Here is a 57,671-nt window from a genome sequence, read left to right as displayed (position 1 = left end):
GGAGGGCAGCACCTGCTGTTTGCCGTCAGGCGACACGTCGTACACCTTCCCGAACAGCACGGCGTCGCCCCGTTCCGCGCCGACGTCGACCCGCACGGTCGGGGAACCGGTGACGCGCAGGGACGTGTCCAGCGGCGCCGAGTCGAAGCGGGCGTACTGGCCGGGGAAGTCGATCGAGAGGCCGACGCCGAGGGACGACAGCCGGCTGAGTCCGCCGCCGATGCCGGGGACGGCCGAGATGGCGGGCGGGTTGGCCCCGGCGGGGTTGTGGAAGGTCTGCGCCCGGCGCCCGAGGTCGATCGTCTCCTCTCCGCTGCTCAGTCCGGGGTACGTGGCGCTGCTCGCCCCGCGTGTGAGGGCGGCCCCGTCGGTGGAGTCGATGCCTCCGGTCCGGGTGACGCGGAAGGCGGGCCCGGTGTCGGCGCCCCGGTCGCCTTTCAGGTACCGGTCGAACCATCCGCCGATGCGTTGCCGCACGCGGTCGGTCTCCAGGTCGCCGCCGTCGTGTCCGCCGGCGATCCAGTCGACGGCGACGGGCGCGCCGTTGCCGCTGATCGCCTTGGCCATGGCGTCGGCCTGACCGAGCGGGAAGAGGGAGTCGGACTGCCCCTGCACGATGAGCGCGGGCACCTTGATCCGGTCGGCGACGGCGCTCGGCGAGCGCTCGGTCAGCAGCGCACGCGCGGCGGCGTCCGGCTTCCCGCTGACGGCGACCCGTTCGTACATCCGGCAGAGCTGCTTCTCGAACTTCTGGCAGCCGCCGCCGGTGTTGATGAAGATGCCGGCCCAGAGCTTCTTGAAGACCCCGTCGGGGAAGAGGGCGTCGGCCAGGTTCCAGTAGGTGATCTGGGGGGCGATGGCGTCGACGCGCTCGTCGTACCCTGCGGCGAGGAGCGAGACGGCTCCGCCGTAGGAGGCTCCGGTGACCCCGACCCGGGGGTCGCCGTCGGCGTCGAGTTCCACCTCGGGCCGGTCCGCCAGCCAGTCGATCAGCCGGGAGACGTCCTTGACCTCGCGGTCGGGGGCGTTGAGCGAGATCTCCCCGCCCGACTTCCCGAATCCGCGGGCGGACCAGGTCAGCACGGCGTACCCGGCACCGGCCAACTGCTCGGCCTGGGCCCGCACATCGTTCTTGCTGCCGCCGAAGCCGTGTCCGATCAGGACGGCTGGCCGGCGCTTTGTGCCTCCGGTGGTGAAGTACGAGGTGTCGAGGGACACCCCGTCCACCCGCATCGTCCGGTCCTGGCGGTGCACGGCGGGCCCGCCGCCGTCGGCTGCGGCGGTCCAGGTGCCCGCACCGGCCAGCACGACGAGCGCGGCGAGGCCCGCGGCCCACCGTCCGCGTCCACGGGTCAGCAGGCGCCGCCACCGGGACGTACGCGTGAGAGGGGTCTCCATGGTTCCGACCCTAAGCGGACCTTCGCCGTGCGTGGGCAGCCGTCAGGCGGAACTCTCCGGCCTCCTTGCGGCGTACGGGACGCCCCCGCCGTACTCCGTACGCGGTATGCCGCGCGGTCCGGGCGGGCGGAAGGTGACGGGATCCCGCGCGCGAGAGGGGCCGTGGCGGGAGGGGGCAATGGGTGGGCTCGGCCGGACGGCCGGGCCCACCGGATGCCGGTCGGCTCACATGGTGTTGACGATGAGGCCGATGTGGGTGAAGTAGTTGAGCCCGCCGAAGAACAGGAACGCCAGTCCGGCCAGTCCCCAGACGACGCCGATCACCGGGGCCATCCAGCTCGTCGGCCGGCGCAGCACGAACGGGAAGAGGAGCGCGCCGATGCCCACCAGGACGTACAGCCCGGACATGAAGCTCGCCTCCAGCATCGGCCATTGCGCGAACTCCCCGGAGATGGGTTCCTCGGGCGGGGCGGCGAAGAGGGTGTACTTCCAGCCTGCGGCGGCGATTCCGAAGCACGCGAGCCCGAGGCCGAACACGAAGACGGAGATGGGCATGGCGACGCGGGCCGAACGGGCGATGCGGTCGGCGCTGTTGAGTTCGGCGCCGCGTCTCCAGAGGTAGAAGCACGCGGCGAAGAGGAAGACGCCGAAGGCGAGTGCCGGTTCGCCGAAGATGATGTTGTCGAACGGGAAGCCCTGCCCGGCGAGCGGCCAGGTCAGGGTCATGTGGAGGCCGGTGGTGACCAGGGTGAAGCCGAGGGCCCCGAACGCCAGCACCCAGCCCTCGGGGGTGATGGTGCGTCCGGGCGTGAGGAGCTGGCGCCCCAGCGCCACCACGAGCAGCAGCCCCGCGCCTGCGGCCACCGACATGATCGTGTTGTACGTCGGCATCCTGGCCCAGTCGATCTTCAGGCCGGATGCCGCCAGGGGGATGACATGCTGGATCATTCCCGGAGCGTATCGCCCGATATGCGCCTTATGGAGCATTCGCTCACTCGCCCGAGTCGCGGGGCCGGGCGCTTCCCTCCGCCGGTCCGGTCAACGGCTCCGTGCCGTCCGCCCGCTCACTCGCTTCCCGGCTGCACCCGCGACCACGACGCGGCGCTCTCCAGCGGGTAGGGCGACTCCCGCGGCAGGAGTTCCGCCGCGTCATCGAGCCGTCCGGCCGACACCTGGGTGTGGATCTGCCGGGCGAGCGGAGTGACGTCGCGGATCGACACCGTCCACTCGTCCGCGTACCGTCGCGCCGCCTCGCCGGAGAGGCCCAGTTGGAGCGAGCGGTACGGGAGCCGTTCCAGACGGAGATCGCGTTCGGGATCCCACTGGACGCGGGACGGGCTCCGGCGCAGGTTGCGCCGCCAGGTGGTGCGGTCGGGGTGAACTCCCCTGACGTAGCAGGAGGGTTCGGAGTGGGACAGGGCCCAGTCGAAGCCCTCACGGGTGATCTCGACGGCCAGGACGGTCTCCTGGCCCTCCTTCGTGGCCCAGCCGCAGCGGTACATCATCCACAGGAAGCTCGGCTTGATCCATGTCATGCGATCGCGCTTCCAGGCGCCCGGGAAGCGCCCGTCACGTGCGGCGGGAAGGCCGAGGGACGGGGCGTACGCCTGGTAGACGGTGACGGTGGTGTCCGTGTACTGGGCGCGGATCTCGTGCTGCGGGCTGGTCGGGACGGTCATGGCCTCATCACATCACCCACCGACCGGGCACAGCGAGCGAGTTACGGGCACGCGTACGGGCGACGGGTGGATCGTGTTCCAGGGCCTGGCGGTGGCGGCCATGGGGCGCTCCCGTACGTGGGCCTGCGGCGGATGCGGGAACGGCCGGGCTGCCGGATACGGCTGCCGCACGTGCCGACGGCCCGCACGGACACGGTGTCCGTACGGGCCGTCGGCGCCGAGGAGCAGCAGAACCGGTGGCGGTCAGTGGTTGCGCGGGAAGCCCAGGTCCACGCCGGCCGGGGCGTCGGACGGGTCCGGCCAGCGGGTGGTGACGACCTTGCCGCGGGTGTAGAAGTGCACGCCGTCGTTGCCGTAGATGTGGTGGTCGCCGAAGAGGGAGTCCTTCCAGCCGCCGAAGGAGTGGTAGCCGACGGGCACCGGGATCGGGACGTTGACGCCGACCATGCCGGCCTCGATCTCCAGCTGGAAGCGGCGGGCGGCGCCGCCGTCGCGGGTGAAGATCGCGGTGCCGTTGCCGAACGGCGACGCGTTCATGAGGGCGACGCCCTCCTCGTACGTCTCGGTGCGCAGGACACACAGGACGGGGCCGAAGATCTCGTCCTTGTACGCGTCCGAGTCGGTGGAGACGTTGTCGAGGAGGGAGAGGCCGATCCAGTGGCCGTCCTCGAAGCCTTCGACGGTGTAGCCGGTGCCGTCGAGTACGACGTCGGCGCCCTGGGCCGCCGCGCCGGTGACGTAGGAGGCGACCTTGTCGCGGTGGGCGGCGGTGATCAGCGGGCCCATCTCGGACGCCGGGTCGTTGCCGGGGCCGATCGTGATCTTCTCGGCGCGCTCCTTGATCTTGGCGACGAGTTCGTCGGCGATGGAGCCGACCGCGACGACGGCGGAGATCGCCATGCAGCGCTCACCGGCGGAACCGTACGCGGCGGAGACGGCGGCGTCGGCCGCGGCGTCGAGGTCCGCGTCCGGCAGCACCAGCATGTGGTTCTTCGCACCGCCGAGCGCCTGGACACGCTTGCCGTTGGCGGAGGCGGTGGTGTGGATGTAGCGGGCGATCGGGGTGGAGCCCACGAAGGAGACCGCCGCCACGTCGGGGTGGCTCAGCAGTCCGTCGACGGCGACCTTGTCGCCGTGCAGGACGTTCAGCACACCGTCCGGCAGGCCGGCCTCCGCGGCCAGCTCGGCCAGCAGGTTGGCGGCCGACGGGTCCTTCTCACTGGGCTTGAGCACGAAAGTGTTTCCGCAGGCGATGGCGAGCGGGAACATCCACATCGGCACCATGGCCGGGAAGTTGAACGGGGTGATGCCGGCGACGACACCGAGCGACTGGCGGATCGCGGCGACATCGACCCGGCTGGAGACCTGGGTGGACAGCTCGCCCTTGAGCTGGGTCGTGATGCCGCAGGCCAGCTCGACGATCTCCAGACCGCGGGCGACCTCGCCCAGCGCGTCCGAGTGCACCTTGCCGTGCTCCGCGGTGATCAGCGCGGCGATGTCCTCGCGGTGGGCGTCGAGCAGCGCGCGGTAGCGGAAGAGGATCGCCGTACGGGTGGCCAGCGAAGACGTGCCCCAGGTGGCGTAGGCGTCCTTCGCCGCGGCGACCGCGGCGTCGACCTCCTCCGGGGAGGCGAGCGCGACCTGGGTGGTGACGGCGCCGGTCGCCGGGTCGGTGACCGGCCCGTAGTTGCCCGACGCACCCTCGACGGTCTTGCCACCGATCCAGTGGTTGACGGTCTTCATGTCCGAACTCCTTCACAGGTGGTGGCGTCGGTCGGCGACGTGGCGGTCATACTCCTGCCGGGCTTTCACAGCCGACGGCCGGGTGGCCGTTTCGGCTACGGGAACATCCCACCACGCCTGCGCCGGAGGGGGGCCCGACACTGTGTCTGCCGTTTCGGTCTCGACGTAGACACAAGTGGGGCGGTCCGCGGCGCGCGCCTCGGCCAGGGCTTCGCGCAGGTCATGCACCGTCCTGGCGCGCAGCACCCGCATGCCCAGCGAACCCGCGTTGGCCGCGAGGTCGACGGGGAGCGGAGGGCCGGTGAAGGTGCCGTCCGCGGCGCGGTGGCGGTAGGCCGTGCCGAAGCGCTCACCGCCGACCGTCTCGGAGAGGCCGCCGATGGACGCGTAGCCGTGGTTCTGGAGGACGACCAGCTTCACGGGGAGTTCCTGCTGCACCGCGGTGACGATCTCGGTCGGGTTCATCAGATAGGTGCCGTCGCCGACGAGGGCCCAGACGGGGCGGTCGGGGGCGGCCAGCTGGACTCCGATCGCGGCGGGGATCTCGTAGCCCATGCAGGAGTAGCCGTATTCGACGTGGTACTGGTGCGGGGAGCGGGTCCGCCAGAGTTTGTGCAGGTCGCCGGGGAGCGAGCCGGCCGCGTTGATCAGGATGTCGTCCTCGGTGACGAGGGCGTCGAGGAGGCCGACGACCTGGGCCTGGGTGGGGCGGGCGTGCGGGTCGTCGGCGGCGAACGCGGCGGTGACGCGTCGCTCCCATTCCTCCTTGGCCTCGGTGTACTCGGTCTCGTAGGACGGGTCGACACGGTGGTTGCGGAGAGCGGGCTCGGCGGCGAGCGCTTCGAGGGCGGTGCGGGCGTCGGCGACGAGCGGGAGCGCGCCGAGCTTGTGGGCGTCGAAGCCGGTGATGTTGATGTTGAGGAAGCGGACCGCCGGGTTCGAAAAGAGGGTGGCGGAGGCGGTGGTGAAGTCGGAGTAGCGGGTGCCGATGCCGATCACCAGGTCCGCGGTGCGGGCCAGTTCGTCGGCGGTCGCGGTGCCGGTGTGGCCGATGCCGCCGACGTCGGCGGGGTGATCGTGGCGCAGGGAACCCTTGCCGGCCTGGGTGGAGGCGACGGGGATGCGGGTGGCGGCGGCGAACGCGGCGAGCGTTTCCTCCGCCGCGCTGTGGTGGACACCGCCGCCCGCGACGATCACCGGCCGGCGTGCGGTGCGCAGGGCCCGCACCGCCCGGCCGAGCTCGTGCGGATCGGGGGCGGGCCTGCGTACGTACCAGACGCGCTCGGCGAAGAACTCCTCCGGCCAGTCGTGCGCCTGGGCCTGCACGTCCTGCGGCAGCGCGAGCGTGACCGCGCCGGTCTCCGCCGGGTCGGTCAGGGTCCGCATGGCCTGGAGCGCGGCCGGGACCAGGGCCTCCGGGCGGGTGATCCGGTCGAAGTAGCGGGAGACGGGGCGCAGGCAGTCGTTGACCGAGAGGTCGCCCGCCGAGGGGACTTCGAGCTGCTGGAGCACGGGGTCGGCGGGCCGCGTCGCGAACGTGTCCCCGGGCAGGAGGAGGACGGGGAGGTGGTTGATGGTGGCGAGGGCGGCACCGGTCACGAGGTTGGTGGCGCCGGGTCCGATGGAGGTGGTGACGGCGTGTGCGGACAGCCGGCCGGACTGGCGGGCGTAGCCGACGGCGGCGTGCACCATGGCCTGCTCGTTGCGGCCCTGGAGATAGGGCATCGCCCGGCCCGACTCGACGAGCGCCTGACCGATTCCGGCGACGTTGCCGTGGCCGAAGATGCCCCAGGTGGCGCCGATCAGGCGCTGTCGGCGGCCGTCGCGCTCGGTGTACTGGCGGGACAGGAAGGCCACCAGGGCCTGGGCGGTGGTGAGCCGGCGGGTGGCTGGTGCGCTCACGAGGTGGCCTCCGGTCCGTAGAGCGGGAGTCGGGGATCGACGGGCTGCGACGGCCAGGTCTCGCGGATCCAGCCGTGGTCGGGGTGGTCGCTGATCAGCCACTCGCGCTTCTCCCCCGGGCCCGCCATCACGTTGAGGTAGTAGAGGGTGCGGCCGGGGGCGGCGATGGACGGGCCGTGCCAGCCGTCGGGGATCAGGACCGCGTCACCGCTGCGGACCTCGGCGAGGACGTCCGTACCGCCGTCCCTCGACGGTGACACCCGGTGGTAGCCCAGGCCGTCGTGCTCCACCTCGAAGTAGTAGATCTCCTCCAGCACGGATTCGGTGCCGGGCCGGTGCTCGTCGTGTTTGTGCGGTGGGTAGGACGACCAGTTGCCGCCCGGGGTCAGGACCTCGACGGCGATCAGCCGGTCGCACTCGAACGTGTCGGCGGCGGCGAAGTTGTTGACCTGGCGGGAGCAGTTGCCGCTACCGCGCAGCTCGACGGGAACCTCCGGCGCGGGGCCGTAACGAGCGGGGAGTCGTCGCTCGCACTTCGCTCCTGCCAGGGCGAAGCGGCCCCCTGCGCCGGAGGCGATCTGTGCATGGGCGTCACGCGGCACGTACGCGAAGTCGGATACCCCGCTGAACACGTTTCCCCGGCCCAGCAGTTCAAAGATCTCACCTGAGGTGTGCACCGTACAGCCACCGGTCAACGGCAGGACGATCCACTCACTCTCCCCGGTGACAAGTGTGTGAACTCCGCCCGGCGGCAGGGTGAGTACACGCAGACTCGACCGATCCCAGCCGGCGCGCCGCGGGTCGATGTCGAGGGCGTAGGGGCCGCGCGCCCCGCTCCCGGCGGCGACGTGGAACCGCGGTTCGCCGCTGATGCCTCGCGCTCCGTCGTGCGTCGTCACACCCGTCCCCTCCCTGTCGCCTGCTCGCCGCCCTTTCCTCTCGGTTCCAGCAGCGATACGGCCGTGTCGACGGCCGCGGCCACCTGCCCGTCGGCCGGGTAGAGCAGCGACCGTCCCACCACCAGGCCCTGGACGGTCGGCAGTCGCAGCGCCGTGCGCCACTTCTCGAACGCGCCGTCCAGGTCGTCACCCACCTCGCCGCCCAGCAGCACGGAAGGCAGCGTCGACGCCTCCATCACCCGGGCCATGTCGTCGGGGTTCTCGGTGACGGGCACCTTGAGCCAGGTGTACGCCGATGTCCCGGCCAGCCCCGAGGCGATGGCGATCGAGGTGGTGACCGCCTCGGCGCCGAGATCGTTGCGGACGTGGCCGTCCCTGCGGCGGCAGAGGAACGGTTCGACGAAGACCGGCAGCCGGTGGGCGGCCATGGCGTCGATGGCACGGGCGGTGGCGTGCATGGTGTCCAGCGAGCCGGGGTCGTCGTAGTCGATACGGAGCAGCAGCTTGCCGGCGTCGAAGCGGAGCCGGGCGAGATCCTCGGGACGGTGGCCGGTGAAGCGGTCGTCGAGTTCGAAGGCGGCGCCCGCGAGCCCGCCCCGGTTCATCGAGCCGACGACGACCTTGTCCTCCAGCGCACCGAGGAGCAGCAGGTCGTCGAGGATGTCGGCGGTGGCGAGGACGCCGTCGACGCCGGGGCGGGAGAGGGCGAGGCAGAGCCGTTCCAGGAGCTCGAACCGGTTGGCCATGGCCAGTTCGCGGTCGCCGACGGCGAGCGAGCCGCGTGCCGGATGGTCCGCCGCGATGATCATCAGACGTCCGTCGCTGCCGACCAAGGGGCGCCTGCGGCGTCGCGCGGCTGCTTCCGCGACGGCCTCGGGGTGGCGCATGCGCAGACGGACGAGTTCGGAGACCGAGGAGGCCATGGGCGTCACGGGTGTCATCGGCGTCATGGGCGTCATGGGGTGGCTCCGGTGGGGCGTGAGATGACGGCGCCTTCGGTCAGGGCGGCCTCGACTTCGTACGGGAACGGCATGGCGGACGAGCAGGCGAGCCGGGAGGCGACGATGGCACCGGCGGCGTTGGCGTACCGCACGGTGCGTTCGGTCCCCCACCCCGCGAGCAGTCCGTGGCAGAGCGCCCCGCCGAAGGCGTCACCGGCACCGAGGCCGTTGAGGACGTCGACGGGCAGCGGCGGCACGTCGGCCACCGAGCCGTCGCGGTGGACGGCGAGTACGCCCTCGGGGCCCTGTTTGACGACGGCGAGTTCGACGCCGGCGGCGATCAGGGCGCGGGCAGCCGCGTACGGTTCGCGCTCGCCGGTCGCGATCTCGCACTCGTCGAGGTTGCCGACGGCGACGGTGGCGAGGGCGAGGGCCTCGCGGTACCGGGCGGTGGGGCCGGACTCGGCGCGGGGGACCTCTTCTGCGGGGTTCCGGACCGCGGGGTTCCGGTCCGTGAAGTGCGGGTGCGCGGCGTCCTGGTCCGCGGGGGCACCGTTCGCAGGGTCACCGTTCACGGGGTCACCGTTCACGGGGTCACCGTTCACGGGGTCACCGTTCACGGGGTCACCGCTCGCGCAGTCCCAGAACATCGGGCGCCAGTCGAGGTCGAAGACGGTGATGCCGGAACGGTCGCGGGCGCGCAGCGCGGCGAGGGTCGATGTGCGGCTCGGTTCGGCGCACAGCCCGGTGCCGGTCATCCAGAAGACCCGGGCGGACCGCACCGCGTCGAGGTCCAGCTCCGACTCGTGGATCTCCAGGTCGGGGGCCTTGGGCTGCCGGTAGAAGTAGAGCGGGAAGTCGTCCGGCGGGAAGACCTCGCAGAAGGTGACCGGCGTCGGATACGCGTCGACCGGCGTCACCCACCGGTCGTCCACCCCGAACTCCCTCAGCTGGTGGTGGAGATACTCCCCGAAGGCGTCGCGGCCGGTGCGGGTCACCACCGCGGTCCGCCGGCCGAGCCGGGCCGCGGCGACGGCGACATTGGTGGGTGAGCCGCCGAGGAACTTCCCGAACCTGTCGACCCGGGCCAGCGGCACACCGGTCTCCAGCGGGTAGAGATCCACGCCGATCCGGCCCATGGTGATCACGTCGTACAGCTCAGGCATGTGCATCCCTTCGACCGGCGACCGGGGCGACTGCTCCCAGGTCTAGCCCTCCCCGGAAACCCTGTCAATGGTTTGTCCGGACATACGGACGAATGATTGACACCCGTCCCAGGGGCCGGGAGCCTGGGCGGTATGACCTCCTCCGCACTGACTCCGGCCCGTATCCGCATCGGTTCGGCACCCGACTCATGGGGTGTCTGGTTTCCCGACGACCCGCGTCAAGTGCCCTGGCAGCGCTTCCTCGACGAGGTCTCCGACGCGGGCTACGAGTGGATCGAGCTCGGCCCGTACGGCTACCTTCCGACCGACCCGGTCCGCCTGGCAGAGGAGACCCGCAGCCGCGGGCTCACGGTCTCGGCCGGCACCGTTTTCACCGGATTGCACCACGGACCGGACGTCTGGGACCGGACCTGGGCGCATGTCGCCGAGATCGCGGCACTCACCCGGGCGATGGGCGCCGGGCATCTCGTGGTCATCCCGTCGTTCTGGCGCGACGACAGGACGGGCGAACTCCTGGAGGAGCGCACCCTCACAGCCCAGCAGTGGCGTTTCCTGACCACACAGACGGAGCGGCTGGGCCGCGAAGTGCGGGACCGCTTCGGCTTGCGCATCGTCGTGCATCCGCACGCCGACACCCATATCGACAGCGAGGAGAACGTCAGCCGTTTCCTCGATGCCACCGATCCCGACCTGGTCTCGCTCTGCCTCGACACCGGCCACTACGCCTACTGCGGCGGCGACAGCGTCGAACTGATCGAGACCTACGGCGAACGGATCGGCTATCTGCACCTCAAGCAGGTCGATCCTCGGATCCTGGCCGAAGTCGTGGCCGCCGAGGTGCCGTTCGGGCCCGCCGTGGCTCGTGGGGTGATGTGCGAACCGCCGGGCGGGGTGCCCGCGCTGGAGCCCGTTCTCGCCGCCGCCCGCAAGCTGGACATCGATCTCTTCGCCATCGTCGAGCAGGACATGTATCCGTGCCCGCCGGACAAGCCCCTCCCCATCGCGCGCCGCACCCGGGACTTCCTCCGCTCCTGCGGGAGCCCGCGCCGGACTCCCTGACACGCCGAACGACAGCTGAAAGTGACGTAGTGGCGGTGCGCGGTGTTGTCCTCGGTGAGAGGCCGGTGCGCGGCCCCGGTCGCACACCGGCACCGCGCACCCGGTCACCACACGCACTACCCCTGCACCACCACTGCACCAGGAGCAACTCACCATGATCCGGAAGATGCTGTCGTTCCGTAGGAGGGCCGGGGCCCCGGTCCTGGCCGCCGCCGCACTGACCGCCGTGGCGCTGGCCACCGCCCTCGCCACCGCCCCGGGCGCCTCGGCCGACACCCCCAACCCGCCGCCGCCCGGCTCCGGCGCGGTCTGTGTCTACTACGACGGCAACGAACTGACCGCGTACGGCGAGCGCGGCGACCGGGTCTCCCAGGTGCAGTGCATGCTGGCCAACCGCCACTATCTGCCGTGGTCCGCGGTCGATGGAACATTCGGACCTCAGACCCTCCTCGCCGTACAGCGATTCCAGGCGGACCACCCGCCACTCGTGCCGGACGGGCTGGTCACCCCGGTCACCTGGTCGGCGCTCTGGCACGCGGGCCCGACGCGCACGACCCCTCTCCCTTATCCGCCGGCGTAACTCCGCACGCCGGACACCTCTCCCCACAGTCCGCCGGGGCTCACGCACCTCCACTGGACGCATGCGCGCCTTCTGTCACAGAGATCACTCTCTCGTCACACATGTCTCCATTACGTGGTTCTTCCGTAACAGGCGCGCGACAGCCCCTCCCCGGGGCTCGGTCCGTCTCGTTGCACGGCAAAAAGGCTGAGTGATCGTCAGCGTCCGTTCCGCAGCTCCCCCGACGGCTCTGCCGGCTGCCGCTGCGGTGCAGAGAGGTGTCACTTATGACGGACAGAGGACTCTGGTCCTACAAGGAGATCGCCGCGCACATCCGGGTGCAGCCGGACACCGTCCGGTCCTACCGCAAACACGGTCTCCTTCCCTCACCCGACCATGTGGAGAGCGGCAAGCCCTATTGGTACGCGGACACGATCCGCACCTGGGTCGCCTCCAGACCCGGCAACCGAGGACGTAGGGACTGACGTCCTCGGCCCTGCACGGCGAGACACCGTCGATCCCGTACGACGAAACAGTTTCGGTCCTGTACGGCGAGACACCTTCGGCCCCGTACGGCGAACGGCACCCGCCCTTTCGCCGTGCGGGGCTTCATTCCTTCGTCGGGGTGTGTGCCCGGGACCTCGACGGCTCGATGATCGTCACCCCTGCCCCGGGCGCCGTACCCATCGCGGCGAGCGCGGCCGGGGCCGCGTCCAGGCCGATGGTGGAGGTCACGAGCAGGTCGGGGCGCAGGGTGCCGGCGAAGACCATGTCCATCATCGGCGGGTACGCGTGCGCGGCCATGCCGTGGCTGCCGAGGATCTCCAACTCCTGGCCGATCACCCGAGCCATGGGAACGACGGGGTCGCCGGCGGCCGTGGGCAGCAGCCCAACCTGTACATGACGGCCCTGTCGGCGCAGGCTCCGTACGGAGGCGGCGCAGGTGACCGGGGAGCCCAGCGCGTCGAGCGACAGATGGGCTCCGCCGCCCGTCAGGTCGCGTACCGCCGCGTCCGCCCCGTCCGGGTGCGTGGACGCGTCCACGACCTCCGCCGCGCCGAACGCCCGCGCCAGTGCGAGAGCTTCCGCCGAGACGTCGACCGCGACGACCCTGGCCCCGCAGGCCACCGCGATCATGACGGCCGACAGTCCGACTCCTCCGCAGCCGTGCACCGCGACCCACTCTCCCGCCGCCACCCGGCCCTGAGCCACGACTGCCCGGAACGCCGTGGCGAACCTGCATCCCAGTCCGGCAGCCGTGGCGGAGGACAGCCCCTCGGGCACGGAGACCAGATTGACGTCGGCCTCCTCCAGCGCCACGTACTCGGCGAACGAACCCCAGTGGGTGAAGCCGGGCTGGGTCTGCCGCTCGCAGACCTGCTGGGCCCCGGCGGCACAAGCGGGGCAGCGACCGCACGCGCAGACGAAGGGCACGGTGACCCGGTCTCCCGGGTGCCAGTTGACGACTTCGCGTCCCACCGTCTCGACCACTCCGGCGAGCTCATGCCCGGGCACATGGGGCAGGGCGATGTCGGGGTCGTGCCCCATCCAGCCGTGCCAGTCGCTGCGGCACAATCCGGTGGCCTCGACACGAACCACGACGCCCCGGCCGGAGGGGCTCGGGTCGGGCACCTCCCGCACCCGGGCGTCCTGCCCGAACTCCTCGAACACCACTGCTCGCATCGGCCCAGCCCTTCGTTCGGCCCCGTTGTCCCGCCGGCGCCGCGGTGCGCTCCCGCGTGTCGTCCGGTGGCCGAATCTACGCTCCGCTCGTGATCCTTTCCCGCTCCGGGGCCTCCCTCGGCGTCTCGTCGGCCGGTGCCGGCGCGGACTCCCCCTCACTCAGGCCGAACCTTCGGTGAAAGGCCCGGAGCGGGGCCGGCGCCCACCAGGTGACCCTGCCCATCAGCTTCATCACCGAAGGCACCAGCAGGCTGCGCACCACCATGGCGTCCATCAGGACGGCCAGGGCTATGCCGAGGCCCAGCATCTTGGTGTTCGCCACCCGTGACGTGCCGATGGCGACCATCACCACCGCCAGGATCACGGCTGCCGCGGTGATCAGCCCGCCGGTGTGCCGCAACCCGAAGGACACCGACCTCTCGTGGTCCCCGGTGCGGTCGTATTCCTCCTTGATCCGGGAGAGCAGGAAGACCCCGTAGTCCATGGAGAGTCCGAAGGCCACGCAGAACATCAGCACCGGCAGCGTCGTCTCTATGTCCCCCGTGCTGGTGAAGGAGAGCAGTCCGGACAGATGCCCGTCCTGGAAGATCCAGACGACCGCTCCGAACATGGCCGTGAGGCTCAGCGCGTTGAGCACGATCGCCTGGAGAGGGATGAGCACGCTTCCGGTGAGCAGGAAGACCAGGAGCAGTGTCACCACGACGATGATGCCCACCGCCCAGGGCAGCCGGTCCGCGATGGCGTGCTTGGAGTCGACCAGGACCGCTGCCGTACCCGTCACCGAGGTGTCGAAGGGGGCGGGCTCGGCCCGGAGGTGCCGGACCAGCCGCTGGGTCTCCTCGCCCACGGGCTCGCCGCCGGGCTGCACGCTGTAGTAGGCGAACCGGCCCGCCGTAACCGGCCCGTCGACCCGCTGCACACCGGGAAGGGCGGCTATCCGGCTGCGGTATTCGGCGTACTGGGCCGGCGTCGCCGCGCCCTCCGCGAGGACGTCGAGACCACCGCCCGGACTGCCGGGGAAGCCGTCCCGGATGTGCTGCTGGACGATGTGCGACTCGGCGGTCGCGGGCAGCTGGCGGTCGTCCGCCGTACCGAACTTCACCCCGAGGAACGGGAGTCCGAGCAGAACGAGGCCCACAGAGGTGGCGGCAGCGAAGACCGGTGCCCGCCGCATCACGAGGGCCGCGAACCGGCCCCACCCGCTGCCGGACTCGGCGAGGGCGGATGCGGGAGTGGAGGAGGGGGCAGCATCGGATGCGGGAGCGGATACAGAGGTGGGTGCAGAGGCGGGGGCGGGGGCTCGGAGCTCTGTGCGCCTGCCCGGACCACCGCGGTCGGATCCGCCCGGGTGCTCACCCGAGCGCCGACGCGCGCGCCCGCCCCCGCGTCGCAACAGCCGGCGCAGATCCAGGGAGTCGACCCGCGGTCCGAGCAGCATCAGCGCGGCCGGCAGCAGGATGAGTGCCGCGGCGGCCGCCAGCAGGACCACGGCAATGCCCGCGTAGGCGAAGGAACGCAGGAAGTACTGGGGGAAGACCAGCATTGCGGCAAGCGAAACCGCGACTGTGAGCGCGGAGAACAACACCGTGCGGCCGGCGGTGCGCAGCGTCACCCCCACGGCCGCGCGGGTGGCCGCCCCGGCTGCGAGCTCTTCTCTGAACCGACGCACGATGAACAACGCGTAATCGATGGCGAGTCCGAGGCCGAGAGCCGTGGTGAGATTCTGGGCGAAGACCGAGACGTCGGTGAATTCGGTGATGCCCCGCAGCACCGCGTTGGTCCCCAGGATCGCGACGATGCCCACGCCGAGCGGCAGCAGAGCGGCGACGGCGCTGCCGAAGACCATGACCAGCAGCACGAGTGTCACCGGCAGGGCGATCAGCTCGGCCCGCAGCAGGTCCTCCTGGATGATCGTCTGCATCTCGTGCCGTACGGCGACCGGGCCGCCGACCGAGACCTCCACCGGTCCGTGCACTCCCCGGTATGCGGGGGCTATCCGGTCCAGGACCTCACCCATCACCTTCTCGTCGCCCTCGATCCGGGCGGCGATCAACGCTTCCCGCCCGTCCTCGGCGCGCAGTGCGGGTGTCTTGCTCTGCCAGTACGAGCCGACGCCCGTGATGCCCTTCTCGCCGGCGAGCCGTTCAGTCAGCCGGGCCGCCGCTGCGGCCACCGCGGGATCGTCGACCGACGCGCCACCGCTGTCCACGAGGAGCAGCAGATTCGGCTGGGACGCGGGGAACTCCCGCTCCAGCGCCTTGGTCGCATAGGTCGATTCGGCGTCCGGAGCCTCCCAGCCTCCGCTGCCCATCCGGTCGGCCACTCCGCTGCCCGCGAACACGGCGAGCACCGTGATCACCAGGGCCGCGAACAGCGCGAGCCGCGGTCGCGCGGTGACGAAGCGGGTCCAGCCCCCCAGATGCTGCGGACCGTTGACTTCAGGCATGACTCGGTGTCCCCTTCCCCCCGGATCCGGCGGCGCGAGGCGGCCACAGAGGGCAGCACAGGGCAGCATGGATCAGTCGTTGCCGATTAGAGTGATAAACACGAGCCATCGCTCGCATTTCCCCAAGAATGCGAGCGCCCACTCGCGTTTGTCAACCGCACCACGAGAGCTGGGGATTGACCGTGCCGGAGGGCAGAGCACAAGACACCGGGGGCGACGCCAGAAGTACGGGCGCCAGAAGTACGGGACAGGACACCACCGACACAGGCCGCACCACGGGAACCACCAGCACGGGCAGCACCATGGACGTCACGGGCAGCACATCCTCCGGAACGTCCGCCGGCACCGCCCGCCCCCGCCGCCGCCAGGCCCGTGGCGAAGCCCGTATCGCGCAGCTGCTCAGAGCGGCGGCCAGTGTCTTCTGCACCGCGGGCTACACCGCGGCGAGCACGAATGCCATCGCCCGTGAGGCCGGCGTCTCACCGGGCACGCTCTACCAGTTCTTCCCCAACAAGGAAGCCATCGCCGTGGAGCTGGGCGATCAGCTCCTCCACCGCTGGCGGGAGACGTACGGCGCCGCCTTCCTCCCCGATCACCTGACGCTCCCGCTGGACCGGATGCTCGACGCTGTCCTCGACCCACTGATCGACTTCAACTGCGAAAATCCGGCGTTCACCGTCCTGATGCACGGCTCCGAGATTCCCGGAATGATCACCCAGGGGCACGAGGCGCTGCACACGACCATGCTCGACCGCGTCGAGACGACCCTCGGCAGCTATCTGCCGGACACCCCGCCCGCCCAGATCGCCCGCATCGCCAACATGATCTTCACGATCTTCAAGGGCGGACTCACCCTGATCATGGCCCACGAGGGCGACGAACGGGAGGCGTACGCCAGGGAGCTGAAGACCGCACTGCACCGCTACCTGGAGCCGCTGGTCTGCGATGCCGAGCTTCCCGCTCCCCCGCATGCACGATGACGCCACAGCCCATGGGGCCGGAACGCATGAATCCCACTCCGGCCCCGGCGTGCGCCGGAGGCATTCCCCCGCATGCGCGCCGCGCCGTCACGCATGCGATTCATACCCCCTAGGGGTATAGTCTGAAAAGTGTCGGGGCACATCGGGCCGTCCGGGGTTTCCGGCACCACATCCTCGTGCTCGTCGAAAAGGAGAACACCATGACCGCCGAGACCCAGCTCCCCCAGGCCACCGGTTCCTGCTGCTCACCCAGCGGCTCCTGCCACGACGGCGCGGACTCCGCCACCCCGGCGGGCGCGGTGACCACCGTCTACCAGGTGTCCGGCATGACGTGCGGGCACTGCGAAGGTGCCGTCTCCGAGGAGATCTCCGGCATCGACGGCGTCACCTCGGTGAAGGCCGTCGCCTCCACCGGGCAGGTGACCGTCGTCTCGCGGGCCCCGCTGACCGACGACGCCGTGCGCGCCGCGGTCGACGAGGCCGGCTACGAACTCGTCGGCCGCGCCTGAGCAGCTTCGGGGCACACCCGACAGGGCGAATACGCCCCCACGCACCGGATGCACCGGATGCAGCAGATATGCCGGAATCACCCCCTTTGCCGCCAGGCCGGACCGACCAGCAGATACTGGTGGGGTACGGCCCGGTCGGCGTTCAGGAGTTCGGACATGCACAGCGCAACAGAGGCTGCGGCCCCGGCCGCGGAGGGTTCGCGGGCCGAACTCGTGATCGGCGGGATGACCTGCGCCTCCTGCGCGGCCCGCGTCGAGAAGAAGCTCAACCGGATGGACGGTGTCGAGGCCACCGTCAACTACGCCACCGAGAAGGCCCGCGTCGTCTTCGGTCCGGGAACCGAGCTCGCGGATCTGATCGCCACGGTCGAGAAGACCGGCTACACCGCACAGCCGGTACGCCGCCCCGAACCGGCAACTCCCGCCCCGGCACCGGACGCCGCACGCGCCACGCCTCCAGGCGCCCCCACCGGCGCCCCCGGAAGTGACGCCCCGCACAGCCCGCGCGTCCGCGGCGGGCAAGCCGCCGGGATCCGGACCGGCAGCGAAGCCGGCACAGAGGCCCGCACAGAGACCCAAACCGAGGCCCACGCCCGCACAGAGACCCAAGCCGAGGCCCACGCCCGCGCAGAGGCCCAAGCCGAGGCCGACGCCCACGCAGAGGCCCACGCCCGCGCAGAGGCCGACGCCCACGCAGAGGCCCAAGCCAAGGTCGGCGAGACCGATGGCTCCGGTGTGCGGAAGGCCGGCGACGCCCTTGCCTCCCTGCGTCAGCGCCTCATCGTCTCGGTCGTCCTCGCCGCCCCCGTCGTCGTGCTCGCGATGGTGCCCGCTTTCCAGTTCGACAACTGGCAGTGGCTCTCCCTCACGCTCGCCGCCCCTGTCGTCGTCTGGGGCGGGCTGCCGTTCCACCGCGCCACCTGGACCAACCTCCGGCACGGCGCGGCCACCATGGACACCCTGGTCTCGATCGGCACCCTCGCCGCCTTCGGCTGGTCCTTGTGGGCGCTGTTCTTCGGCGACGCGGGCATGACCGGCATGCGGCACGGCTTCGACTTCACCGTCTCGCGCGACGGAGCCTCCTCGACCATCTACCTGGAGGTCGCCTCCGGCGTCATCGCCTTCATCCTGCTGGGCCGCTACCTGGAGGCGAAGTCCAAGCGGAAGGCCGGTTCCGCCCTGCGCGCGCTGATGCACCTGGGTGCGAAGGACGTCTCCGTCCTCCGAGGTGGCACCGAGGTACGCCTTCCCGTGGACCGGCTCCTCGTCGGCGACCGCTTCGTCGTGCGGCCCGGCGAGAAGATCGCCACGGACGGCACCGTCGTCGAGGGCGCGTCGGCCGTGGACGCCTCCATGCTCACCGGGGAATCCGTTCCGGTCGACGTGGGTGTCGGTGACTCCGTCGCCGGGGCCACGCTCAACGCGGGCGGACGGCTCGTCGTCGAAGCCACCCGGGTCGGCGCCGACACCCAGCTGGCCCGGATGGCGAAGCTCGTCGAGGACGCGCAGAACGGCAAGGCCGCGGCGCAGCGTCTCGCAGACCGGATCTCCGCCGTGTTCGTGCCCGTGGTGCTGGTGCTCGCGCTGGGCACCCTGGTCGTGTGGCTGCTCGTCACGGGGGACGTGACCGCCGCGTTCACCGCCGCGGTCGCCGTACTGATCATCGCCTGCCCCTGCGCCCTGGGCCTGGCCACCCCCACCGCCCTCATGGTCGGCACGGGGCGCGGCGCCCAGCTCGGCATCCTGATCAAGGGCCCGGAGGTCCTGGAGACCACCCGGCGCGTCGACACCGTCGTCCTCGACAAGACCGGCACGGTCACCACCGGCCGGATGACCCTCCAGGACGTACACACGGCGGACGGCACCGACGGCACCCTTCTCCTGCGACTGGCCGGCGCCCTGGAGCAGGCCTCCGGACACCCCGTCGCCCGCGCCGTCGCCGCCGGAGCTGCCGAACGCACCGGCAGCCCGCTCCCCGTCCCCGAGAACTTCACCGACCTCGCGGGCCTCGGCGTGCGCGGCACGGTCGACGGGCACCAGGTCCTGGTCGGCCGCCCGCGTCTGCTCACCGAAGCGGGCATCGACATCCCCACCCCCCTGTCCGGCGCCATGTCCGACGCTGCGGCCCGAGGCCGTACCGCGATCGCGGTCGCCTGGGACGGACAGGCGCGCGGCTTCCTCACCGTTGCCGACGCGGTCAAGGAGTCGAGCGCGGCAGCCGTCGCCGAGCTGCGCCGGCTCGGTCTCCGTCCCGTTCTGCTGACGGGTGACAACCGCGCCGTGGCGGACGCCGTGGCCCACGCCGTCGGGATCGACGAGGTCCACGCCGAGGTCCTGCCGGAGGAGAAAGTCCACGTCATCGAGCGGTTGAGGGCCCAGGGGCGTTCCGTCGCCATGGTCGGCGACGGGGTCAACGACGCCGCCGCCCTCGCCACCGCCGATCTCGGCCTGGCCATGGGCACGGGCACGGACGCCGCGATCGAGGCGAGCGATCTGACCCTGGTTCGTGGAGATCTCAAGGTGGCGGCCGACGCGATCCGGCTCTCCCGGCGCACCCTGGCCACCATCAGGGGCAATCTCCTCTGGGCATTCGGTTATAACGTTGCGGCTCTACCCCTTGCGGCATTTGGCCTGCTCAACCCTATGATTGCGGGAGCGGCGATGGCGTTCTCATCAGTCTTCGTCGTAACGAACAGCCTGCGGTTGCGCGCCTTCACGTAACATCCACAAAGAGATTTAGATCACACCTTTTTCAGGGTAACCATTCGGTGGGTTCGCGAGTCTTAAAGTGCGATGCCAAGGATGTCTTGGGGGACGTCCATCGAAGCGTCTTGGGGGATGCTTCGGGCAAGCGTTGGCCGGGGCACGTGCACCGGGGAGCTTTGAGCGGCCCTCCCGTCCGTGCGTACCCCGGCAGACCGCACAGGAAGTACAAGTGAAAAGCGCAGCTCGCAGTAGGTGAGGAGCGCCCAGGAGCTTCGGCTCCCGTAGACGCCCGGCCGGATCCCGTGGGGGGAATCCGCTCCGGGATATGGGAAGCGCCTCGCTGTCGGCCCGTGGGGGGATCGATGGCGGGGCGCTTCTCGCTGTCGACCCGCCCGCCCAGGCCGCTCCGGCAGCCCGCCCCGCCCGCTCCGGCAGCCCGCCCCAGCCGCTCCGACGGCCTGCCCCTGCCCGCCCCAGCGGCCCGACCACGCGCGGCCCGCGCCGGACACGCAAATCGCCCCGGACACCGCGCTCTGTGCGAAAGCGCGGTACTCGGGGCGAAGACGACCGGCCTCAGCGGCCGGGGTGGCGCAGGGGCCGTACGGGGCTCAGCGGCCCTCGACCGGGACGAAGTCGCGCAGGACCTCGCCGGTGTAGATCTGGCGCGGGCGACCGATGCGGGAACCCGGCTCCTTGATCATCTCGTGCCACTGGGCGATCCAGCCGGGGAGCCGGCCGAGCGCGAAGAGCACGGTGAACATCTCGGTCGGGAAGCCCATGGCCCGGTAGATCAGGCCCGTGTAGAAGTCCACGTTGGGGTAGAGATTGCGCGAGACGAAGTACTCGTCGGAGAGCGCGTGCTCCTCCAGCTTCAGCGCGATGTCGAGCAGCTCGTCGGACTTGCCGAGCGCGGACAGCACGTCGTGTGCCGCGGCCTTGATGATCTTGGCGCGCGGGTCGAAGGACTTGTAGACGCGGTGGCCGAAGCCCATCAGCCGGACGCCGTCCTCCTTGTTCTTCACCTTGCGGATGAAGGAGTCGACATCGCCGCCGTTGGCCTGGATACCTTCGAGCATCTCCAGCACCGACTGGTTGGCGCCACCGTGCAGGGGGCCCCACAGCGCCGAGATACCGGCGGAGATCGAGGCGAACATGTTCGCCTGCGAGGAGCCGACCAGACGCACGGTGGAGGTCGAACAGTTCTGCTCGTGGTCCGCGTGCAGGATGAGCAGCTTGTCGAGCGCCGAGACGACGACCGGGTCCAGCTCGTACTCCTGGGCGGGGACCGAGAAGGTCATGCGCAGGAAGTTCTCGACGTACCCGAGGTCGTTGCGCGGGTAGACGAACGGGTGGCCGATCGACTTCTTGTACGCGTACGCGGCGATCGTCGGCAGCTTGGCCAGCAGCCGGATCGTCGAGAGGTGGCGCTGCTCCTCGTCGAACGGGTTGTGGCTGTCCTGGTAGAACGTGGACAGCGCGCTGACGACCGAGGACAGCATGGCCATCGGGTGGGCGTCGCGCGGGAAGCCGTCGAAGAACCGCTTGACGTCTTCGTGCAGCAGCGTGTGCTGGGTGATCTCGTTCTTGAAGGTCGACAGCTCGTCGACCTTGGGAAGATCGCCATTGATGAGCGTGTACGCGACCTCAAGGAACGTCGAGCGCTCGGCGAGCTGCTCGATGGGGAAACCGCGGTAGCGCAGAATGCCCTGCTCGCCGTCGAGGTAGGTGATGGCGGATTTATAGGCTGCGGTGTTGCCGTAGCCGCTGTCCAGCGTCACCAGACCGGTATGGGCCCGGAGCTTCCCGATGTCGAAGCCCTTGTCGCCGACGGTGCTGTCGATCACCGGGTAGGTGTACTCGCCGTCGCCGTACCGCAGTACTACAGAGTTGTCGCTCACGTCATCCCTCACCGACGTAGTGCCTCTTCTTCGAGGTTCCCTGACTGTCTCCACCCTCCCCCATTTGGCTCAGGAGAGTGCACTCGGGGTCGTCCATTGGACCTACTCGCGGCACTCAGTGCCGCGAGCCTACTCATCCTGCCCCGTCGACTCCGGTTCCGGAAGGCCTGCGTGATGTTTCCCACCGATTTGATCGATCATTTTTCCGCGGATCCTCCTTCCGAGCCGCCCGAGAGCCGGTAATCCAGCGCCGTACAGCGTCTGCCTGCGGAAACCGTGCGGACCGCCTGACCGATCGCCTGCCGCGAGCCGACCAGCACGACGAGCTTCTTGGCCCTGGTCACAGCGGTGTACAGCAGGTTCCGCTGGAGCATCATCCAGGCGCTCTTGGTGACGGGGATGACGACGGCCGGGTACTCGCTGCCCTGGGAGCGGTGGATCGTCATGGCGTACGCGTGGGCCAGCTCGTCCAGCTCGTCGAAGTCGTAGTCGATCGTCTCGTCCTCGTCCGTGAGGACGGTCAGCTTCTGTTCGTCCGGGTCCAGGGCGGTGACGACGCCGACCGTGCCGTTGAAGACACCGTTCTCCCCCTTGTCGTAGTTGTTGCGAATCTGGGTGACCTTGTCGCCGACCCGGAAGACCCGGCCGCCGAACCGCTTCTCGGGGAGGTTGGGGCGGCCCGGCGTGATGGCCTGCTGGAGCAGGCCGTTGAGCGTGCCCGCGCCGGCCGGGCCGCGGTGCATCGGGGCGAGAACCTGCACGTCACGCCGCGCGTCCAGCCCGAACTTGGCCGGGATGCGGCGAGCCGCGACGTCCACCGCGAGTACGCCCGCGTCCTCCGTCTCGTCCTCCACGAAGAGGAAGAAGTCCTTGAGGCCCTGCGTGAGCGGCGGTATTCCGGAGTTGATCCGGTGTGCGTTGGTGACGACTCCGGACTGCTGGGCCTGGCGGAAGATCGTGGTGAGCCGGACCGCCGGAACGGGGCTGCCGTCGGCGAGCAGATCGCGCAGCACCTCGCCCGCGCCGACGGACGGCAACTGGTCGACGTCCCCGACGAGCAGGAGATGGGCACCCGGTGCCACCGCCTTCAGGAGCTTGTTGGCGAGGAGCAGATCCAGCATCGACGCCTCGTCGACGACGACGAGATCGGCGTCCAGCGGACGGTCCCGGTCGTACGCGGCGTCGCCTCCCGGCTTCAGTTCGAGGAGCCGGTGCACGGTGGACGCCTCGGCCCCCGTCAGCTCGGAGAGCCGCTTGGCCGCCCGCCCGGTGGGCGCGGCCAGCACCACCTTGGCCTTCTTCGCACGGGCCAGCTCCACGATGGACCGGACGGTGAACGACTTCCCGCAGCCGGGACCGCCGGTCAGCACGGCGACCTTGCGGCTGAGCGCGAGCCGGACCGCGGCCTGCTGCTCGGGGGCCAGATTCGCCCCCGTACGCGTGGCGAGCCAGGCCAGCGCCTTGTCCCAGTCGACGTCGGCGAAGGCCGGCATCCGCTCCTCGGGCGTCCGCAGGAGCCGCTGCACCTGCGCGGCGAGCGCGACCTCGGCACGGTGGAACGGCACGAGGTAAATGGCCGTGACCAGTTCGCCGCCCTCGGGCGACGGCACCTTCTCCCGTACGACGCCCTCCGGGTCCTCGGCCAGTTCGGCGAGGCACTCGATGACCAGGCCCGTGTCGACCTGGAGCAGCTTCACCCCGTCGGCGATCAGCCGCTCCTCGGGGAGGAAGCAGTGGCCCTGGTCGGTGGACTGCGACAGCGCGTACTGGAGACCGGCCTTCACCCGCTCCGGACTGTCGTGCGGGATGCCGACGGCCTGGGCGATCTTGTCGGCGGTGAGGAAGCCGATGCCCCAGACGTCGGCGGCCAGCCGGTAGGGCTGGTTCTTCACGACGGAGATCGACGCGTCCTCGTACTTCTTGTAGATACGGACGGCGATGGAGGTGGAGACGCCGACTCCCTGGAGGAAGACCATCACCTCCTTGATCGCCTTCTGCTCCTCCCAGGCCGCGGCGATCATCTTCGTCCGCTTCGGGCCGAGACCGGGCACCTCGACCAGGCGTTTCGGCTCCTTCTCGATGATGTCGAGGGTGTCGACCCCGAAATGCGTGGTGATCCGGTCCGCCATCACCGGGCCGATGCCCTTGATCAGACCGGAGCCGAGGTAGCGGCGGATGCCCTGGATGGTGGCGGGGAGCACGGTCGTGTAGTTCTCCACCGTGAACTGCTTGCCGTACTGGGAGTGCGAACTCCAGCGGCCCTCCATCCGCAGCGACTCGCCGACCTGCGCGCCGAGCAGCGAGCCGACCACGGTCAGCAGATCACCCGCGCCCCGCCCTGTGTCGACGCGAGCGACCGTGTACCCGTTCTCCTCGTTGGCGTACGTGATGCGCTCCAGCACACCTTCGAGGACGGCCATGTTGGACATACCTCGACGGTACCGGGCACGTACGACACCCCGGCAGCGGCCTGAACAGGCCACCCCCTTCGCACCCGGCCAACAGGATCAAGGGGCGGACATGCCCTCGCAGGGCCGTGCTCGGCATCACCCGACTCCACGATCCGGCCGTCACCGGCCAACACGCCCCGTGCGGGGTGACCTTGATGACCGGTTGCCTTGGTGACCGGTCATGGCGATGAGGGCGAACTGCGGCGCCTCACTGTCGTACGGGAATCCGGTGAGATCGCCGCAGGGAAGCGCGGCGAGGCGGCCATCAGCCCAGTTCCTTCTCGATGGCCTCGAAGATGTCGGCGTCGGTCTCCTGCTGCCAGGACGGGAGGTCGGGCCAGTCGGCCACGTAGCCGGGCTTCGGGTCCTCGAAGTGCTTGAACATCTGGGCCGTCCAGCACGTCGCGACGAATCGGCTCTTCTGCCCGCGGGACAGCCGTGTCGTGGTGCCGCCGCTGATCTCGACGAAGTGGCGGACCTGCTCGTAGACGGAGCCCGCCGCCTCGCGCTCCCACTGCGGGGTGTCGTCCCACGGCGTGACGTAGCCGGCCTTCGGCTCCCCCGGGAAGTGCTGACGGACTCCCGCGATCCAGGCTTCCCGGAACAGTCGTGCACCCTCGGTCTGCGACATGCCTACCCCTCTCGTCACGGCGTGCTCAGAGCGGCGATCTCGGCCTCCAACTCCGCCACGCGGTGGTCGCGGCTCAACGGACCGAACTCGTCGCACAGGGCTCGGAGTCTACGGGCGACGTACCCGGACGCGGAGGCTCGGGCCAGGCCGGTGGCTTCCCTGCCGTACGCCACAACCTGCTCGGCGTCCCGCCGCTTCGCGCCGATGGCGGCCAGGTCGGTGAGCACTGCTCCGCGTCGCCGGTACGACTGCCCGGATGCCAGGTCTGTCTGCTCCAGGGCGTTCTTCAAGGCGTTCTCCGCCAGGTCGAGACGGCCGAGCTGTACGTAGCGAGATCCCCGCTCTTCGGCCAGCCGCGCGCCGTCGAACCGAAGCCATCCGCCATTGACGCTGTCCGCGGTGAGGTCTCGGACGGTCTCCGCCTGATCCATCGCGCGCTCGCACGCGTCCAGGTCACCGACGCCGGCGTATGCCTCGGCCTGGACGGAAGCGACCCAATGCCGGGTCGAGAGGTTGTTGTCCCCCCTGCCGGCCAGTCGCTCGGCCGCGCCGAGCATCTGCGCGGCCTGGCGGTAGCGCTGCTCGGACATATCCACGTAGGCGTGGCGGACGAGCGCGCATGCCCACAGGTCGTGCGCCTCGGCGTCCTTGCTGATCGACGCCGCGAGGGAGTACGACGCGGCTGCGTCGGAGTACCGGTTGCCGTCGAACGCCACCTCGCCGGCCAACTGGAAGAGTTCGGAGGCCGCGTCCAGAAGGGGCCGCGTGCTTCCACGGTGGCCCGCCAATGCCTCGTTCAGTGCCGTCAGTTGGTCACGGATGACGGGATACACGGAGCCCTTGGAGCGGGCCAGTTGGTAGACCTGCCAGAGGTGGCTGTTCATGCGTGCGAAGTCGGCAGGCAACCCCCGACGGACGCCCTCGGTGAGGGCCTCGGCCTCCTCGACCGGCAGGGCGGTCAAAGCCCCGCTGACAGTCAGTATGCGGAGGAATTCACGGCGGATCATTTCGTCGGGGTCTCCCACGCTCGGGGGGTCACTGGACTGGGGCCCGGCGGCCTCCTGGCCTGCGGCCCGTGGCGGCGCCAGGAGGATGTCCAGCTCTTGGAGGCTGATTTCGAGGGCGCTGGCCAAGGCTCGGCGCTGGGGTGGCTGAGGAGCGACTTTGCCGCCTTCCCAGCGTCCGACCGTTGTTCGGTCCACACCGAGTAACTCGGCCAACTTCTCCTGACTGTAGCCCAGGGCCCTGCGTCGTTCCGCCAGTCCCATGGCACCCCCTTCCCGCGGCTTCGGCCCCTTCGGTGCCCGTGCACGGACCTGCGTCAAGACTGCCGCATGGATGCCGTGGAGACCTCCGACTCCTCGCGCTTTCCTGGATGTTGCCCCGGACGAGCCGCGGGATTCACAGAGGAGTTCGGCCATGCCGACGAAAGACGAAGCTCTGGCGCACGCGCCGGACGGTAATGCGCGGACGCAGCACCTGGGCGCTGAACAGCGCGTCCTCATGACGCTCAGGGTCTCCCGCGACTCCGGCCGGACTTGGGGCCAGGTGACAGAGGTACAGGAAGGCGAGAATCCGGTGATCCTCGACAACCCCGGTCGCTTCCCGCCGTGCACGTGCCCGCGCTGCACGGACCGCTCCCGCCCCGGGGCTTCCTCTCGGATGGAGTCGTGATGCGGTGTGCACACTGGCGACGGGTGCCCTGGGACCTGGCGCGGGAAGCGCGGGAGAGATTGGCCGCGGAGTGCGTGGACAGGGCCGTTCAGTGCCAGTTGTCCGCGCACGACGACGGTGAGCACTACGGCCTCCTCGACGACCTCGACGAGTACGGGACCGCGCTGTGGCTCCGCTGGCAGGAGAGGACCGAAGTGGAGGTGGCCGTGCTGCCGGACTGCTCGGTGGCCGCCCCGGAACCCGACGGTGAGGGCTGCTGTCTGTTCGCCGGCCACCCCGAACAGCACACCTGGGAAGACACCTCGGAGGAGGCCCCGTGGCTCAGCTGATCGCGAGCCCGTGGGCGGGATCGGTCCCATGGAAGTACACCCCGACGCCGCCGGGCGTCACGTTTCCCGACAAGGCAGGGGCATCAGCCGCAGCCGCCCCGGCGACGTGGGCCCCGGGCGGGGCAGGTGGGTAACCGTGGAGACCGGCCTCCCCGGTCACAGCTGGTTGAACAGCAAGGGCGATGACGGGAAATCGTCCAGCTTTTCGTTTCTTGCGCGGAAGTGAACAGATGGCCATTCACCACGAGCAGGCAATACAGCTGTGTCCGTTTTAAGTATTTTTGACCCTTCTGTCGTGTGACGTGGGCGATGTGGCATACGTCACCATGATGCGACTTAGTAGGACAAAGAATACGTTCCATGGCCCGTTTGCGGTCATTTCGGACCCGGTTGCCCGTTCCCTGTACGTAGCCCGGTAGTAAAAGGGGTCTTTGACCGAAGTTTGAAACGCGCTTAACAATTCTTGGCATCCCCACGGAAGAGGTAAATTCCGATGAAGCTCTCCGCGATGTCCAAGAAGTTCGCTCACCTCACCCAGGCCAGGAAGATCTCCCTGGGCATGGCCGCCGCCAGTGCCGCCGTCGTCGCCGGGTCTCTCGCCGGCGCTCCGGCCGCCTCGGCCGCCGCCCCCGCCCAGTCGAGCGGCGGCAGTGTCAGCGGCTGGATCAACCAGTCGCTGGAGATCCTGCGCGCGCAGGGCATCCCGGGCTCCTACAACGGCATCTACCGCAATCTGATGCGCGAGTCGAGCGGCAACCCGAACGCCATCAACAACTGGGACTCCAACGCCGCCAAGGGCATCCCGTCCAAGGGCCTGCTCCAGGTGATCGACCCGACGTTCAAGGCGTACCACGTGCCCGGCACCTCGTGGAACATCTACGACCCGGTCGCCAACATCACCGCCGCCTGCAACTACGCGGCAGCCCGCTACGGGTCGATCGACAACGTCAACTCGGCGTACTGAAACACGGCACCGCGCGAGATCGCCCGGTAAAGGCCCGCAGAGGCCCGCAGAGGCCCGCAGAGGCCCGGCAAGGATCGAGCCCGCACCCGAACACCCCGGGCCCGGGGTGAGGTCCGGAGAGGCGAAACGGGGCCCGGTCAGAGACCGGACCCCCCTCGCTACCCCCTCCGTCAGGGCTCCCCGATCCCCCCGAATCCCTCCCCGGAAGCGCCCGACGACAGATATGACCCGGCAGGGTGCCGAACGGTTGCACGCCTTGACGATCTCTTTACCTTCGCGGCAAGAGGCGCTCTCAGCAGGCGTGTTCGGCGTACCGGGTCGCGACCTCCGCCAGGACTTCGGCGCCGTCGCGGGCCCAGAGGCCCTCGTTGAAGATCTCCACCTCGATGGGACCGTCGAAGCCGGTGGCCTCGACCAGCGAGCGGAACGAGCGGAAGTCCACCGCTCCGTCCCCCAGTTGACCCCGGCCGAGCAGAACTCCGGCCGGGAGCGGGGTGATCCAGTCGGCCAGCTGGAACGAGTGGATCCGACCGCTCTCGCCCGCGCGGGCGATCTGTGCGGGCGCCTGGTCGTCCCACCAGATGTGGTACGTGTCGACGACCACCCCGACCTGCTCGGCGGGGAAGCGTTCCGCGATGTCCAGGGCCTGGGACAGGGTGGAGACCACGCAGCGGTCCGACGCGAACATCGGGTGCAGTGGCTCGATCGCGAGGCGCACCCCGCGTTCCCGTGCGTACGGCACCAGTTCGGCCAGGGCGTCCGCGACGCGCTCACGGGCGCCGTGCAGGTCCTTGCTGCCCTCCGGGAGGCCGCCGGAGACCAGGACCAGGGTGTCCGTGGACAGGGTCGCCGCCTCGTCGAGCGCGGCACGGTTGTCGTCCAGGGCACGGGCCCGTTCCGCCGGGTCGACGGCGGTGAAGAAACCGCCCCGGCAGAGGCTGGTGACGGAGAGGCCGGAGTCGGCGAGGAGAGCGGCGGCACGCTCGGGGCCGTACTCCTGGACGGGGGCACGCCACAGGCCGACCTTGTCGATGCCCGCCTTGGCGCAGCCCTCGGCCAGTTCGGGCAGCGACCACTGCTTGATGGTCTCCTGGTTGATGGAGAGTCGGCCGTCGCTCATCGGGTGCCTCCGTTGACCGCGAGCAGGGCCCGCATCCGGGATTCGGCCAGCTCCGGATCGGGGAACAGGCCCAGCCGGTCGGCGAGTTCGTACGCCTTCGCCAGGTGCGGCAGCGAACGGGCCGACTGGAGGCCGCCGACCATGGTGAAGTGGTCCTGGTGGCCGGCCAGCCAGGCGAGGAACACCACGCCCGTCTTGTAGAAGCGGGTGGGCGCCTGGAAGAGGTGGCGGGAGAGCTCGACCGTGGGGTCGAGGAGGTCCCGGAAGCCCTGGACGTCCCCGGTGTCCAGGACGCGTACCGCGTGGGCGGCCAAGGGGCCCAGCGGGTCGAAGATGCCGAGCAGGGCGTGGCTGAAGCCCCGGTCGTCGCCCGCGATCAGCTCGGGGTAGTTGAAGTCGTCGCCCGTGTAGCAGCGGACCCCGCCGGGCAGACGGCGGCGGACGTCGATCTCGCGCTCGGCGTCGAGGAGCGAGATCTTGATGCCGTCGACCTTGTCCGGGTGCTCGGCGATGACCTTCAGGAAGGTGTCGGTGGCGGCGTCGAGGTCCGACGAGCCCCAGTAGCCCTCCAGCGCCGGGTCGAACATGGGGCCCAGCCAGTGCAGGACGACGGGTTCCGCGGCCTGGCGCAGGAGGTGCGCGTACGTCTCCAGGTAGTCCTCGGGCCCCTCCGCCGCGGCGGCGAGCGCGCGGGAGGCCATCAGGATGGCCTGGGCGCCGCTCTCCTCGACGAGGGCGAGCTGCTCCTCGTACGTGGACCGCACCTCGGCGAGCGTGGCGGGTCCGGCGGGGAGCTGGTCGGTGCCGACGCCGCAGGCGATACGGCCGCCGACGGCCTTGGCCTCGGCGGCGGAACGGCGGATCAGTTCGGCCGCGCCGGCCCAGTCGAGACCCATGCCGCGCTGGGCGGTGTCCATGGCCTCGGCGACGCCCAGGCCGTGCGACCAGAGGTGGCGGCGGAAGGCGAGGGTGGCGTCCCAGTCGACGGCGGCCGGTGAGTCGGGGCTGATGTCGGCGTACGGGTCGGCCACGACGTGGGCGGCGGAGAAGACCGTACGGGAGGCGAGGGGCGACCCGGCGGGGGCGAGGTCGAGCGGGGCGGTGCGGGGTTCGTACGGACCCTGCGGAAGGAGGATCGTCACAGCGTCAGCTCCGGCACGTCGAAGCGGCGGCCCTCGGCGGAGGACTTCAGGCCCAGCTCGGCGAGCTGGACGCCGCGGGCGCCGGCCATCAGGTCCCAGGTGTACGGCTCGTCGAGCACGATGTGGCGCAGGAAGAGCTCCCACTGCGCCTTGAAGCCGTTGTCGAAGACGGTGTTGTCGGGGACTTCCTGCCACTGGTCGCGGAACGGCTCGGTGGCGGGGAGGTCCGGGTTCCAGACCGGCTTGGGGGTGGCCGAGCGGTGCTGGACACGGCAGTTGCGCAGACCGGCGACAGCGGAACCGTGCGTTCCGTCAACCTGGAACTCGACCAGCTCGTCGCGGTTGACGCGAACCGTCCAGGAGGAGTTGATCTGTGCGACGGCGCCGCTCTCCAGCTGGAAGATGCCGTACGCGGCGTCGTCCGCGGTGGCGGCGTACGGCTTGCCCTGCTCGTCCCAGCGCTGCGGGATGTGCGTCTGGACGTGTGCCTGGACGGTGGAGACCCGGCCGAACAGCTCGTGGAGCACGTACTCCCAGTGCGGGAACATGTCGACGACGATGCCGCCGCCGTCCTCGGCGCGGTAGTTCCAGGACGGGCGCTGGGCCTCCTGCCAGTCCCCCTCGAAGACCCAGTAGCCGAACTCGCCGCGCACGGAGAGGATCTCGCCGAAGAAGCCGCCGTCGATGAGGCGCTTCAGCTTCAGCAGACCCGGCAGGAAGATCTTGTCCTGGACGACGCCGTGCTTGATCCCGGCGTCACGGGCCAGCCGGGCCAGCTCCAGGGCGCCCTCGACGTCCGTGGCGGTGGGCTTCTCGGTGTAGATGTGCTTGCCCGCGGCGATCGCCTTCTTGATCGCCTCGACGCGGGCCGAGGTGACCTGGGCGTCGAAGTAGATGTCGATGCTGTCGTCCGCGAGGACCGCGTCGAGGTCGGTCGACCACTCGGTCAGTCCGTGCTGGGCGGCGAGCTCCTCCAGCGCGTGGGCGCGGCGGCCGACGAGGACGGGCTCGGGCCACAGCACGTCGCCGCCGCCGAGGTCGAGGCCGCCCTGCTCACGGATCGCGAGGATCGAGCGCACCAGGTGCTGCCGGTATCCCATGCGACCCGTGACGCCGTTCATGGCGATGCGCACTGTCCTGCGTGTCACGAAAGTTCCTCCATACCCTGATGCCTTGTAGCAAGCGCTTTCTATCGGTGATGACGCTAGCCTGCCGACAGCGGCCCGGACAAGAGGGGGCCGCTGATTGAGAGCGCCCCCTGTACCGGTCGGTCTCACTCCTCTCACTCCTCTCACTCCTCGTCACTCCTCGGAGGGAAGCGATGACAGTCACCCTGGCGGATGTGGCGGCCCGCGCCCGGGTGTCCCCGGCCACCGTCTCCCGCGTGCTGAACGGCAACTACCCGGTGGCCGCGTCCACGCGTGAGCGGGTGCTGCGCGCGGTGGACGACCTGGACTATGTGCTCAACGGGCCCGCGAGTTCCCTGGCGGCGGCCACGTCCGACCTGGTCGGCATCCTGGTCAACGACATCGCCGACCCGTTCTTCGGGATCATGGCGGGGGCGGCGCAGACCGAGATCGGCGGGCCCGGGGACGGTTCCGGCCGGGCGGGCGGCGAGAAGCTCGCCGTCGTCTGCAACACGGGCGGCTCCCCCGAGCGCGAACTCACCTACCTCACCCTGCTCCAGCGCCAGCGCGCCGCGGCCGTCATCCTGACCGGAGGCGCCGTGGAGGACCCGGCGCACCGGGCGGCGGTCTCCGCCAAGCTGACGAAACTCGCGGACGCGGGCACCCGGGTGGTGCTGTGCGGGCGTCCCCCGCTGCCGGGCAGCGAGGCGGTCGTGGCGTCGCTCGCCTTCGACAACCGGGGCGGCGGGCGACGCCTCACCGAACATCTGCTCTCGCTCGGCCACCGGCGGATCGGCTATGTCGCGGGTCCGTTGGAGCGGACGACGACCCGCCACCGCCTTGAGGGCCACCTCGCCGCGATGCGGGCCGCGGGGCTCTTCGACGACGGGAGCGGCGCGAAGGGGCGGGAGGACGTGTACGACGAGGAGCACCTGACCGTCCACGGCCCCTACGACCGCCGCTCCGGCTACGAGGCCACGCTCGAACTCCTGCGCCGGGAAACCGGAGTGACGGCGATCGTGGCCGCCAACGACACGGTGGCGCTGGGCGCCTGCGCGGCGGTCCGGGACCGCGGTCTGCGCATCCCGGAGGACATCTCGGTGGCGGGCTTCGACGATCTGCCGTTCTCGGTGGACGCGGTCCCCGCCCTGACGACCGTACGGCTTCCGCTGTTCGAGGCGGGCGCGCGGGCGGGCCGGCTGGCGATGGGCAAGGAGACCCCGCCCCCGGGTGGCATCGCGACGATCGCGGCGGAGCTGATGGTGCGGGGATCCACGGCACCGCCGCGAGGACAGAGCCCCCAGGGGTGACTTCCTGGGGACTCCCCCGGGGGTGACTTCCCTGGGCAGTCCCTGGGGGTGACTCTCCTGGGGGTGACCTTCCTGGTGTGACTTCCCGGGGTACGCATCCGGGGGCGGTGGCTCCCCGCGGGTGACGGGGACATCCGGCCGTACGCGCGTACGCGGGGGCAGGCACCGCCCCCCGGATGCGTGCGGCGGCAGAAAGATGGGGGCGATGCCCCCATGTCCGCCGGGCGCCGCGCCGGGAGTATGGGGTGCGGCGGACCGGTGAGCCCGGCGCCGGACCGAGGAGGGGCGATGACGGTGGACGAACCGAGGGACGGCGGACGGCTGCGCGTCTCCCCCACGACACACTCTTCGGCGGCTGCGGACCAGCCCGCCGGAACGACCACCGGCCGGCCGGAGGCAGCGCTGCCGGGGGCGCCCGGCACCGCCCGGCCGGACAGTCCGTGGTGGCGGCCGGCGCTGACCGCGGGTGAACCGCTCCCCGACCGTGCGCCGGACTGGGCGGTGTTCGTCCAGGAGGTGGTCTCCGCCGCCCCCGAGGAGGCGGTGGCCGATGACGGGGACACCCTTGCGGGGCTGCGCGGCTTCGAGTGCGTCCTCGCCCCGTTCACGGTCCGTGCGGCGCAACGCGTGCTGGACGGGCTGCCGGACGGACTGCCCGCGCTCGCCGACCTGGCCGCCGTACGGAGTTGCTTCGAGCGGCACCTGGCCGGACGGCTCGCCCGCCTCGCCGCCCGCACCCTGGTCCTGGCACTGCACGAGGCCCGGAAGGCGGAACGGCTCGCCGGGAAGAGCCCCGAGGACCGGTTCGCGGACTTCGTGCGGCTGACCGGTTCCCGGGACGGGCTGGCCGCGTTGTTCACCGCGTACCCCGTACTGGCCCGCATCCTGGCGCGGGCCGCCCTCGACGCCGCCGGGGCACTCGCCGAGATGCTGGACCGGTTCGCCGCCGACCAGCCGGTGCTGCCGGACGGTTCGGGGACCGGTGGACGGCGCGGCCGGCTGGTGGGGGTCGAGCCCGGCGCCGGGGACGGCCACCGGGGCGGGCGGACCGTGATGCTGCTCCGGTTCGAGGACGGCTCCCGGCTGGTCTACAAGCCGCGACCGCTCGCCGCGCACCGGCACTTCAACGACCTCGTCCGCTGGTTCAACGCACTGCCCGGCGCGCCCGGACTCCGCCTGCTCGGCGTGCTGGACCGGGGGGCCTACGGCTGGGTGGAGTTCGCCGCGGAACGGCCCTGCCGCTCGGCCCGCCAGGTCGAGTCCTTCTACCGGCGCCAAGGGGCGCTGCTGGCCCTGCTGCACGTACTGGACGGGACCGACCTGCACTACGAGAACCTGATCGCCGACGGGGAGCACCCGGTGCTCGTCGACGTCGAGACGCTGTTCCATCCGCCGCTGCCCGCCGCGGAGTCGGACGATCCGGCGGCCCGCGCGCTGCACGACTCGGTGTACCGGGTGGGGCTGCTGCCGCAGTTGCTGGTCGGGGACGAGACGGCGCTCGACATGTCCGGGATCGGCGGCGGACAGGCCGCGCCCTCCCCGGTGCGCACCGCCGACTGGGCCGACGCGGGCACGGACCGGATGCGGCTGGTGCGGCGGCCGGCCCGATTCGGCGAGTCGGCCAACCGGCCCCGCCTGACCGGGACTCCGGCCGATCCGTCCGCCTTCACCCGGTCGCTGTGCGCGGGATTCCGTGCCGGGTACACCGCGATCAGCAAGGCACGGTCGGAACTCCTGCACCCGGGTGGGCTGTTGGATCAGTTCGCGCGGGACGAGGTCCGGGTGGTGGCCCGCCCGACCTGGGTCTACACGACGCTCCTCGACGAATCCACGCATCCGGATCTGATGAAGGAAGCGGGCGAACGGCACAAGGTGCTGGCCCTGCTGGGCACCGACGTGCTCGCTCCCGCCGCGCTGCCGGGCCTGCTGGACGAGGAAATCGCCCAGTTGTGGTCGGGGGACGTGCCGCTGTTCACCACCCTCCCGGAGAGCACCGACCTGTGGGGCACGGTGGGCGGGCCGCTGTCGTCGGCGCTCACCCGGCCGGGGCTGTCCCGGGTCCGCGAGAAGCTGTCCGCCATGGACACGGTGGGCTGTCAGGACCAGGAACGGCTGATCCGGGCCGCGATGGTGACCCTCTCCCGCGAGCCCGCCCACGCGTGCGGTTCCGGACCGCGACGCGTCCGTACGGCGGCGACCGCCCCGGAGCCGGAGCACCTGCTCGCGGCGGCCCGGTCGGTCGGCGACGAGCTGGTGTCCCAGGCGTACTCCGGGCCCACCAGGCTGAACTGGATCGGGCTGGAACTGCTCGGCGAACGCTACTGGCGGCTGGGGCCGATGGCCGCCGACCTGGCGGGCGGCTACACGGGGACGGCGCACTTCCTCGCCCAACTCGCCGCGCTCACCGGCGCGGACCGTTACGCCGCGGCGGCCCGGGACGCGCTGGCGCCCCTCGCCGCACTGCTGGACTCGTTGCACGCCCGACCGGACGATCTCGGCCCGGTGGGATCCGGCGCGTTCGCCGGACTCGGCGGCATCGCCTACGCGCTGGGGCAGATCGCCGGCACACTGGATGACCCGCACCTGCGCGAACTGGTCGTCCCGGCCCTGCGGTTGACCCGTGCGGCGGCTGCCGCGGAGAACGAGTACGGGGTGCGCGGCGGCACGGCGGGCGGGCTGGTCAGCCTGCTCGCCGGATACCGGGCCACCGGGCGGGCCGACGTGTGGCGCGGCGCGGAGCACTGCGCCGGGCTGCTGCGCGAGGCGCCGCTGCCGGACCGTGCGGGATTCGCCGACGGGGCCGCCGGGATCGGCTGGGCGCTGCTGCGGTTCGCGGAGGCGGGCGGCGGCGAACCGTACCGCGCCTCGGGGCTCGCGGCGCTGCGGTCCGCCACTGCCGCCGTGGACTCCGGCGCCTCCTGGTGCCGGGGCCGGACGGGCGTCGCCCTGGCCGTGCTGGACAGCCCCGCCGCGCAGTCCGATCCGCTGCTGACAGCCTGGGCGCACGAGACGGTGGCGGACATCGCACGGGCGGACCCGCCGCTCGACGACAGCCTGTGCCACGGCGAGCTGGGGGTGCTCGAACTCCTGCGGCTGGGAGAGACGCCGAGCGCCCGTACCCGGTGGGTGGAGCGGGCGGGATCCCTGCTGGCGGCGACCGACCGGGCCGGTCCGCGCTGCGGGACACCCGGCCAGGTGCCGCATCCGGGGTTGCTGACCGGGCTCGCGGGGATCGGTCACGGGTTGCTGCGGGCCGGTTTCCCCGACCGGGTGCCGTCGCTGCTGCTGCTCGCCGAACCAGCCGGAACAGCCGGCCCCTTAGCCCAGGACTCGCGCCCGTAGCCCGGGATCGGCGCGCGTGGCACACAGCCTGTGCCCACCCCGCACCGCCCCACCCCGCACCGCCCCACCCCGCACCACTCCGCACCGCCCCACCCCGCACCACTCCGCACCGCCCCACCCCGCACCACTCCGCACCGCCCCACCCCGCACCACTCCGCACCGCCCCACCCCGCGCCACTCCGCGCCACCCCGCACCGCGACCAGACGCTCCACGCACATGACCGAACACGCGCACCTGTCGGAACATCGCACCCACCAGTCGGACACACACTCACAAGAAGAGGCAGGGACCATGCAGACCAACGACGCGTCGACCTTCCACATCACCGAGTTCCTCGACGACAGCGCCACCGAACACCCCGCCGGACAGATCGCGTTCGGTGCCCAGGGCGGCCTCGGACTGCGCAGCAGACTGCTCAAGGTCTCGGAGGGTGAGACCGGCTTCTCGCTCGACCTGCCGTTCACCACAATGACTGTGCCGTTCTGACTCAATTGCACGTCAGATCAAGCGGTTTGACGTACTCGCCGGACGGTTACGGCTCCAGTAGCCTGCGACCATGCGTGCCACTTCGTCGGTGATTGTCGGGAGATCCGCAGAGATCAACCTGCTGAGCAACGCCCTGAACGACGCCTCGCGACGTTCAGGGCGTGCGGTTTTCTTCGTCGGGGACGCAGGCATCGGCAAGTCCCGGCTGGTCGGTGAGTGCGCGTACCGGGCGTACGCGCTCGGCATGCCGGTGCTGCGCGGCAGGGCCACCTCGACCGGGGTCGTCGTGCCGTTCCGCCCGCTGATCGAGGCGCTGTCCTCACGGTTCCGGGCGGCCGGACCGCCCACCGACCCGGAGCTGCATCCGTACCGTCCGGCGCTGGCCCGGCTGGTACCCGAGTGGCGCGAGGGCTCCTCCCCCGGCTATCCGGAGACGGTCATCGAACTGGCGGAGGCGCTGCTGCGGCTGCTGTCGGTGCTCGGGCAGGAGCACGGGTGCGTGATCCTGCTGGAGGACCTGCACGACTCCGACACCGAGACGATCGCGGTGGTGGAGTACGTCATCGACAACGTGGCGGAGCTGCCGGTGCTGCTGCTGGGCACCCTGCGGCCGGATCCCGGCGTCGCCCTCGACCTGGTGCGCGGCGCGGAACAGCGGCAGGTCGCGACCGTGCGCGAACTGGCACCGCTCCTGGACGCGGAGGTGCGGGAGATGGCCGCCTCCTGTCTGGAGACCACCGCGGACGAGATACCGCAGAACACGCACGAGCGGCTGGCCGGCCGGGCCGGTGGCAACCCGTACCTGGTCGAGGTACTGCTCGCCGATCTGCTCGACTCCGGCCAGTTACGGCGCACCGACGACCGGTGGCAGGCGTACGGGATCCCGGACGCGGCCGTGCCGACCGGGGTGGTGCGCAGCTGGGCGCGACGGCTGGACCGGTTCGACGCTCCGGTGCGCGAACTCCTCCTGTGCGCGGCCACGCTGGGCAGTCAGTTCTCCGTCACCGTGCTCCAGGCCGTCACCGGGCTGGACGACCGCACGCTCTTCAGCCACCTGCGCTCCGCCGTCGAGGCGAGCATCATCGCCCCCGACGGCGCGGACTCCGACCGCTACACCTTCCGGCACGCGCTGACCGCCGAAGCGCTGGTGGCCTCGCTGGCCCCGGCCGAGCAGGCTTCGATGGCCCGCCGCGCGGCACTCTCCCTGGAAGCGGTGGCGCACGAACTCGGCGATGAGCAGCTCCAGTTGATGGCCTCTTTACAGATGGCCGGGGGCGACAGGCACGGCGCCGCCAGGCAGTTCGCCGCCGTCGGCCGACGGATGCTCGCGGCGGGCGCGTCGGGTTCCGCCGTCATCCTGCTGGACCGGGCCCGTTCGCTGGCCCACGAGGCCGATCTGCGGGCCGTCACCGAATCGCTGGCGGTCGCCCGTGCCGAAGCGGGTGAACTCGACACGGCCCTGGCGCTGGCTGCGGAGTTCCCCCCGGTACCGGCCCGTTCCGAGGCCGCCGAACAGCGCGGCGACACCCATGTCCGGATCGCCTGGACGGCCGTGATGGCGGAGCGTACGGACGAGGCGGCCGGTCAGGTCCGGGCCGCGCGGAACGTTCTCGGTCCGGCCCCCCGCCCCGAGAAGGAGGCGGCGCTCAGCGTGGTGGAAGGCCACTTGGCGCTGCTGCCCGGCCAGGCCCGCCCCGGGCAGCAGACGGCCGCCCGGGAAGCGGCGCGGCGGGCCGCCGCCGTCGGGGAGGAGCGGGGCCTTCCCGTGGTCGCCTGCCAGGCCTGGCAGTTGCTGGCGCTGCTGTCCCGGGAAGACGGCTTCGACGAGGCCGACTCGTGTCTGGAACGGATGCTCTCCGTGGCCGAGCAGCACGCGCTGCCGGTGTGGCGGGTGGAGGCACTGGTCCGGCTCGGGGCCAACACGTTCATGCGGACCGGTGATCCGACCCGGCTGGAGACGGCCCGGACCGCGGCCCAGTCGCTGGGCGCGCTGGTGCCGACCCAGACCGTGGACGGGCTGCTCGCCATGAACGCGGTGATGCGCGGCGAGTGGAACGGCGCCGAGGAAATCATCGGGCGGTCGGTGGCCGCCAGCGCCCGGACGCACAACCTGGGGGCGCATCGCTACCTCCTGCTGTCCTCGGCGACGCTCGCGGCGCACCGGGGGCGAAGACGGGACCTGGACCGGGCCCTGGTCCGGTTCCGCCGGGCGGGCGGCGAGGAGTCCCTGCTCGTACCGCTGCAACTCGGGCTGTGCCGTGCCTTCGCGGCGCTGCTGGAGGAGGATCCCGGCCGGGCGCTGGCCGATCTGGACGCCTCGCTGGCCTGGGAACGCGATCACCCCAGTTTCTTCTACCTGAGCGGGCGCTACGGCCTGCGCCCGCTGCTGCGGACCATCGACGGGCAGGACGGCCGGGCGGAACTCGCCGCGGTGCAGGCGAGCCCCGGGGCGGACCTGGCCTGGAACCAGCTGTTCCTGCGGCTGACCGACGCCGTCCTGCGGGGCAGGGAGGGTGAGACGGACCGGGCGGCGCAGTCGGTCCGGGCCGCCTTCACCGATGCCGCCGCGTTTCCGCTCGCCCGCCATCTGGGGCTGCGGCTGGTCGCCGGTGCCGCACTCGCCGACAAGTGGGGCGAGCCGGTGAGCTGGCTGCGGACGGCGGAGGAGTACTTCTACGAGGCGGGGGTCCAGGCGGTCGCCTCGGCCTGCCGGGCCGAGCTGCGACAGGCCGGGGTGAGCGTCGGGCAGCACCGGGGCGGTTGGGACCGCATCCCGGCCCCGCTGCGGACGAGCGGGGTGACGCCGCGCGAGTACGAGGTCTTCGTGCTCCTGGCGGAACGGCCGGGGAACCAGCAGATCGCCCGAAGGCTGTCGATCTCGCCCCGCACGGTGGAGAAGCACATGGCGAGTCTGCTGAGCAAGACGGGCCGTTCGGACCGGGCGGCGCTCTGCGAGTTCTCCGCCGAGTGCGCGGCGGACCACGACTGACGCACGGGCGGGCGGGGCACAAGCCCTGGCTGACGCACGGACGGAGCACAAGCCCTGGCTGACGCACGCACGGGGCACAAGCCCTGGCTGACGCACGCACGGACGGGCGGGGACGCGGGGGTCGGTCCCGCTCCGGTCCGAGGCACGGGCACGGGCCGGCCGGGCCCGTCGCTTCCGGCCGGGGGTACCGGTCGGGCGCGGGGCCATGATGTGCTGGCCGCTGGCCGCTGTCCGGTGCGTACGGCGCGGTGGCAGGTACCGATGGAAGGAACCCGCACGTGAAGCTCGCTTTCTCGACCCTCGGAGTACCGGGGATGCCGATGGCCGAGGTCATCCGGCTCGCCACGGAACACGGCTATCAGGGGGTGGAGCTGCGCGCCCACCCCGAGGAGCCGGTGCACCCGGGTCTTTCGGCGCTCGAACGAGCCGATGTCGTCGAGGAGTTCAAGAAGGGCGGCGTCGAGATCCTGACCGTCGCCGGATACGTCCGGGTCGCGGCCGCGGGGGACGACGAGCCCGTGCTGGAGGAGCTCGCCGGGCTGGTGCGACTGGCGCACGACCTGGGCGCACAGAACGTCCGGGTCTTCCCGGGCGGCGGCGACCAGGATCCCGACGTGGCCGACGCGCAGGCCGCACGCCGACTGGCCGCCGCCGCTCCGCACGCCGCCGACCTGGACGTACGGATCCTGCTCGAAACCCATGACTCGCACCGGGCGGGCGCCGCGGTGGCCCGGGTCGTCGGGACGGTCGGGCACCGCCAGATCGGTGCGCTGTGGGACATCATGCACACCTGGCTGGCCGGCGAGGAGCCGGCCGCGAGCCATGCGGTGCTCGCCCCGCACCTGGGCTACGTACAGGTGAAGGACATCGCGTCGGCGGACGAGACCACTCCGCTGCCCCTCGGCGCCGGGGTGCTGCCGCTCGGGGCGTGCCTGGACACCCTGGACCCGGACAGCTGGGTCTGCTGGGAGTACGAGAAGCGCTGGCACCCGCACGCGGCCGACCTGCCGGGGCTGCTGAGCGCGGGACGGGACCATCTGCTGCGGCTCGGCGCGCCGAAGGAGTAGGCGGCCGGGTCAGACAGGCGCCGGCTGCGGTTCCGCGGTCTCCTCCGTCGCGGGACGGGGCCGGCGCGACCCCGCCAGGGACGTCAGCGCCACCCCGCCGACCAGCAGCGCCGCCGCGCACCACCGCAGCGGGCTCACCGGCTCGCCCAGCAGCAGCGCGGCCGACGACATCCCGAAGACCGGGACGAGCAGGGTGAACGGGGCCACCGTCGAGGCCTGGTGATGGCGCAGCAGGAAGCCCCAGGCCCCGAATCCGAAGACGGTGGTGATCCAGGCGACGTAGACGATGATTCCGGCGCCGCTCCAGTCGAGCGCCGCCAGCGCGTCGGCGTCGCGGTCCCAGCCCTCGAAGAGGAGGGAGAGGCCGAGCAGCGGGAGCACGGGCACCGTCGAGACCCAGACCATGAAGTTGAGGGAGTCCGGCGGCGCGGCCTTGCGGGTCAGGACGTTGGACACACCCCAGCAGGCCGCCGCCGCGATCACCAGGACGAAGGCGAGCACCGGCCCGCCCGCGCCCTCGTCGACCGCGGCCACGGCGATGCCCGCGAGGGCGATCCCCATCCCCAGCACCCTGGTCCTGCCGGGCCGTTCACCCAGCGCGAGTGCCGCGAAGAGGGCGGTGAAGACCGCCTGGACCTGGAGCACGAGGGAGGAGAGACCGGCGGGCATTCCGCGGTCCATGCCGATGAAGAGCAGTCCGAACTTCGCCACTCCGAGGACGAGCCCGACGCCCAGGATCCACTTCCACGCGACCTTGGGCCGGCCGACGAAGAAGACCGCGGGCAGCGCGGCGACCAGAAAGCGCAGGGCGGAGAAGAGGAGCGGCGGGAAGTGCCCGAGGCCGACCTCTATGACGACGAAGTTGACACCCCAGACGGCGGCCACGAGGGCGGCCAGGGCTATGTGGAGGGGACGCATGCACCGAGGATCGTCCACTGTGACCATGTAGCACCAGCACGGATTTCTTCATGGTTGAATTGAGTGCTGCTAATGAATGGTGAGGTGTTTCCTTCCGGATCGACCCGACCCGGCTCGGCCCGGCTCGGCTCAGCTCGGGCCGGCTCGGCTCGGCTCGGCTCGGCCCGGCTCGGAGGAAGGCGCCGCTCTGCGGGAGGTTCCGGTGCTCGATCTGTCCCGGCTGCGGGCCCTGCACGCCATCTCCGTGCACGGTTCCGTCGCGGCGGCTGCCGCCGCGCTCGGCTACACCCCGTCGGCGGTCTCGCAGCAGATCACCAAGCTGGAGCGGGAGACCCGCACGACGCTCCTCGAACGCCGCGGGCGCGGTGTCGCGCTGACCGAGGAGGCACTCCACCTGGCCGAAACGGCCCAGCAGTTGCTGGCGATCGTGGAGCGCGCCGAGACGACGCTGGAGGAGCGCAGGGGGCTGCCCACGGGGCGGCTGTCGATCGGCGCGTTCGCCTCCGCGGCGCGCGGGCTGCTGCCCGGCGTACTGGCCGGGCTGGACCGGGACCATCCCGCGCTGGACGTCCGGCTGACCGAGGTCGATCCGCATCTCTCGGTCGACCTGGTGGCCAAGGGCGTGATCGATCTGGCGGTCGCGCACGACTGGGACATCGCCCCGCTGCCCACCCCGGAGGGCGTGGCGCAGGCGGTGATCGGTGACGACCGGTGCGATCTGCTGGTGCCCGAGGGCCATCGGCTCGCCGGGCGGGAGACGGTGCGGCGCGAGGAACTCGCGAAGGAACGGTGGATCTGCCAGCCGCCGGGGACGGTCTGCCACGACTGGCTCGTGCGGACGCTGCGCGCGGCGGGTTACGCCCCCGACATCCGGCACCAGGCGGAGGAGAACCACACCCAACTGGCCCTGCTCGCCGCCGGTCTCGGGGTGGCGATGATGCCACGGCTGGGCCGGGGGCCGCTGCCGACGGGGGTGGTGGCGGTGCGGCTCGATCCCGTACCGGTGCGCCGGCTGTACGCGCTGTGGCGCACGGAGGCGGCCCGGCGGCCCGCGATCACGGCGGCGGTGTCCGCGCTCCAGGCGCACGGGGCCGCGGTGGGGCTGCGGTAGGGAATCCCGGCCACCGCACCCCCGCGTGCGGCAGGGGGCTCCCGGCCACCGCACCCCCGCGTGCGGCAGGGGGTTCCCGACCGTCACATCCCCCGCGTGCGGCAGGAGATTCCCGGCCGCCGCATTCGCGCGTGCGGCAGGTGGTTCCGGGCCACCGCGCCCCCTCGCCGGACCTGCCCGGATTCACCCCCTGCCGCCCCGGGCATCGGGCATCGGGCGGGCTCAAAACGGCCAGAGACCTTGACCGGAAGTTATTTTCTGGATATCCGTGCTCCTTGGAAGTTTCTTTCACCACCCCTCGTCCCCGAGTTCGGCCGAAGGAGCTCACGTGCACCACCGCACCTCCAGACGCACCTTGCTCACCGCCACCGCCGTCACCGCCGCAGCCGCCGTCACGGGCGGCGTCGTCGCCCACGGCGCCGTCGCCGCCCCGAGGTCCGCGAGCGACGGGCACAGCGGCGGACCCCACACCTCAGCCGCCACCACCGCGCGCCTCAAGCGGCTCATCTCCCGGATGAGCCTGGAGGAGAAGGTCGGGCAGCTCTTCGTGATGCGGGTGTACGGGCACTCCGCCACCGAGCCCGACCAGGCCGACATCGACGCCAACCTGGCCGAGATCGGGGTCCGCACGGCCGCCGAGATGATCGCCAAGTACCACGTCGGCGGGATCATCTACTTCGCCTGGGCGCACAACACCCGCGACCCGCACCAGATCGCCGACCTCTCCAACGGCATCCAGCGCGCCGGTCTCGCCGGCCCGACCCCGCTGCCGCTCCTCGTCTCGACCGACCAGGAGCACGGCATCGTCTGCCGCGTCGGCGAGCCCGCCACCCTGATGCCGGGCGCGATGGCGCTGGGCGCGGGCGGTTCGCCCTCCGACGCCCGCCGGGCCGGGCAGATCGCGGGCGCGGAACTGGCCGCGATCGGCATCAACCAGAACTACGCCCCGGACGCCGACGTCAACGTCAACCCGGCCAACCCGGTGATCGGCGTGCGCTCCTTCGGCTCCGATCCGCAGTCCGTGGCCGGAATGGTCGCCGCGCAGGTGAAGGGGTATCAGAGCAGCAAGATCGCCTCGACGGCCAAGCACTTCCCGGGCCACGGGGACACGAGCACGGACAGCCACACCGGTCTGCCGGTCATCCTCCACACCCGGGAGCAGTGGGCCGAGCTGGACGCGCCGCCGTTCCGGGCCGCGATCGCGGCGGGCATCGACTCGATCATGACCGCGCACATCGTGGTTCCGGCGCTGGACCCGGCCGAGGACCCCGCGACGCTGTCCCGTCCGATCCTCACCGGCATCCTGCGCGAGGAGCTCGGCTACGACGGTGTGGTGGTCACCGACTCGCTCGGCATGGAGGGCGTACGCACCAAGTACGGCGACGAGCGTGTGCCGGTCCTCGCGCTCCAGGCGGGCGTCGACCAACTGCTCAACCCGCCGGACCTCGACGTCTCCTGGAACGCCGTCGTGGAGGCCGTGAAGGGCGGTGAGATCAGCGAGGCCAGGATCGAGGAATCGATCCTGCGGATCCTGCGGCTGAAGACGAAGCTCGGGCTGTTCGACGACCCGTTCGTCACCCACGCGGGAGTGGACCGTACCGTCGGGACGCGGGCCCATCTCGCCGCCGCCGACCGGATCGCCGAACGCACCACCACCCTGCTCGCCAATGACGGCGCCGTGCTGCCGCTCTCCCGCCGCTCCCACAGGAACCTCCTCGTGGTCGGCGCCGATCCGGCCTCCCCGTCCGGCACCACCGGACCGCCGACCACCACGCTGGCCGCCGCCTTCGGTGAACTGGGCTACACGGCCACCGCGTTGTCCACCGGTACCGCCCCCACGAAGGCGGCGATCGACGCGGCGGTGGCAGCGGCCCAGGGCAAGGACGCGGTGATCGTGGGGACGTACAACGTCACGGCGACCAGTTCGCAGCGCACCCTGGTGAGCGCCCTCGCGGCGACCGGCCTCCCGGTGGTCACGATCGCGATCCGCAATCCGTACGACATCGCGCAGTTGTCCGGGACCGGGTTCGCGGCACACCTGGCCACGTACTCCTGGACCGATGTCGAACTGCGGGCCGCCGTCCGCGTGATCGCGGGCCGTGCCGCGCCGAAGGGCACGTTGCCGGTGCCGGTGCAGCGCGCGGACGATCCGGCGCAGGTGCTGCACCCGGTCGGTTACGGGCTGAGGTACTAGCCGGTGCCGTGAGCGGCACCGGTTCCGTCCTCGGGACACGGACACGGGAAGGGGCTGTGCCGGCGCACAGCCCCTTCCCCGGTTCGGGAACCGGTTACGGCCGCAGCCTGCGCTCGTCCTCCACGTCCCGCTTGTCGAGCCGTTCGTCGAACTTCGCGAGCGGCTTCGCCTTCGCCGGGTCGTCCTGCACGGCGGCCGGGGCGACGCCCGCCCAGCGCAGGATGGCCGCGGTGGCCTTCGCCTGGTCGTCCTCGGCGAGCCCGGCCACGTTGGAGCCGTGGTTGCCGCCGGCCACGGTCATGACATAGCTGTCACGGGCGCCCTTCCCGAGCCGGAAGCGCTCCGCGCCCCACGGGTCGTTCTGCCCGTACACGTACAGCATCTGATGGGCGTGGTGCTGCACCCAGTTGTCGACGTCGCGCATCACCGACGGCTGGAACTTCATCGGGATGGAGCGCGGCACGAAGGTGCGCGGCGGCTGGTATCCGTACCGGCTCAGCTTGCCGAGCCAGGGCTGCCGGATGTCCGGTGAGCCGAGCTGGGTGCCCGCCTGGTAGTAGTACGGGGTGTACCTCTCCAGGCCCTGGTCGGCGTAGGCGGCGAAGCCGGAGATCGCGTCGATCGAGTCCCAGATCGCCTGGTCGGGGGCGTTCTCGGCGTCCGCCGGAATGCTGTCGCAGTCGGACAGCAGGCTGTACTGCCAGAACGCCCAGACGTAGTCCATGACGACGGCTTCGTACGCCTTGTCGAGCGTGCCGACGGTGTTGAAGGTGTAGCCGTTCTCGGCGGCGTACTCCAAGAACTTCTTCTCCAGCGGCTCGCGGCGGATCAGCGCCTCGCGCTGCACGCCGTTCAGCCGGTCGCGGCACTCCTTGGTGCCGACGTTCTCGAAGAACCGGTCGTAGGCCGAGTCCTCCTTGTCGACCACGTCGTTGGGGGCGACGTACGCGACGACGCCGTCCATGTCCTCGGGGTAGAAGCGCTCGAAGTACGTCGCGGTCATGCCGCCCTTGGAGCCTCCGGTGCTCAGCCAGTTCTTGCCGTAGATCCGCTTCAGCGCGGTGAACACGCGGTGCTGGTCGCTGGCGGCCTGCCAGATGTCGAGCTTGGACCAGTCGGCGGGCTCCGGGCGGGACGGGGTGAAGAACCGATACTCCAGGGAGACCTGGTTGCCGTCGACGATCCGGGTCGGCTCGGAACGGCTGGGGTTCGTGGAGACGTTGTAGCCGCCGGTGTAGAAGACCGTCGGGCGGGACGTGTCCTTGTGCAGCAGGGTGATGCGCTGCTGGAAGGTGCCCTTGGACGGGTGCCGGTGATCGATCGGCTGGGTGTATTCGAGGACGAAGTAGCGGTAGCCCGCGTACGGCTTCTCCTCGACGAGACTCATTCCCGGGATGGCCAGGATGCGGTCCTTGATGTCCGTGCTCGTGCCGTTGTCGCTGCCGGCCGTGGTCCGGAACGCGGTCGGTTCCGCGGCGGTGGCCGCCCCGGCCGAGGCGCCCGTCGCACTCACCGTGCCGATGAGCACCGCGAGCGACAGGAACCCTCTGAGCGCCTTGCGCATGCACCCTCCCCTTGATTCACAACAGACGTCGTGAACCTAGCGGGGCAACACCCGGGCCGCCAGACCTCGTTGGATTACGGTGTCGGCGAGTCGCGCCCGTCAGCAGAGAAGCCAGCCCGTGGAGCCGGAGCTGCCCGCGATCGTGGCCGAGGCCCGGACACACCGGTTCAGCGCGTGGACCGTCACCGGGCCGGCCCGCTGGGTGTACGTGCCGCTGTCGACGACGGGACTGCCGCCGCGCGCCTGGATCGTCACGGACATCCGGCGTCGCGGGCCCGGAGTCTTCGCGACCGCGACCGCGCAGGCGTAGGACCGGCTCTTGTAGACGCGCAGCTCGCCCGTCTTGAACGTGACCGTCTTCCCGGGACGCCCGGTACAGGGCGTCGCGGCATCGGCGCTGCCCGGCGCGGCACCGCCGAGCACCAGACCGGCGGTGGCCAGCAGCGGCAGGACGAACAGCCAGGCAAAGGCGCGGCGCCCCCGGCCACCCCCGCCGACCGCCCTGCCCCTTCCAGCCGCTCCAGCCGCTCCAGCCGCTCCAGCCGCTCCAGCCGCTCCAGCCGCTCCTGCCGCTCCTGCCGCTCCTGCCGCAACGGTGTCCTCGGCTGCTCCAGCCGCTCCGACCTCCGCGACTGTTCCAGCCTCCCTGGCCTCTCCGGCCCCTCCGGTCCTTCTGATCACCAGTAGCCCCATCACCCGATCGAACACGCACGCCCTTACCCGCAACATGCCCGTACATGCGTACGACGCAGGAGCCCATCCGGAGGTTGCGTCCGGCGCGCTCCGGCTCACAGGCAACCCGGGCGCCCCACCATGACCCCACCAGAACAGAGCCACATGAAAGGCAGGTACCGCCATGCTCCGACTCCGCGACCCGCAGAGGACCCTCGGCCGGCGCGCCGTCGGCCGGACGCTGCTCGCCGCCGCCCTCCTGACCGGCGCCGCGGTCCCGGCCGCCGTGGCGGCCCCCCGGGCCCCGGTGGCCGCGCCGCCGGTACGCGGTGCCGCCGGCGCCCCGGCGTACCAGAAGGTCGGCCACTTCTACGGCGCCTACATCGACGCCGTCACGGCGGAGGACGGCGGCAGGCTCGCCACCGCCCTGAGAACCTTCTATCTGACACCCCGTCTGCGCACCCAGCTGGACGCCTGGGAGAAGCGGAACCACGCGGACGGTGTGCTCCGCGCCCAGAACACCCCGCTCGCCCTCCGGGTCACCCCGGGCGACAACGGTGCGGGCCACACCTGGTCGAAGGTGCGGCTCACCTGGAGCAAAGGCAAGCACCCCACGTACACCTACCTGACCGTCCGGTCGGACCTGCGGACCGGAAAGATCTCCGGCATCGGCCGGTGAACGGCGGCCGGGCCCGGCTTCCGCGCTCCCCCGACGCGAACCGGCGCCCGGGCCCGGCTTCCGCACTCCCCCGCGCGAAACCCTGGCACTCCCCCGCGCGAACCCGCGGCCCGGCCCTCGCTCCCCCGACGCGAACCGGCGGCCCGGCCCGGCCCTCAGACCCCCGCCGGCTCGTCCTCGCCTATGAAGGTGCGCCACAGCACGGCGTAGTGCCCGTCCCGGGCGAGGAGTTCGTCGTGGGTGCCGTCCTCGACGACCCGGCCCCCGTCCATCACCACGACCCGGTCGGCGCGGGCGGCGGTGGTCAGCCGGTGGGCGACGACCAGCGTGGTGCGGCGCCCCGCGAGTCGGTCGGTCGCCTGGTTGACCAGGGCCTCGCTGGCCAGGTCGAGGGAGGCCGTCGCCTCGTCGAGCAGCAGGACATCCGGGTCGACGAGTTCGGCGCGGGCGAGCGCGATCAGCTGGCGCTGGCCGGCCGAGAGGTTGTGGCCCCGCTCGGCGACCTCGTGCAGGTAGCCGCCGTCCAGGGTGGCGATCATGTCGTGGGCACCCACGGCCCGCGCCGCCGCCTCCACCTCGGCGTCGGTGGCCTCGGGCCGCCCGTACGCGATGGCGTCGCGGACCGTGCCGGCGAAGAGGTACGCCTCCTGCGGCACGACGCCGAGCCGGTGCCGGTAGGCGGTGAGGTCGAGGTGGCGCAGATCGGTGCCGTCGGCCGTGACCCGGCCGCCCGTCGGGTCGTAGAACCGGGCGACGAGCTTGACCAGGGTGGACTTCCCCGCACCGGTCTCACCGACGAAAGCGACCGTCTGGCCTGCGGGGATCCGCAGGTCGACACCGCTGAGGGCTTCCTCGGCGCCGTCATCGGACCCGTAGGCGAAGGACACGTCCTCGAAGGCGATCTCGCCGCGCAGCGACAGCACGTCCAGCGGTTCGTCCGGGGCACCGGTGGAGGTCGGCTCCCGCAGGAGTTCCTGGATGCGCCCGAGGGAGACGGTGGCCTGCTGGTAGCCGTCGAAGACCTGGGAGAGCTGCTGCACCGGGGCGAAGAACAGGTCGATGTAGAGGAGGTACGCGACCAGCGCACCGGTGGTGAGCGTGCCGTTGTCGACCCGGCCCGCGCCGACGATCAGGACGGCCGCCGCGGCCACCGAGGACAACAGCTGCACGAACGGGAAGTAGACCGAGATCAGCCACTGGCCGCGGACCCGCGCCTCGCGGTAGTGGTCGCTGCGCCGCGCGTACCGGTCCGCGCCGTCGCGCTCCCGGCGGAACGCCTGCACGATCCGCAGCCCGGAGACGGACTCCTGGAGGTCGGCGTTGACGGCACTGATGCGTTCCCGGGCCAGCTCGTACGCCTTGACGCTCTTGCGGCGGAAGAAGAACGTACCGATGACCAGCACCGGAAGCGTCGCGAAGACGACGAGGGCCAGCTGCAGGTCCAGGACCAGCAGCACGACCATGATGCCGAAGAAGGTGACGACGGAGACGAAGGCCGTGACGAGACCCGTCTGCAGGAACGTCGACAGCGCGTCCACGTCCGTCGTCATCCGGGTCATGATGCGGCCGGTCAGCTCCCGTTCGTAGTAGTCCAGGCCGAGCCGCTGGAGCTGCGCGAAGATCTTCAGCCGCAGTGAGTACAGCACCCGCTCGCCGGTCCGGCCCGTCATCCGCGTCTCGCCGATCTGCGCCGCCCACTGGACGAGCACGACCACCAGGCCCAGCGCGGACGCCGCCCAGACGGCACCGAGCGCGAGCTGCGTGACGCCCTGGTCGATGCCGTGCCGGATCAGTACGGGCAGCAGCAGCCCCGCGCCCGCGTCCACCGCCACCAGTGCCAGGCTCACCAGCAGCGGCAGCCCGAAGCCGCGCAGCAGCCTGCGCAGCCCGTACGACTCCTCGGCGCGGACGGCCAGCGCCTCGTCGATGTCGGGGGTGTCCGTGGCCGGTGGCAGCGCCTCGACCTGGGCGAGCAGCTCGGGCGTCGCGGGCATGCCGGCGGCCCCGGTGTCGCGCGGCTCCTCCTTGCGGATCCACAGGTGCGGGCTGATGCCGCGCTCGGCGTCGAACTCGGCGTCCAGTTCTTCCTGGAGCGCGCGGTCGTCCTCGGGGGTGGTGTCGGTCGCGGGGGTCGGCGCCCGGTGTCCGGGTGAGGTGCCGCCCAGCTCGTCCGGATCGGTGAGCAGCCGCCGGTAGAGCGCGCAGCGGCGCTCCAGCTCCTCGTGCGTACCGATGTCGGCGAGCCTGCCGTGCTCCAGGACGGCGATCCGGTCGGCGAGGCCGAGGGTGGAGCGGCGGTGGGCGATCAGGAGGGTCGTCCGCCCGGCCATCACCTGGCGCAGCGCCTCGTGGATCTCGTGCTCGACGCGGGCGTCGACGGCGGAGGTGGCGTCGTCGAGGAGGAGCAGCCGGGGGTCGGTGAGGATGGCGCGTGCGAGGGCGACGCGCTGGCGCTGGCCGCCGGAGAGGGTGAGTCCGTGCTCGCCGACCTTGGTGTCGTAGCCCTCGGGGAGCTGGGCGATGAACCGGTCGGCCCGGGCGGTCCTGGCCGCTTCCTCGATCTGTTCCTGGGTGGCGTCCGGGTGTCCGTACGCGATGTTGGCGCGGATGGTGTCGGAGAACAGGAAGCTGTCCTCCGGTACGAGGCCGATGGCGGCGCGCAGGGACTGCTGGGTCAGTTCGCGCACGTCGTGGCCGCCGACCAGGACGGCGCCGTGGGACACGTCGTAGAAGCGCGGCAGCAGCAGCGACACGGTGGACTTGCCGCTGCCGGAGGCGCCGACGAGGGCGACGGTCTCGCCGGGCTCGATGGTCAGCGAGAACCCGTCCAGCACGGGGCGGTCCGAGGCTCCGCTTCCGGGGTCGTCGTCGGTGGCCGAGTCGGAGCGGGGCGGGGCGTAGCCGAACCGTACGTCGTCGAACTCGACGCTCGCGGGGGCGTCGGCCGGGAGTTCCTTGGTGCCGTCCCGCATGGACGGCTCGGTGTCGATCAGTTCCAGTACGCGCTCGACCCCGGCCCGCGCCTGCTGTCCGACGGTCAGGACCATGGCGAGCATCCGGACCGGGCCGACGAGCTGGGCGAGGTAGGTGGAGAACGCGACGAACGTGCCGAGGGTGATCTCGCCCCGGGTGGCGAGCCAGCCGCCGAGGGCCAGCATCGCGACCTGGCCGAACGCCGGGACGGCCTGGAGGGCCGGGGTGTAGCGGGCGTTCAGCCGCACCGTCCGCAGCCGTCCGGCGAAGAGCCTGCGGCCGACCTCGCGCAGCTTGCCGGTCTCCTGCTCCTCCTGCCCGAACCCTTTGACGACCCGGACGCCGGAGACGGCCCCGTCGACGACTCCGGCGACCGCGGCGGCCTGGCCCTGGGCGTACCAGGTGGCGGGGAAGAGGCGCGCGCGGGAGCGGCGGGCGATGTACCAGAGGGCGGGGGCGACGGCGATCGCGACCAGGGTGAGCAGCGGCGAGAGCCACGCCATGATCACCAGGGAGATGAGGAAGAGCAGCACGTTCCCGATGGTCATCGGGAGCATGAACAGGAGCCCCTGGATCAGCTGGAGGTCGCTGGTGGCGCGCCCGACGACCTGCCCGGTGGACAGCTCGTCCTGCCGCTTCCCGTCGAGGCGGGTGATCGAGCCGTACATCTCGGTGCGGAGGTCGTGCTGTACGTCGAGGGCGAGCCGGCCGCCGTAGTAGCGGCGGATGTAGGTGGTCGCGTACACCAGCACGGCGGCGACGACGAGGAGCCCGGTCCAGACGGCGAGGGACCGCGTGTGGTCGCCGACGACATCGTCGATGATCACCTTCGTGATCAGCGGGACGACGGCCGTCACCGCCATGCCCGCGAGCGAGGAGCCGAGCGCCAGCAGCACATTGCGCCGGTAGCGCCATGCGTAGCCGCTCAGCCGCCGGGCCCAGCCCGCGGCCCGTGCCGCGCCCTCCGCGTGCCCTGCGTCCGTCACCGGTGCCTCCCGTTCGACCTGGCCTACCGGAAGGCACCAACGCGACGGGCGGTGGATTTCATCCCGCCGTTACAGAAGACGGGCCCTTGGGCGGAGGCCGGTACGACGTTCTGCCTACGACCGGCCCCTTCGGGTGAGCGGCAGCGCACCGCCCGAAGGGGCCCTGCCGGCGACGGTCGCCTCCGGCCGACGGACGCGCCCGGCCGGCGGACCGTCCGAAGGGGCCGTACCGGCCGTCGGCCGTGTCCGGCTACGACTGCGGCGTCGCCGTGAGCATCCGTACCGCCGGGGCCTCCGGCACCGCGGGCACCGCCTCCTGCGGGACGGCGGGCGGCGCGAAGGCGGACTTCGCGACGGCGGCCGGTGCGAGGTCCTTGTGCACGGCGCGGGCGACGGCCTGGATGGTGTTGATGCCGTCGTTCATCGTCTTGTTGTCCTGGGTGAGCACGGTGATCGCGTAGTCGTGCCCCTGGCCGGTGAAGGCGCCGATGCTGTGCACGCGCCAGCCGTGGGTGGCGCGCGGCAGCCAGCCGTTCTTGACCTGGACGGTCACTCCGGACGGCGCTCCGGCGGGCGTGCCCCAGCGCTGGGAGGAGACGACCTTGCGCATCAGGCCGAGTTCGTACGCCCGTGAGTTGTCGCTGAGCACGGAGTTCTTGGCGGTGAGCAGGGTGAGCAGTCGCAGCTCGTCCTGTGCGGTGATCTGGGTCAGTCCCCAGTAGCCGCCGGAGCCGGGCACGGTGTGCGTCATCCCGGCGGCCTTCAGGAACGCCTTGACCTTGGTCACCCCGAGCTGCTTCCACAGACTGGTGGTCGCGTTGTTGTCGGACTTGGTGATCATGGCGGTGGCGAGGTTGATCTCGCGCTGGGTGAGATAGCGGTTGTGCTTCTTGTTGTCCCAGAGCAGCGTCGCCAGCACGGTCGCCTTCACGACACTGGCCGAGTCGTACTTCGTCGTGGCCCGCAGGGAGCAGTTCGTCTTCGTCTTCCGGTCGTAGAGCGTCACGGCCGTCGTCGACTTCCGTCCCTTGAGCGCCGCGGTGATGTCCTTCGTCAGCGCGGCGGCCAGCCCCGCCTTTCCGGACGTGCAGGTCACCGTCGGCGTCGCGGCGGCGGCCGGCGAGGCGCCGAGCGCCACGGGTGCGAGGACGCCCGCGGCGAGCGCGACAGACAGCGCGCCCTGCGCGCGGCGGGATGTGCGGCGAGATGTGCGGCAGGACGTACGGAGCTGATTCATACGGCGTTTCCCCCTGGCCGAATGCGTAGGGCGTGCCCCCCGGCACACCCGTAAGCGATGACTTCCGACGGCCGGAAAGGTTGTATGCCGCAGGCGGGTGTTCCACGGCCGCGCGGGCCGGGTAGGGATCGTCTCCGCCACGGGGACGGCTGCCGCGCGGGCGGATCGGCGTCCGCCGGAGCCACGAGGAGGGACCATGCCGGAGGAGCCGCCGACCGACGCCCATCTGTGCGGGCAGTTGTACGCCGCCCTGGAGGTGTTGCAGCGGCTGGCCGACATCGGCTTCCGCGCGCTGGGGCGCGAGGACACGCGGCAGAGGGCGGCGAGAAAGCCCCGTACGGAGATGACCGTGCCGCTCCACACGGTCGGCAAGTCCTTGTACTGGGCGCGGCTGCGGGGCCACGGCCCCGTGGCGGGCGCCGTCTTCCGCTCGATCCCGGATCTGATGCCGTCGACCAGGGATCTGCCCGCCGTCCTGAACGCGGATCAGCAGAAGGATTTCCTCCGGGGCCGGGAGGCGGGGCTGGAGGCCCTCGGGAAGCTCGGGAAGGCGGCTGCCGGAGGCTGAACCGCCCGCGTCCCCGCTGGGGGGTGCGCGGGCGGTCGGCCGTCCTACAGGTGCGTCGGCTCGAACATCCTCAGCAGGGCCGGGAGCACGACCACCGAAGGGCCCGGTTCCGCGAGGGACTTCGCCAGGTCGTCGGCGAGCGCCTCGGGGGTCGTGCGGACCGCCGGGACGCCGAAGGACTCGGCGAGGGCGACGAAGTCGGGGCGGGAGAGTTCCGTCGCCGTGGTCTCGCCGAAGGCGTCCGTCATGTATTCGCGCAGGATGCCGTAGCCGCCGTCGTCGACGATCAGCCAGGTGACCGGCAGGTCGTACTGGCGGGCCGTGGCCAGTTCCGCGAGCGAGTACATCGCGCCGCCGTCGCCGGAGACCGCCAGGACCGGCTTCGTGCGGTCGGCCGCCGCAGCGCCGAGGGCGGCCGGGAAGCCGTAGCCGAGGCCGCCCGCGCCCTGCGCCGAGTGCATCGTGTTCGGGTGGCGGGCGTCGAAGGCGGACCAGGCCCAGTAGGCGAGGATCGTCATGTCCCAGAAGCTGGGGGACGTGTCGGGCAGCGCCCGGCGGACGGAGGCGACGACCTGCTGCTCCAGGGTGAGGTCCTGGTCGGCGATCCGTGTCCGCACCGCTTCGAGGACCGTACGGACCCGGTCCGGTGCCGACGGGTCCGCACGGCGTTCGACCGCGTCGAGGAGGTCCGCGAGGGCCTCGCGGGCGTCGGCGTGGATGCCGAGCGCGGGGTGGTTGGACTCCAGCTTCCCGGCGTCGGCCTCGATCTGGATGACCCGGCCGCGCGGGGCGAACGTGTAGTAGTTCGAGGAGAGTTCACCGAGTCCGGAGCCGACGACCAGCAGGACGTCGGCGGACTCCAGGAAGTCCGTCGTGTGGCGGTCCTCCAGCCAGGACTGGAGCGAGAGCGGGTGCTCCCACGGGAAGGCGCCCTTGCCGCCGAAGGTGGTGACGACCGGTGCGTCGATCTTCTCCGCGAGCGCGAGCAGCTTGCCGGACGCGTCGGACCGTACGACTCCGCCGCCCGCGATGATCGCCGGGCGTGCCGCCTTCGACAGCAGGTCGGCGGCCACGGCGGTCAGTTCCGGGCGGGCGTGCAGCTCGCGCGGGGTGGCGTCCATCGCCGTGACGACGGGCAGGGTGGTCTCGGCGAGGAGCACGTCCTGCGGGATCTCGACCCAGACCGGGCCGTGCGGGGCGGTCAGCGCGGACTGCCAGGCGTCGGCGATCGCCGACGGGATCTGGGAGGCCGCACGGACGGTGTGCACCGACTTCACGATGTCGCGGAACGACGCCTTCTGGTCCCTGAGTTCGTGCAGGTAGCCGTGGCGTCCGCCGCCCAGGCCCGCGCTCGGGATCTGACTGGAGACGGCCAGCACCGGCGCGGAGGCCGCAGCCGCCTCCTGGAGTGCGGCGAGGGAGGTGAGGGCCCCCGGCCCGGTGGAGAGCAGCAGCGGGGCGACTTCGCCGGTGATCCGGCCGTACGCGTCCGCGGCGAAACCCGCGTTGTTCTCGACGCGCAGGCCGACGTACGTCAGGGAGGAGCGGCGCAGCGCGTCGAACATGCCCAGGGCGTGCTGGCCCGGCAGGCCGAAGACGGTGGTCGCGCCGAGGCCCTGGAGGGTTTCGACGACGAGGTCGCCGCCGTTGCGTCCGGCCGGGGGCGCCAGCGCGGCGGCAACCTGCTCGGGGGTGAGCCGCGGGCGCTCGTCGTGGTGGTCGTGGCTCACTTCGCGCGGGCCTCGGCGATCTGGCGGGACATGACCGTCGTCAGTTCGTACGCCGTGTGGGAGGCGGCGACGGAGGTGATCTCGGCGTGGTCGTACGCGGGGGCGACCTCGACCAGGTCGGCGGAGACCAGGTTGCAGGAGGACAGTCCGCGGACGATCTCCAGGAGTTCGCGGGAGGTCAGGCCGCCGGCCTCGGGGGTGCCGGTGCCGGGGGCGTGCGCCGGGTCCAGGACGTCGATGTCGATGGAGACGTAGAGGGGCCGGTCGCCGATGCGCTGGCGCAGCTGGTCGGTGACCTCGTCGACACCGCGCCGCATGACGTCGGCGGAGGTGACGATGCCGAAGCCCATCTTCGCGTCGTCGTCGAGGTCCTGCTTGCCGTACAGCGGGCCGCGGGTGCCGACGTGGGAGAGCGCGGAGGTGTCGAGGATGCCCTCCTCGACAGCCCGGCGGAAGGGGGTGCCGTGGGTGTACTCGGCGCCGAAGTAGGTGTCCCAGGTGTCGAGGTGGGCGTCGAAGTGGAGCAGCGCGACCGGGCCGTGCTTCTTCGCGACGGAACGCAGCAGCGGCAGCGCGATGGTGTGGTCGCCGCCGAGCGTCATCAGGCGCGCGCCGGTGGCCAGGAGGTCGTCGGCCGCGGCCTCGATCGTCTCGACGGCCTCGTTGATGTTGAACGGGTTCGCGGCGATGTCACCGGCGTCGGCGACCTGCGCCAGGGCGAACGGCGAGGCGTCCTGCGCCGGGTTGTACGGGCGGAGCAGGCGCGACGCCTCACGGATCGCGTTGCCGCCGAAGCGGGCACCGGGGCGGTAGGAGACCCCTGTGTCGAAGGGCACGCCGACGACGGCGACATCGGCGCTGCCGACCTCGTCGAGGCGGGGCAGCCGGGCGAACGTCGCGGGTCCGGCGTACCGCGGGACGCGGGAGGAGTCGACGGGACCGCGCGGCGTTTCGTTGCTGCTCATGGCGGGTGCCTTTCTTGTTGCGATGCGGGTGACGCGGGATGGTGCACGCTTTGTGGGCGTTCGTACGATATTCGAGTGTGCGGGCCGGAGGGCGGCCGGGTCGGGATCGAGCCGATGGCGCGCCTCCGGCACGCGCGTGGTGCGGCGACCGGTTCCGGGCCTCCGGCACGCGCCTTGCGGGTGCGGTACCGGAGGGCGGTCGGGGCTGGATCGAGCCCGTCCCGGGCCTCCGGCACGCGCCTCAGGTGGCGATCGGTTCCGGGGCGGACGCCTCGGCGCCGTCACCGCCCTTCCCCGCCAGTCGCTCGCGCCAGGCGCTGAGCACCGCCGGGTCGGTCGGCTTCGTCGCCAGGGAGACGACGACATACACCGCGAGCGAGGCGAGCAGTCCGTAGTAGACGGGTTCGTTGGCGAGGATGCCGTAGCCCGCCATCAGGCCGATCACGGCGAGGCCGCCCACCGACACCGCGGCCAGCGCTCCGGCGGCCGTGCCGCGGCGCCACAGCAGACCGCCGAGGATCGGCACCAGCAGACCGCCGACGAGCAGGTTGTACGCGACGGTCAGGGCCTCGACCACGTTGTTGAGCGCGATGGAGATGGCGATGACAGCGATGCCCATGAGGAGGATGAAGGCCCGGTTGCCCTTGACCTCGTCGTGCTCCCCGCCCCCGCCGCGCGACACGGCGCCCCGCAGCCGGGACCAGATGTCGTTGTTGGCGACGGTGGCGCAGGCGATCAGCGCGCCGGAGGAGGTGGACATCACCGCGGCCAGCGCGGCGGCCAGGACCAGCCCGCGTACGCCGACGGGCAGTTCGTCCTTGACGATGGTCGCGAACGCGGCGTCCGCGCTGGGCAGCTTCGGGTACATGACCTTGGCGGCGGTCCCGATGACGGCACCGGCGATCGCGTACACGAGACAGTACGTACCGGCGACCGTGCCACCCCAGCGCGCCGTCCGGTCGCTCTTCGCGGTGAACACGCGCTGCCAGATGTCCTGGCCGATCAGCATGCCGAAGGTGTAGATCAGCACGTACGTGAAGATCGTCTCGCCGCCGATGCCCAGCGGGTCGAAGTACTCGGTGGGCAGCTTGGCCTTCATCTCGCTGAAGCCGCCCGCCTTGATCACCGCGATGGGAAGCAGGAGCAGCAGCACACCGGCGCATGCCCCACCAGCCCATGGCGAGCATGCCGGCCAGATACACGATGATCACCGCGTAGTCGACAGCCATGGGCTTCCTCCGTTCCGGTCGGACGCGACGTCGTACGTGGTGAAGACGGTAGGTGGCCCACAGGCAACGCTGAAGTGTACGTTTCATCCATCATCGAAGTCCCCGATGGATGGATTGTCCATGCCGGATGCCGTGGCCGGGCGTACCCCGCCCCCTTCTCCCTCTCCCTCCGCGCCCCCTTCGCCGCCCACTCCCCCGATCCCGCTCACCGAGCTGCTCGCCCGCGAGGAGCTGCGACTGCACCGGATCGCGGGCCCGGCCGAGGCGGATCTGCTGTGGGTGCACACCTCGGAGATGGCCGACCCGTACCCCTATCTGCTCGGCGGTGAGCTGCTGCTCAGCGCCGGGGTACTGCTCAAGGACCCGGACGCGTACGTGGCCCGGCTGGTGGAGGCCGGGGCGGCGGCGCTCGGCTTCGGTGTGACGCCGGTGTTCGACACGGTGCCGCAGGGCCTGGTCGAGGCGTGCGACCGGCACGGCCTGCCGCTGGTGGAGGTGCCGCCCGAGACACCGTTCACGGCGATCGCCCGAGCGGTGTGGCGGCTGATGGCCGAGGCCCGGCTCCGGGAGCTGCGCCGGGTGACCCGGGCCCAGCAGGCGCTGGCCACGGCGGCGGCCAGGCCCGACCCGATCCCCGCGGTGCTG

42 protein-coding genes and 1 pseudogene (2 of these 43 cut by a window edge) are annotated in these 57,671 nt (G+C 71.4%); 18 read left to right on the top strand and 25 right to left on the bottom strand.

Annotated elements, in window-relative coordinates; genetic code table 11:
• The 8 genes from ACFVUT_RS10810 to iolC form a co-directional block, all read right to left on the bottom strand.
• Nucleotides 1-1,398, bottom strand: partial view of an alpha/beta fold hydrolase gene (locus tag ACFVUT_RS10810; RefSeq protein ID WP_389645223.1) — the 5' portion only. The gene continues 1,263 nt to the left of window position 1, outside the view; the window shows 1,398 of its 2,661 coding nt (coding positions 1-1,398); it begins with the start codon at nt 1,396-1,398; the stop codon falls past the left edge of the window.
• 225 nt (nt 1,399-1,623) lie between these two features.
• The gene (locus ACFVUT_RS10805) at nt 1,624-2,346 is read right to left on the bottom strand and encodes a DUF981 family protein (protein ID WP_389645220.1); all 723 of its coding nucleotides are present in this window, start codon (nt 2,344-2,346) and stop codon (nt 1,624-1,626) included.
• Between the two features lie 116 nt (nt 2,347-2,462).
• A complete protein-coding gene (locus ACFVUT_RS10800) occupies nt 2,463-3,077 on the bottom strand; it encodes a DUF4291 domain-containing protein (protein ID WP_389645217.1) in 615 nt (204 codons plus the stop codon).
• Nucleotides 3,078-3,320: 243 nt separating this feature from the next.
• Nucleotides 3,321-4,820 (bottom strand): CoA-acylating methylmalonate-semialdehyde dehydrogenase, encoded by a 1,500-nt coding sequence (gene mmsA / locus ACFVUT_RS10795; protein WP_389645214.1) that lies wholly within the window; start codon nt 4,818-4,820, stop codon nt 3,321-3,323.
• 12 nt (nt 4,821-4,832) lie between these two features.
• A complete protein-coding gene (gene iolD / locus ACFVUT_RS10790) occupies nt 4,833-6,722 on the bottom strand; it encodes a 3D-(3,5/4)-trihydroxycyclohexane-1,2-dione acylhydrolase (decyclizing) (protein ID WP_389645211.1) in 1,890 nt (629 codons plus the stop codon).
• The gene (gene iolB, locus ACFVUT_RS10785) at nt 6,719-7,594 is read right to left on the bottom strand and encodes a 5-deoxy-glucuronate isomerase (protein ID WP_389645757.1); all 876 of its coding nucleotides are present in this window, start codon (nt 7,592-7,594) and stop codon (nt 6,719-6,721) included. The genes iolD and iolB overlap by 4 nt, the downstream gene beginning before the upstream one ends.
• A gap of 23 nt (nt 7,595-7,617) precedes the next feature.
• Entirely contained in the window at nt 7,618-8,553 is a 936-nt protein-coding gene (locus tag ACFVUT_RS10780; RefSeq protein WP_389645754.1) for a deoxyribose-phosphate aldolase, read from the bottom strand.
• Between the two features lie 23 nt (nt 8,554-8,576).
• The gene (iolC, locus tag ACFVUT_RS10775) at nt 8,577-9,728 is read right to left on the bottom strand and encodes a 5-dehydro-2-deoxygluconokinase (protein ID WP_389645208.1); all 1,152 of its coding nucleotides are present in this window, start codon (nt 9,726-9,728) and stop codon (nt 8,577-8,579) included.
• Nucleotides 9,729-9,860: 132 nt separating this feature from the next.
• Here iolC and ACFVUT_RS10770 point away from each other — a divergent pair, with 132 nt between their 5' ends.
• The 3 genes from ACFVUT_RS10770 to ACFVUT_RS10760 all read left to right on the top strand — a co-directional run bounded on the left by ACFVUT_RS10770 (nt 9,861) and on the right by ACFVUT_RS10760 (nt 11,831).
• The gene (locus tag ACFVUT_RS10770) at nt 9,861-10,787 is read left to right on the top strand and encodes a sugar phosphate isomerase/epimerase family protein (protein WP_389645205.1); all 927 of its coding nucleotides are present in this window, start codon (nt 9,861-9,863) and stop codon (nt 10,785-10,787) included.
• A 154-nt stretch (nt 10,788-10,941) separates the two neighbouring features.
• Entirely contained in the window at nt 10,942-11,367 is a 426-nt protein-coding gene (locus ACFVUT_RS10765; RefSeq protein WP_389645202.1) for a peptidoglycan-binding protein, read from the top strand.
• A 266-nt stretch (nt 11,368-11,633) separates the two neighbouring features.
• Nucleotides 11,634-11,831 (top strand): helix-turn-helix transcriptional regulator, encoded by a 198-nt coding sequence (locus ACFVUT_RS10760; RefSeq protein ID WP_389645199.1) that lies wholly within the window; start codon nt 11,634-11,636, stop codon nt 11,829-11,831.
• 124 nt (nt 11,832-11,955) lie between these two features.
• Here the strand turns inward: ACFVUT_RS10760 and ACFVUT_RS10755 are convergent, their stop codons facing one another.
• Together ACFVUT_RS10755 and ACFVUT_RS10750 are read right to left on the bottom strand one after the other, a co-directional pair.
• A complete protein-coding gene (locus ACFVUT_RS10755) occupies nt 11,956-13,029 on the bottom strand; it encodes a zinc-dependent alcohol dehydrogenase family protein (protein ID WP_389645196.1) in 1,074 nt (357 codons plus the stop codon).
• A 76-nt stretch (nt 13,030-13,105) separates the two neighbouring features.
• A complete protein-coding gene (locus ACFVUT_RS10750; RefSeq protein ID WP_389645193.1) occupies nt 13,106-15,475 on the bottom strand; it encodes an MMPL family transporter in 2,370 nt (789 codons plus the stop codon).
• Nucleotides 15,476-15,777: 302 nt separating this feature from the next.
• Between ACFVUT_RS10750 and ACFVUT_RS10745 the strand changes: the two genes are divergently transcribed.
• The 3 genes from ACFVUT_RS10745 to ACFVUT_RS10735 all read left to right on the top strand — a co-directional run bounded on the left by ACFVUT_RS10745 (nt 15,778) and on the right by ACFVUT_RS10735 (nt 19,685).
• Complete coding sequence (locus ACFVUT_RS10745) at nt 15,778-16,455, top strand: TetR family transcriptional regulator (RefSeq protein WP_389645751.1); 678 nt, start codon at nt 15,778-15,780, stop codon at nt 16,453-16,455.
• A 200-nt stretch (nt 16,456-16,655) separates the two neighbouring features.
• Complete coding sequence (locus tag ACFVUT_RS10740) at nt 16,656-16,964, top strand: heavy-metal-associated domain-containing protein (RefSeq protein ID WP_389645190.1); 309 nt, start codon at nt 16,656-16,658, stop codon at nt 16,962-16,964.
• A gap of 156 nt (nt 16,965-17,120) precedes the next feature.
• Nucleotides 17,121-19,685 carry a heavy metal translocating P-type ATPase gene (locus ACFVUT_RS10735; protein WP_389645187.1) on the top strand — a complete coding sequence of 855 codons (2,565 nt, stop codon included), beginning with the start codon at nt 17,121-17,123 and terminating at the stop codon, nt 19,683-19,685.
• 593 nt (nt 19,686-20,278) lie between these two features.
• On the opposite strand, the gene ACFVUT_RS10730 is transcribed toward ACFVUT_RS10735, so the two are convergent.
• The 4 genes from ACFVUT_RS10730 to ACFVUT_RS10715 all read right to left on the bottom strand — a co-directional run bounded on the left by ACFVUT_RS10730 (nt 20,279) and on the right by ACFVUT_RS10715 (nt 25,917).
• Complete coding sequence (locus ACFVUT_RS10730) at nt 20,279-21,568, bottom strand: citrate synthase (protein ID WP_389645184.1); 1,290 nt, start codon at nt 21,566-21,568, stop codon at nt 20,279-20,281.
• 197 nt (nt 21,569-21,765) lie between these two features.
• Nucleotides 21,766-23,997 (bottom strand): ATP-dependent RecD-like DNA helicase, encoded by a 2,232-nt coding sequence (locus tag ACFVUT_RS10725; RefSeq protein ID WP_389645181.1) that lies wholly within the window; start codon nt 23,995-23,997, stop codon nt 21,766-21,768.
• 286 nt (nt 23,998-24,283) lie between these two features.
• Complete coding sequence (locus ACFVUT_RS10720; RefSeq protein WP_389645178.1) at nt 24,284-24,649, bottom strand: hypothetical protein; 366 nt, start codon at nt 24,647-24,649, stop codon at nt 24,284-24,286.
• A gap of 14 nt (nt 24,650-24,663) precedes the next feature.
• Nucleotides 24,664-25,917: a helix-turn-helix transcriptional regulator gene (locus ACFVUT_RS10715; RefSeq protein WP_389645175.1), complete on the bottom strand. Its 1,254-nt coding sequence runs from the start codon at nt 25,915-25,917 to the stop codon at nt 24,664-24,666.
• Nucleotides 25,918-26,397: 480 nt separating this feature from the next.
• Between ACFVUT_RS10715 and ACFVUT_RS10710 the strand changes: the two genes are divergently transcribed.
• Both ACFVUT_RS10710 and ACFVUT_RS10705 read left to right on the top strand, forming a co-directional pair.
• Nucleotides 26,398-26,652 (top strand): hypothetical protein, encoded by a 255-nt coding sequence (locus ACFVUT_RS10710; RefSeq protein WP_389645172.1) that lies wholly within the window; start codon nt 26,398-26,400, stop codon nt 26,650-26,652.
• A 493-nt stretch (nt 26,653-27,145) separates the two neighbouring features.
• Nucleotides 27,146-27,616 carry a transglycosylase SLT domain-containing protein gene (locus ACFVUT_RS10705; RefSeq protein ID WP_389645169.1) on the top strand — a complete coding sequence of 157 codons (471 nt, stop codon included), beginning with the start codon at nt 27,146-27,148 and terminating at the stop codon, nt 27,614-27,616.
• A 292-nt stretch (nt 27,617-27,908) separates the two neighbouring features.
• Here the strand turns inward: ACFVUT_RS10705 and ACFVUT_RS10700 are convergent, their stop codons facing one another.
• Genes ACFVUT_RS10700 through ACFVUT_RS10690 form a run of 3 tightly spaced genes read right to left on the bottom strand, consistent with a single transcriptional unit; the run spans nt 27,909 to nt 31,026 of the window.
• Complete coding sequence (locus tag ACFVUT_RS10700) at nt 27,909-28,736, bottom strand: sugar phosphate isomerase/epimerase family protein (RefSeq protein WP_389645166.1); 828 nt, start codon at nt 28,734-28,736, stop codon at nt 27,909-27,911.
• Nucleotides 28,733-29,878, bottom strand: a complete 1,146-nt coding sequence (locus ACFVUT_RS10695) for a dihydrodipicolinate synthase family protein (RefSeq protein WP_389645163.1) — start codon at nt 29,876-29,878, stop codon at nt 28,733-28,735. The genes ACFVUT_RS10700 and ACFVUT_RS10695 overlap by 4 nt, the downstream gene beginning before the upstream one ends.
• Complete coding sequence (locus ACFVUT_RS10690; protein WP_389645160.1) at nt 29,875-31,026, bottom strand: Gfo/Idh/MocA family protein; 1,152 nt, start codon at nt 31,024-31,026, stop codon at nt 29,875-29,877. The genes ACFVUT_RS10695 and ACFVUT_RS10690 overlap by 4 nt, the downstream gene beginning before the upstream one ends.
• A gap of 173 nt (nt 31,027-31,199) precedes the next feature.
• On the opposite strand from ACFVUT_RS10690, the gene ACFVUT_RS10685 reads away from it, so the two are divergent.
• From ACFVUT_RS10685 to ACFVUT_RS10665, 5 genes are all read left to right on the top strand, one after another.
• Nucleotides 31,200-32,315, top strand: coding sequence for a LacI family DNA-binding transcriptional regulator (locus ACFVUT_RS10685; protein ID WP_389645157.1), 1,116 nt, complete (start codon nt 31,200-31,202; stop codon nt 32,313-32,315).
• Between the two features lie 288 nt (nt 32,316-32,603).
• Nucleotides 32,604-35,657 (top strand): type 2 lanthipeptide synthetase LanM family protein, encoded by a 3,054-nt coding sequence (locus tag ACFVUT_RS10680; protein WP_389645154.1) that lies wholly within the window; start codon nt 32,604-32,606, stop codon nt 35,655-35,657.
• A gap of 292 nt (nt 35,658-35,949) precedes the next feature.
• On the top strand, nt 35,950-36,144 hold the full coding sequence (locus ACFVUT_RS10675) for a hypothetical protein (protein WP_389645151.1): 195 nt from the start codon (nt 35,950-35,952) through the stop codon (nt 36,142-36,144).
• Between the two features lie 70 nt (nt 36,145-36,214).
• On the top strand, nt 36,215-39,133 hold the full coding sequence (locus ACFVUT_RS10670; RefSeq protein WP_389645148.1) for an AAA family ATPase: 2,919 nt from the start codon (nt 36,215-36,217) through the stop codon (nt 39,131-39,133).
• A gap of 278 nt (nt 39,134-39,411) precedes the next feature.
• Complete coding sequence (locus tag ACFVUT_RS10665) at nt 39,412-40,200, top strand: sugar phosphate isomerase/epimerase family protein (RefSeq protein ID WP_389645145.1); 789 nt, start codon at nt 39,412-39,414, stop codon at nt 40,198-40,200.
• A gap of 9 nt (nt 40,201-40,209) precedes the next feature.
• Here ACFVUT_RS10665 and ACFVUT_RS10660 read toward each other — a convergent pair whose 3' ends face one another.
• Entirely contained in the window at nt 40,210-41,118 is a 909-nt protein-coding gene (locus tag ACFVUT_RS10660; RefSeq protein WP_389645142.1) for an EamA family transporter, read from the bottom strand.
• A gap of 202 nt (nt 41,119-41,320) precedes the next feature.
• Here ACFVUT_RS10660 and ACFVUT_RS10655 point away from each other — a divergent pair, with 202 nt between their 5' ends.
• Both ACFVUT_RS10655 and ACFVUT_RS10650 read left to right on the top strand, forming a co-directional pair.
• Nucleotides 41,321-42,229 carry a LysR substrate-binding domain-containing protein gene (locus ACFVUT_RS10655; RefSeq protein ID WP_389645139.1) on the top strand — a complete coding sequence of 303 codons (909 nt, stop codon included), beginning with the start codon at nt 41,321-41,323 and terminating at the stop codon, nt 42,227-42,229.
• 328 nt (nt 42,230-42,557) lie between these two features.
• Nucleotides 42,558-44,423: a glycoside hydrolase family 3 protein gene (locus tag ACFVUT_RS10650; RefSeq protein WP_389645136.1), complete on the top strand. Its 1,866-nt coding sequence runs from the start codon at nt 42,558-42,560 to the stop codon at nt 44,421-44,423.
• A 94-nt stretch (nt 44,424-44,517) separates the two neighbouring features.
• Here ACFVUT_RS10650 and ACFVUT_RS10645 read toward each other — a convergent pair whose 3' ends face one another.
• On the bottom strand, nt 44,518-45,987 hold the full coding sequence (locus ACFVUT_RS10645; protein ID WP_389645133.1) for a S28 family serine protease: 1,470 nt from the start codon (nt 45,985-45,987) through the stop codon (nt 44,518-44,520).
• A gap of 99 nt (nt 45,988-46,086) precedes the next feature.
• Nucleotides 46,087-46,668: a hypothetical protein gene (locus ACFVUT_RS10640; RefSeq protein WP_389645130.1), complete on the bottom strand. Its 582-nt coding sequence runs from the start codon at nt 46,666-46,668 to the stop codon at nt 46,087-46,089.
• A gap of 175 nt (nt 46,669-46,843) precedes the next feature.
• On the opposite strand from ACFVUT_RS10640, the gene ACFVUT_RS10635 reads away from it, so the two are divergent.
• Nucleotides 46,844-47,338 (top strand): hypothetical protein, encoded by a 495-nt coding sequence (locus tag ACFVUT_RS10635; protein WP_389645127.1) that lies wholly within the window; start codon nt 46,844-46,846, stop codon nt 47,336-47,338.
• Between the two features lie 155 nt (nt 47,339-47,493).
• On the opposite strand, the gene ACFVUT_RS10630 is transcribed toward ACFVUT_RS10635, so the two are convergent.
• Together ACFVUT_RS10630 and ACFVUT_RS10625 are read right to left on the bottom strand one after the other, a co-directional pair.
• Entirely contained in the window at nt 47,494-51,297 is a 3,804-nt protein-coding gene (locus tag ACFVUT_RS10630; protein ID WP_389645124.1) for an ABC transporter ATP-binding protein, read from the bottom strand.
• Nucleotides 51,298-51,547: 250 nt separating this feature from the next.
• Nucleotides 51,548-52,534, bottom strand: coding sequence for a serine hydrolase (locus tag ACFVUT_RS10625; RefSeq protein ID WP_389645120.1), 987 nt, complete (start codon nt 52,532-52,534; stop codon nt 51,548-51,550).
• A gap of 196 nt (nt 52,535-52,730) precedes the next feature.
• Here ACFVUT_RS10625 and ACFVUT_RS10620 point away from each other — a divergent pair, with 196 nt between their 5' ends.
• On the top strand, nt 52,731-53,102 hold the full coding sequence (locus ACFVUT_RS10620; RefSeq protein WP_389645117.1) for a hypothetical protein: 372 nt from the start codon (nt 52,731-52,733) through the stop codon (nt 53,100-53,102).
• Between the two features lie 44 nt (nt 53,103-53,146).
• Here the strand turns inward: ACFVUT_RS10620 and ACFVUT_RS10615 are convergent, their stop codons facing one another.
• The 3 genes and pseudogenes from ACFVUT_RS10615 to ACFVUT_RS10605 all read right to left on the bottom strand — a co-directional run.
• Nucleotides 53,147-54,832, bottom strand: a complete 1,686-nt coding sequence (locus ACFVUT_RS10615; protein WP_389645114.1) for a thiamine pyrophosphate-binding protein — start codon at nt 54,830-54,832, stop codon at nt 53,147-53,149.
• Nucleotides 54,829-55,797 carry an agmatinase gene (gene speB / locus ACFVUT_RS10610; protein ID WP_389645112.1) on the bottom strand — a complete coding sequence of 323 codons (969 nt, stop codon included), beginning with the start codon at nt 55,795-55,797 and terminating at the stop codon, nt 54,829-54,831. Before speB ends, ACFVUT_RS10615 begins: the two co-directional genes overlap by 4 nt.
• Before the next feature lie 241 nt (nt 55,798-56,038).
• Nucleotides 56,039-56,953: pseudogene (locus ACFVUT_RS10605) on the bottom strand (sodium:solute symporter); the annotation flags it as partial.
• A gap of 193 nt (nt 56,954-57,146) precedes the next feature.
• On the opposite strand from ACFVUT_RS10605, the gene ACFVUT_RS10600 reads away from it, so the two are divergent.
• Nucleotides 57,147-57,671: the 5' portion of a PucR family transcriptional regulator gene (locus ACFVUT_RS10600; protein ID WP_389645109.1), read on the top strand. Its footprint extends 963 nt past the window's final position; the window shows 525 of its 1,488 coding nt (coding positions 1-525); its start codon is at nt 57,147-57,149; its stop codon lies beyond the right edge, outside the window.

This window comes from Streptomyces sp. NPDC058051 (assembly GCF_042885475.1).
In the GTDB taxonomy this organism is placed as follows: Bacteria; Actinomycetota; Actinomycetes; order Streptomycetales; family Streptomycetaceae; genus Streptomyces.
The sequence above is the reverse complement of the archived record's forward strand: the minus strand, read 5'-3'. Positions and strand labels throughout refer to the sequence as shown.

Coding starts and splice junctions, on each gene's coding strand:
- ACFVUT_RS10805 (WP_389645220.1), bottom strand. CDS start 2,346: ATGATCCAGCATGTCATCCCCCTGGCGGCATCCGGCCTGAAGATCGAC.
- ACFVUT_RS10800 (WP_389645217.1), bottom strand. CDS start 3,077: ATGACCGTCCCGACCAGCCCGCAGCACGAGATCCGCGCCCAGTACACG.
- mmsA (WP_389645214.1), bottom strand. CDS start 4,820: ATGAAGACCGTCAACCACTGGATCGGTGGCAAGACCGTCGAGGGTGCG.
- iolC (WP_389645208.1), bottom strand. CDS start 9,728: ATGCCTGAGCTGTACGACGTGATCACCATGGGCCGGATCGGCGTGGAT.
- ACFVUT_RS10770 (WP_389645205.1), top strand. CDS start 9,861: ATGACCTCCTCCGCACTGACTCCGGCCCGTATCCGCATCGGTTCGGCA.
- ACFVUT_RS10765 (WP_389645202.1), top strand. CDS start 10,942: ATGATCCGGAAGATGCTGTCGTTCCGTAGGAGGGCCGGGGCCCCGGTC.
- ACFVUT_RS10760 (WP_389645199.1), top strand. CDS start 11,634: ATGACGGACAGAGGACTCTGGTCCTACAAGGAGATCGCCGCGCACATC.
- ACFVUT_RS10755 (WP_389645196.1), bottom strand. CDS start 13,029: ATGCGAGCAGTGGTGTTCGAGGAGTTCGGGCAGGACGCCCGGGTGCGG.
- ACFVUT_RS10750 (WP_389645193.1), bottom strand. CDS start 15,475: ATGCCTGAAGTCAACGGTCCGCAGCATCTGGGGGGCTGGACCCGCTTC.
- ACFVUT_RS10745 (WP_389645751.1), top strand. CDS start 15,778: ATGGACGTCACGGGCAGCACATCCTCCGGAACGTCCGCCGGCACCGCC.
- ACFVUT_RS10740 (WP_389645190.1), top strand. CDS start 16,656: ATGACCGCCGAGACCCAGCTCCCCCAGGCCACCGGTTCCTGCTGCTCA.
- ACFVUT_RS10735 (WP_389645187.1), top strand. CDS start 17,121: ATGCACAGCGCAACAGAGGCTGCGGCCCCGGCCGCGGAGGGTTCGCGG.
- ACFVUT_RS10725 (WP_389645181.1), bottom strand. CDS start 23,997: ATGTCCAACATGGCCGTCCTCGAAGGTGTGCTGGAGCGCATCACGTAC.
- ACFVUT_RS10720 (WP_389645178.1), bottom strand. CDS start 24,649: ATGTCGCAGACCGAGGGTGCACGACTGTTCCGGGAAGCCTGGATCGCG.
- ACFVUT_RS10715 (WP_389645175.1), bottom strand. CDS start 25,917: ATGGGACTGGCGGAACGACGCAGGGCCCTGGGCTACAGTCAGGAGAAG.
- ACFVUT_RS10705 (WP_389645169.1), top strand. CDS start 27,146: ATGAAGCTCTCCGCGATGTCCAAGAAGTTCGCTCACCTCACCCAGGCC.
- ACFVUT_RS10700 (WP_389645166.1), bottom strand. CDS start 28,736: ATGAGCGACGGCCGACTCTCCATCAACCAGGAGACCATCAAGCAGTGG.
- ACFVUT_RS10685 (WP_389645157.1), top strand. CDS start 31,200: ATGACAGTCACCCTGGCGGATGTGGCGGCCCGCGCCCGGGTGTCCCCG.
- ACFVUT_RS10680 (WP_389645154.1), top strand. CDS start 32,604: ATGACGGTGGACGAACCGAGGGACGGCGGACGGCTGCGCGTCTCCCCC.
- ACFVUT_RS10675 (WP_389645151.1), top strand. CDS start 35,950: ATGCAGACCAACGACGCGTCGACCTTCCACATCACCGAGTTCCTCGAC.
- ACFVUT_RS10670 (WP_389645148.1), top strand. CDS start 36,215: ATGCGTGCCACTTCGTCGGTGATTGTCGGGAGATCCGCAGAGATCAAC.
- ACFVUT_RS10660 (WP_389645142.1), bottom strand. CDS start 41,118: ATGCGTCCCCTCCACATAGCCCTGGCCGCCCTCGTGGCCGCCGTCTGG.
- ACFVUT_RS10645 (WP_389645133.1), bottom strand. CDS start 45,987: ATGCGCAAGGCGCTCAGAGGGTTCCTGTCGCTCGCGGTGCTCATCGGC.
- ACFVUT_RS10635 (WP_389645127.1), top strand. CDS start 46,844: ATGCTCCGACTCCGCGACCCGCAGAGGACCCTCGGCCGGCGCGCCGTC.
- ACFVUT_RS10625 (WP_389645120.1), bottom strand. CDS start 52,534: ATGAATCAGCTCCGTACGTCCTGCCGCACATCTCGCCGCACATCCCGC.
- ACFVUT_RS10620 (WP_389645117.1), top strand. CDS start 52,731: ATGCCGGAGGAGCCGCCGACCGACGCCCATCTGTGCGGGCAGTTGTAC.
- speB (WP_389645112.1), bottom strand. CDS start 55,797: ATGAGCAGCAACGAAACGCCGCGCGGTCCCGTCGACTCCTCCCGCGTC.